The following is a 57,671-nucleotide window of genomic DNA, read 5'->3' on the forward strand; positions in this document are numbered from 1 at the left end:
GCGGATCCGCGAATTCGTGAAGCGCAGCGAGCCGAAGCGCCAGCCGGCGCGGGTCGCGGACATCGTCGCCGACGCGGTCGGGCTGGCCGAAATCGAGGCGAGAAAGCGCAGGATCCGGATCGTCACGGAAATCCTCGCAAGAATGCCTATTATTTATGTCGACCCCGTGCTGATCGAGCAGGTGCTGGTGAACCTGATGAAGAACGCAGCCGAGGCGATGGCCGACGTGAAGCCGGCGTCGGTGGACGGCGTGATCCGCGTCGTCGCCGACATCGATGCGGGCTTCGTCGACATCCGTGTGATCGACCAGGGCCCGGGCGTCGACGAAGCGACCGCCGAGCGCCTGTTCGAACCGTTTTACAGCACCAAGTCCGACGGCATGGGCATGGGGCTGAACATCTGCCGTTCGATCATCGAATCGCATCGGGGGCGTCTGTGGGTGGTCAACAACGTCGAGCCGGATGGCCGCATTTCCGGCGCGACGTTCCACTGCAGCCTGCCCATTGGGGAACCCGCTGATCTCGGCCAAGGGGGGCGCGAGGCATCGGCATCACATACCGTTACGGGAGAACTATGAATAGCCCTGTCACCACCACTCAGGAAACCGTCTTTGTCGTCGACGACGACGAGGCCGTACGGGACTCGCTGCGCTGGCTGCTGGAGGCGAACGGCTATCGCGTGCAATGCTTCTCGAGCGCCGAGCAGTTCCTCGATGCGTACCAGCCGGCGCAGCAGGCAGGCCAGATCGCGTGCCTGATTCTCGACGTGCGGATGTCGGGCATGAGCGGCCTCGAGCTGCAGGAACGCCTGATCGCCGACAACGCCGCGCTGCCGATCATCTTCGTCACCGGTCACGGCGACGTGCCGATGGCCGTGTCGACGATGAAAAAGGGTGCGATGGACTTTATCGAGAAACCGTTCGACGAAGCCGAGCTGCGCAAGCTCGTCGAGCGGATGCTCGACAAGGCCCGAAGCGAAAGCAAGAGCGTGCAGGAGCAGCGTGCCGCGAGCGAACGCCTGTCGAAGCTGACCGCGCGCGAGCAGCAGGTGCTCGAGCGGATCATCGCGGGCCGCCTGAACAAGCAGATCGCCGACGATCTCGGCATCAGCATCAAGACGGTCGAGGCGCACCGCGCGAACATCATGGAAAAGCTCAACGTCAACACGGTGGCCGACCTGCTGCGCCTCGCGCTGTCGAAGAAACAGGCCTGAGCGTGTTCCCGGGCCGCGGCGGCAGCGCCGCCCGGCCCGCAACCGGCGCTTGCCGCCCCGCGCGATGCGGCCCACTCGCGCGGCGGCGCGCCGTTTCTCCCGGCGCGCGCGCGCCGCGGCCATGACGCTTCCCGTTGATTCGCTGTCGGACGGCAGCAGGCGAACGGTATAATTACGTGCTTTGCTACGGCGCTTTCGGGCGCCGTACGCCCGCATCCCAACTTCCCGGCAGAACCCACCACCATGACAGCCCTCCTCATCGACGGCAACGCCCTTTCGAAGACCCTGCGCGCCCAGGCCGCCGAACGCGCCGCCGCGCTGACCGCACGCGGCCACCAGCCCGGTCTCGCGGTGATCCTCGTCGGCGCCAACCCGGCGAGCGAAGTCTACGTGCGCAACAAGATCAAGGCGTGCGAGGACAACGGCTTCTTCTCGCAGAAGGATGCCTACCCGGACACGCTGTCGGAAGCCGATTTGCTCGCGCGCATCGACGAGCTGAACCGCGATCCGAAGATCCACGGCATCCTCGTCCAGCTGCCGCTGCCCGCGCATATCGACAGCCACAAGGTGATCGAGGCGATCGCGCCGGAAAAGGACGTCGACGGTTTTCACGTCGCGAACGCGGGCGCGCTGATGACCGGCAAGCCGCTGTTCCGCCCGTGCACGCCGTACGGCGTGATGAAGATGTTCGAAGCGCACGGCATCGCGCTGCAAGGCGCGAACGCGGTCGTGATCGGCCGCTCGAACATCGTCGGCAAGCCGATGGCGATGATGCTGCTCGACGCCGGCGCGACCGTGACGATCTGCCACAGCAAGACGCGCGACCTCGCCGCGCATACGCGCCAGGCCGACGTCGTGGTCGCCGCGGTCGGCAAGCGCAACATCCTGACCGCCGACATGGTGAAGCCGGGCGCGACGGTGATCGACGTCGGCATGAACCGTGACGACGCGGGCAAGCTGTGCGGCGACGTCGATTTCGCGGGCGTGAAGGAAGTCGCCGGCTACATCACGCCGGTGCCGGGCGGCGTCGGCCCGATGACCATCACGATGCTGCTGATCAACACGATCGAATCCGCCGAACGCGCGGCTGCCGCCGCGGCCTGACGCACTACCCGCTCAGCCGGCGCGCGCTTGCGCGCGCCGGTGTCCCGCCAGCCGCGCTCGCCCCGGCGGCGCCGCGCCGGCCCGCGGCGGCCTACCGTCGGGCCGCCGGCCGCCGAATGCCGTTCCCGGCCACGCCCGTCGCTGCGCATCCGACCCTGCGTCAATCGCGTCATTAGAAACTAACGATTGGAAAGCGCACGATGCGCCCCAATAATGTCGGTATCGGGCGCGCTCGCGCCCAGCCGCCGTTACCCTTTTCATCCCGGTTCATCCGGCAACAGACAGGGAGTCTTATGTCCGCCAGCGCCCATACCAATCCGCTCCTCGACTTCTCCGGCCTGCCCCGTTTCAGCGAGATTCGCCCGGAACACGTGACGCCCGCGCTCGATACGCTGCTCGATGCCGCCAACCGCGCAGTCGAAGCCGCGAGCGCCAGCGAGACGCCGGCGACCTGGGCCGCCGTCGTCGAGACGGTCGAGCAGGCCACGGAGCCGCTCGGCCGCGCATGGGGCATCGTCGGCCACCTGAACGCGGTCGCCGACACGCCCGAACTGCGCGCTGCCTACGGCGAAAACCTGCCGCGCGTGACCGAGTTCTGGTCGAGCGTCGGCCAGAATCTCGCGCTGTACGAAAAGTACAAGGCGATCGCCGCGAGCGCCGAATACGCGACGCTGTCCGCCGAGCGCAAGAAGATTCTCGACAACGCGCTGCGCGACTTCCGCCTGTCGGGCGCCGAGCTGCCCGAGGAGCAGAAGCCGCGCTTCGCGGAGCTGCAGGAACAACAGGCCGCGCTGTCGAAGGCGTTCTCCGATCACGTGCTCGACGCGACCAACGCGTACGCGTACTTCGCGAAGGACGAAGCCGAACTGGCCGGCCTGCCCGGCGACGCGATCGAGGCCGCCCGCGAGGCCGCGCAGAAGGACGGCAAGGAAGGCTGGAAATTCACGCTGCATTTCCCGTCGTATTTCCCGGTGCTGCAGTACGCGAACAACCGCGCGCTGCGCGAGACGCTCTATCGCGCGTATGCGACGCGCGCGTCGGAACTCGGGCCGCAATACGGCGACGGCAAGGCCGAATGGGACAACACGGCGATCGTCGCCGATGCGCTCAAGCTGCGCCGCGAAGAGGCGCAGATGCTCGGCTACCGCAACTTCGCCGAAGTGTCGCTCGCGCCGAAGATGGCCGAATCGCCGCAGCAGGTGATCGCGTTCCTCGAGGATCTCGCGACGCGCGCCCGCCCGCACGCGGAGAAGGACTGGGACGAGCTGCGCACGTTCGCCGCGAAGGAGCTCGGCCTCGCCGAACTCGCACCGTGGGACGTCGCGTACGCGGCCGAAAAGCTCCGCCAGCAACGCTATGCGTTCTCGGAAAACGAGGTCAAGCAGTACTTCCCGGAACCGGCCGCGCTGAAGGGCCTGTTCACCGTCACCGAAACGCTGTTCGGCGTCAAGATCAAGCCGGACGACGCGCCGGTGTGGCATAAGGACGTGCGCTTCTTCCGCGTCGAGAACCGCGATGGCTCGCTCGTCGCGCAGTTCTATCTCGACCTGTACGCCCGCGAAGGCAAGCGCGGCGGCGCGTGGATGGACGACGCGCGCTCGCGCGCGAAGCGCGGCAGCGACGTGCAGACGCCCGTCGCGTACCTGACCTGCAACTTCTCCGCGCCGGTCGGCGGCAAGCCCGCGTGCTTCACGCACGACGAAGTGATCACGCTGTTCCATGAATTCGGCCACGGGCTGCACCACATGCTCACGCGCGTCGACGAGCTCGGCGTGTCGGGCATCAACGGCGTCGAATGGGATGCGGTCGAACTGCCGTCGCAGTTCATGGAAAACTTCTGCTGGGAATGGGACGTGCTGTCGTCGATGTCGTCGCACGTCGATACGGGCGCCGCGCTGCCGCGCGAGCTGTTCGACAAGATGATCGCCGCGAAGAACTTCCAGAGCGGGCTCGGCACGCTGCGCCAGATCGTGTTCTCGATGTTCGACATGCTGCTGCACGTCGATTTCGACCCGGCCGGCGCCACCGGCGTGACCGCGTTCGCGCGCGAGATCAACGAGCGCTATCACGTGATCCCGCAGGCGGCGTTCTCGCGCTGGCCGAACACGTTCAGCCATATCTTCGCGGGCGGCTATGCGGCCGGCTACTACAGCTACAAGTGGGCCGAGGTGCTGTCGGCCGATGCGTATGCGGCGTTCGAGGAAGCCGCCGCCGCCAGCGGCAGCGTGCTCGATGCGGCAACCGGCACCCGCTATCGCCGCGAGATCCTCGAGGTCGGCGGCAGCCGCCCCGCGATGGAATCGTTCAAGGCGTTCCGCGGCCGCGAGCCGCAGATCGACGCGCTGCTGCGCCACAACGGGATGGCGGCGTCGGCGCACTGAGCGCGCGCTGCCGGGTTCGTCCGGCTGCATCGACAGGCACCGCTTCGGCGGTGCCTTTTTTCATTGCGCGGGCGTGTCGTCGCCCGTTTCGTCGTCGAACAGCAGGAATTGCCCGTGGCGCTCGGCCGTGTCCTCGTCGATGCGCACGCCAACGCCGAGCAGCCGCACCGGCTGCGCGCGCCGCAACAACCCCTTCGCGAGCAGCGTGACGGCCGTCTCGGCATTCGTCGCGTCGGCCACGCACTCGACCGTCGTGCGCTGGAAATCGGCGAAGCGGATCTTCACGTACAGCTTGCGGATCGATCGCGCGGCGCCCGCGCGCTCGATCCGCGCGTCGAGCTGCACGACGAGGCGGCGAATTTCGTCCGCGCATTGCTCGAGCGTCGTCAGGTCGGTCACGTAGGTCGTCTCGACACTGACCGACTTGCGCTCCTGGTCGGCCTGCACGGGCCGTTCGTCGATCCCGCGCGACAGTTCGTACAGGCGCCGCCCGAACGCGCCGAATTCGCGGTGCAGGTCGATCAGCGGCCAGTCGCGCAACTGCGCGCAGGTCTGGATGCCAAGCCGGTCGAGCCGCGCGGCCGTCACCTTGCCGACGCCGTGCAGCTTGCGCACCGGCAGCGCCGCGACGAACGCGTCGATCTCGTGCGGCCGCACGACGAACAGCCCGTCGGGCTTGTTCCAGTCGGACGCGATCTTCGCGATGAACTTGTTCGGCGCGACGCCCGCCGACACGGTCACGCCGACCGTGTCGCGCACCCGTTCGCGGATCTCGCGCGCAATCAGCGTCGCACTGCCCTGGCAACGCGACGACCCGCTGACGTCGAGGTAAGCCTCGTCGAGCGACAGCGGCTCGACGTCGGGCGTGTAGTCGCGATAGATCGCCATGATCTGTCGCGACGCCGCGCGATACTTGTCCATCGCGGACGGCAGGATCAGCAGGTCCGGACACTTGCGCATCGCCAGCGCCGACGACATCGCCGAATGCACGCCGTAGCGCCGCGCCTCGTAGTTGCAGGTCGCGATCACGCCGCGCTGGTCGGGGCGGCCGCCGACCGCGAGCGGCCGGTTGCGCAGCGACGGGTCGTCGCGCATCTCGACCGACGCGTAGAAGCAGTCGCAGTCGCAATGAATGATCTTGCGCATGCGTGGCGGCGCGTCGCCGGACGGTGCGTGCGGATCGGCAGGCGGGATGGTGGTCGGGTTCACGGTGCCGATACTGTACAAAAACACAGTGCCGGTTTCAACTGCCGCGTACGTCCGGGGCCGGCTGCGCGAACCGACCGCCCGGGGCCGCGCCCCCTCGCCCGTCGCCTCAACCGGCCGTCCGGCAGCAGCCCTCCGCCAGCGGCCCTCCGCCACCGGCCCTCCGCCACCGGCTGCGCCGTACCGGCCCGGTTTGTGCGGATCGTACCGGCCAGGCACGGGCGGCGGCACCTATACTCGTCTGCCGCGATACACGAAACGCAAAGGTGACAGATGAAGACGATCGGACTGATCGGCGGCATGAGCTGGGAATCGTCGGCCGAGTACTACCGGATGATCAACCGGCACTCGAAGGCATTGCACGGCGGGCATCACAACGCGAAGAGCGTGCTGGTCACGGTCGACTTCGCCGAAATCGAAGCGCTGCAGCGCACGCACGACTGGGCCGCGCTCGGCGAACGGATGGCCGACGCCGCCCGGCAGCTCGAAGCGGCCGGCGCCGATCTCGTGGTCCTGACGACCAATACGATGCATCGCGTGCACGACGCGATCGAAGCCGCGGTGACGCTGCCGTTCCTGCACATCGCCGATCCGACCGGCAGCGCGCTGCGCGACGCGGGCGTCGAACGCGTCGCGCTGCTCGGCACGCGCTACACGATGGAGTTGCCGTTCTATGCGGCGCGGCTGCGCGAAAAGTTCGGGCTCGACGTGCTCGTGCCGGACGAGCGCGGGCGCGACGACGTGCACCGCATCATCTACGACGAGCTGTGCCACGGCGTCATTTCGGCGGAATCGCGCACGACGTATGTGTCGATCATCGACGCACTGGCGAAGCGCGGCGCGCAGGCCGTGATCCTCGGCTGCACGGAAATCATGCTGCTGATCGGCGCGGACGACTCGCCGCTGCCGGTCTTCGATACGACCGCGCTGCACGCGAAGGCGGCCGTCGAGTGGGCTGCGCGCTGAACGACGCGCGCCGGCGCGGATCGACAATTGCCGCCCGAGAGCATCGCCGCATTGTTCCGTGCGGCAGGATTCACGCTCCCGGCGGGCGCGTCGCCGCGCGCCCGGCTCCGTGCTCTCGCCCGTCACACGGGCCTGGCGCGCACGGCCAGCGGATCACCTGGCTCGCTTCACGCGGGCGCGCCGACGTAACGGCTTATCTGTTGGGAATAAAGTGACCGCAAATGGGTACACGCGCAGCGGCGCCGCAAACGACGCTGCTCGTCGCGCGCTCTTTTCCACCAACAGGTAACCGGAACATGAAAAAACTCAGCACCGCGTTCGGCGCGCTACTCGCCGTGTCGGTCACGCTCAACGCGCACGCCGACCCCAACATCACCGCATCGGCGGCCACGACGCCCAAGGACGGGTTCGATCGCATGACGTGGGACGTCACGCCCGAAGTCGTGCCGACCCACGTCAACGCCAGTTACTACTGGGCCAACCAGTTGGCGTCGCAACATGGCGGGCACGCGATCTACACCGGCATCCAGCCGCGCACGCAAGGCAGCAACCTGGTGATCTTCAGCGCGTTCGGTACCGGCACGGCGCCGCTGTCGGCGAATTGCCGCGGCGGCGCCGACGGCGGTTCCGGAACATCGTGCTCGATCGCCTACGGGTGGGAAACCGGCCACGCCTATCGGTTGCAAGTGACCGTGACGCAGGCCAATCGCAGCGACGGGCGCTCGACCGTCGACGGCTTCATCACCGACGTCGCCACCGGCGCGACGACGCCGACCGGCAGCATTGCCGTGCCGGCCGACTGGGGCGGCCTGTCGAACTCGGCGTATCTGTTCGACGAGTACTTTCCGTTCAACGCCGCGTCGAAGGACCCGATGCAGCGACCCTGCGTACCGTATGCCCGCTACATGACGTCGCTGCCGCATTTCTATCTGAAGGATGTCGACTACCCGACGGCCGAGCGGTCGATCCGGCTGAATGCGGGCAAGGACAAGTGCGCGGTGCTGTCGGGCACGCCGAACGCGCGGGCCACGCTGGTCAACACGACGACCTATCTGCTCGAAAACGGCTTCCTGCCGGGAAGCCCGGGCGCACCAAAATAACGGGCGGGCGCGGAAAACAAAAAACCCGGCATGGAGCCGGGTTTTTCGTAGACGAAGTGCGCATCGGTCAATTGCGCGGCACATCGTCTGGTGTGCTTGGTTGCGGGGACAGGATTTGAACCTGTGACCTTCGGGTTATGAGCCCGACGAGCTGCCAGACTGCTCCACCCCGCGTCAGAGAAATAAATTATAGGGTGAGGAAGTACTCACGTCAATACCTTTGTCACAGTTTCTGCTTCCGCTGCCCGGGCGACGATGCGCGGCCCCAGGCACGCATCGCATGACGCGCGCGTTCGCACCCCATGCTCGCGGTAAGATGGCGGCCTTCGCATTCACGCCGCACGCACTCTCCCGTTCATGAAAATCGCCACCTGGAACGTCAACTCGCTCAACGTCCGCAAACAGCACGTGCTCGACTGGCTCGCGCAAAGCGGAGCCGACGTACTGTGCCTGCAGGAACTGAAGCTGCCGGACGAGAAATTCCCGCGCGCCGATCTCGAGGCGATCGGCTACCGCAGCTGGTTCGCCGGCCAGAAGACCTACAACGGCGTCGCGATCCTCGTGCGCGACACGCTCGCCGTCGACGAATCGGACGTCGTGCGCAACATCCCCGGCTTCGAAGACACGCAGCAGCGCGTGATCGCCGCGACGGTCGACGGCGTGCGGATCGTGTCCGCGTACTTCCCGAACGGCCAGGCGCTCGACTCCGACAAGTTCGTCTACAAGATGCAATGGCTCGACGCGCTGCAGGCGTGGCTGCGCACCGAGCTGCAACGCTATCCGAAGCTCGCGCTGCTCGGCGACTACAACATCGCGCCGGAAGACCGCGACGTGCACGATCCCGCGAAATGGGAAGGCCAGAACCTCGTGTCGCCGCAGGAGCGCGCGCACTTCAAGCAGTTGATCGAACTCGGCTTCGTCGATGCGTTCCGCCGCTTCGAACAGCCGGAAAAAACCTTCACGTGGTGGGACTACCGGATGATGGCGTTCCGCCGCAACGCGGGGCTGCGCATCGACCACATCCTGCTGTCGCCGGCGCTCGCGGCGACCTGCGCGTCGTGCGAAGTCGATCGCACGCCGCGCACGTGGGAACAGCCGTCCGACCACACGCCCGTCGTCGCGATCGTCGGCTGATCGCGCACGCGCCCGCGCGCGATCACCGCCGCGCGGGCGCCGGCCCGAGATGGGCCCACAGGAAACCGAATTCGGCTGCATCGGCTTGCGCGCGTTCGAGATCGTCCGCAGTGCCGTGGCCGCCGTCGGTGTTCTCCCAGTACCACACCCGTTCGTGACCGAGCGCCTGCATGCGCGCGGCCATCTTGCGCGCATGCGCGGGATGCACGCGGTCGTCGCGCGTCGACGTCGTCAGCAACAACGGCGGGTACACGACACCTTCGCGCACGCGGTGATACGGCGAATACGCGGCCAGCGCCGCGCCCTCGCGCGGATCGTCCGGGTCGCCGTATTCGTCGAGCCATGCGGCGCCCGCGTGCAGCTTCGGATAGCGCTGCATGTCGAGCAGCGGCACGCGGCACAGCACCGCACCGAACAGCTCCGGCCGCTGCATCATGCACGCGGCGACCAGCAGCCCGCCGTTGCTGCCGCCCTCGATTCCGAGCTGCGCGGCGGTCGTCACGCCGGTCGCGGCCAGATCCTCGGCGACCGCGATGAAATCGTCGAACGAACGCTGCCGGTGTTCACGCTGCGCGTCGACGTGCCAGCGCGGCCCGAATTCGCCGCCGCCGCGGATGTGCGCGAACACCATCACGCCGCCGCGTTCGAGCCAGCCGATGCCGAACGCATCGCTGTAACCCGGCAGGTTCGGGATCGCGAAGCCGCCGTAGCCCGACAACAGGCACGGCCGCGCGACCCGCGCCATGCCCTCCGTCGGGTCGAGCGCATCGCGCGGCCCGATCAGCGTGTACGGCACCACCGTGCCGTCCCGCGAACGCGCGCTCGCGCGGCGTACGACGAGCCCGGCCGCATCGAACTGCACCGGCGGCCGGTCGAGCAGCACGCGGCGCGCGCCCGCATCGTCCGCGCGGTCGGCCAGATCGGCCAGCCAGCATTCGGGCGGATCGAGATACGTATCGACGTCGACGTACACCTCGTCGTTCAGCGTCGCTTCGACGGGCTCGACGTCGATCTGCGCATCGCCCGGCCATTCGAACGGCCGCGCATCCCACGTCCACGACCCGTCGTCGCGCTGCCGCGGCTGCCACAGCATCGTGCGGTTGTGCACGTCGTCGAGCCAGCTCGCGATCAGCATCGTGCGCGTGTGCGTCCACGTACAGGCGGACGTCGTCGGCTGCGGCGCGAACAGCGTCGTGAAGTCGCGCGCGCCGGCGAGGAACGCCTGCTCGCGGATCGCGAGCAATGAGCCACCCGCGTGGCGCACGCCATCGCAATCCCAGTCGAGGCGCGGCTCCAGCACGAGCCAGCCTTCCCAGAACCCGACCTCGACGTGCGTCGGCACGTCGTAGCGCGCCCATTCGCCCGCGTCGGTCAGCCGGTACGCGTGTGCATCGAAGAAATCGACGCTGCGCCACGCGACGTGGCGGCGGTCGATCGGATCGAACCACGCACCCGCGCTGATGTCGTCCGGCTCGCCCTTGAACACGACCGGCGCGTCGGCGAGCGCCGTACCGCGCACCCAGCGCCGCGCTTCATACGGATAACCGGCCGCGGTCGCATGCGCTTCGCCGCGATCCCAGCTCACGTAAACGGTGTCGCGATCGATCCAGCCGACCGTGTGATGGCCCGGTTCGTCGATCGTGAAGCCGCCATCGACGAACCGGCGCTCGACGAGATCGAATTCGCGCACGACGACCGCGTCGGCACCGCCCGGCGACAGCGACAGCAGCGCGCGATCGCCGTCCGGATACAGGATCGCCTCCTGCTCGAACACCCACGACTCGCCCTCTTCGGCGCCGAGCGCGTCGATATCGAGCAGCGTTTCCCAGTCGGGGCGGCCGGCACGCCAGTCGTCCCAGCGCGTGCGGCGCCACAGGCCCTTCGGGTGGAGATCGTCCTGCCACAGGTCATACGCCCAGTCGCGCCAGCGGGTGGGAATCACCGGGCGTTCGCGCGGCAGATACGCTTTCGCGAGACGCGCGGTCAGCGCGCGATAGGCATCGTCGTCGCGCAGCGCGGCGCGCGTGCGCGCATTCTGCTCGTCGACCCACGTGCGGGCGCGCTTGCTGTCGAGCGCCTCGAGGAAACGGAACGGGTCGGCCCCGGCGGGCCAGCGGAAGGAATCGGACATTGAGGGTCAGCGGAATGGCAAACTGCGTGCAAACCGCGATTATGTCCGATCGCGGCATGCGCGGGCCCGCGCATGCCGCGAATCGAGCTCAGGGCTCCAGATGGAGTTCCTGGATCTTGCGCGTGATCGTGTTGCGGCCGATGCCGAGCCGCTCCGCGGCCTCGACCTTGCGGCCGCGCGTGAAGTCGAGCGCCTCGCGGATCACGGCGGCCTCGAAGCGGCGCGCGAGTTCGTCCATCACGTCTGCCGAGTTCTCGCGCAACAGCCGCGCGACTTCGGTGCGCAACCCGTGCTCCCACACCGGGTAGCCGGCAGGCGCACCGCCGTTCGTCGCGCTCGCGACGGGCGCGGACGCCGCTGGCGCGGCACCGATCGCGGCAGGCACGGCCGCGGCGTGGCCGCCGCTGCCGAGCGCTTCCGTGCCGTCGCCCGTCGCGGCGGCCGGCGCAGCGGGCGCGCCGGCCGGCACGAGATCGGGCGGCAGATCCTTGATCTCGACCGTCTGCGCGGGCGCCATCACGGTCAGCCAATTCGCGAGGTTCTCGAGCTGCCGCACGTTGCCGGGAAACGGCAGCGAGCTCAGGTACGCGAGCGCGTCGTCGGACACGCGCTTCGGCTCGACGCCGAGATCGCGCGCGCTTTTCTGCAGGAAGTGGCGCGTGAGCAGCGCGATGTCCTCGCTGCGTTCGCGCAGCGGCGGCAGGCGCAGCCGGATCACGTTGAGCCGGTGGTAAAGGTCCTCGCGGAACAGCCCCTGCCGCACGCGCGACTCGAGATTCTGGTGCGTCGCGGCGATCACGCGCACGTTCGCGCGCAGCGGGTTGTGGCCGCCCACGCGGTAGAACTGCCCGTCCGACAGCACGCGCAACAGGCGCGTCTGCAGGTCGAACGGCATGTCGCCGATTTCGTCGAGGAACAGCGTGCCGTTCTCGGCCTGCTCGAAGCGGCCCTGCCGCGTCGTCTGCGCGCCGGTGAACGCGCCGCGCTCGTGGCCGAACAGTTCGGATTCGAGCAGATCCTTCGGAATCGCCGCCGTGTTCAGCGCGATGAACGGCCCGTTCGCGCGCGGGCTGTGACGGTGCAGCGCCCGCGCGACGAGCTCCTTGCCGGTGCCCGACTCGCCGGTGATCAGCACGGTCGCGGCCGAATGCGACAGCCGGCCGATCGCGCGAAACATGTCCTGCATCGCGGGCGCCTGCCCGAGCATCTCGGGCGCCTCGGCCACGCGCTCGTCCTGCGGCGCGCCGCCGCGCAGGCTTTCTTCCACCGCGCGGCGGATCAGCTCGACGGCCTTGTCGACGTCGAACGGCTTCGCGAGGTATTCGAACGCGCCGCCCTGGAACGCCGCGACGGCGCTGTCGAGATCGGAGAACGCCGTCATGATGATGACGGGCAGGCCCGGCAGGCGCTCGTGCATCGCCTGCAGCAACTCGAGGCCCGAGCCGCCCGGCATCCGGATATCGGACACGAGCACCTGCGGCGTCTCGTGGTCGAGCGCGGCCAGCGCGTCGCGCACGTTCGCGAAGCTCTTCGTCGCGAAGCTGTCCCGGGCGAGTGCCTTCTCAAGCACCCAGCGGATCGATTGGTCGTCGTCTACTATCCAGATCGGCTTCATAGGTCGGTCAGGTATGGGTGAATCGCATGTCGCCGCTCAATGGTCGAGCGGCAACAGAATCTGAAATTCGGTACGGCCGGGCCGGCTTTCGACCTCGATCATCCCGTCGTGCTGCTGCACGAACGTCTGGGCGAGCGTGAGGCCGAGGCCGCTGCCGTCGTCGCGCCCGGACACGAGCGGATAGAAGATCCGGTCGCGGATCTCTTCCGGAATGCCGGGCCCGTTGTCGATCACGTGCAAGTCCAGTGCCAGCCGGTACAGGCGCTTGGCGATCGTCACCTTGCGCGCGATGCGCGTGCGCAGCTCGATCTTCGCGTCGCCCTGCGCGATCCGTTCGCGCAGCGCCTGCGCGGCGTTGCGCACGATGTTCAGCAGCGCCTGGATCAACTGCTCCTTGTCGCCGCGCAGGTCCGGCACGCTGACGTCGTAGTCGCGCTCGATCGTGAGCCCGCGCGGGAATTCCGCGAGCATCACCGCGCGCACGCGTTCGCACACTTCATGAATGTTCACGTCGCCGACGATATGCGGATGCCGGTGCGGCTCCAGCAACCGGTCGACGAGCGTCTGCAGGCGGTCGGACTCCTTGATGATCACCTGCGTGTATTCGCGCAACTCGCCGCGCTCGCGCTCGCCCAGTTCGAATTCGAGCAGCTGGGCTGCGCCGCGAATGCCGCCGAGCGGGTTCTTGATCTCGTGCGCGAGGTTGCGGATCAGTTGCTTGTTGACCGCGGTCAGGTCGTGGATGCGCTCTTCGCGGTCGGTGCGCGACTGCCGTTCGTTCTCGAACAGCTCGACGAGCACGAAATCGGGCGCGTTCTCGAGGAAGCCGACGATCGCATGCACATGCAGCGGTTCGCGGCCGGGCCGGTCGAGCACGGTATCGAGGTGCGTCGCGTGAAAGCGTTCCTGGCCGATCGCGGTGATCGTCGACGCGAGCTCGTTCGCGTTCGGGAAAATCTCGCCCCACGGCCGCTGCGCGAGCTGCCGCCGCGAGATGTCGAGCATCGCCTCCGCGGACGGGTTCGCGAACGCGACCCGCAGCGTCTTGCGGTCGAGCACGATCACGACCGTCGGCAGCGCTTCGAGCCCCGCCAGCAGACCCGAGCGCGCGAGCCGCTCGTCGTCCGTCAGTCGTTCGGGCTGCCCCGTTTTCGCCTTGATCAGATTCTTCAGAACCATCTGCGTGCTTGTCGCGCCTCACCGGGCCAGAAAATGAAAATCGTCGGAACAAAAAAGGGACGGCCGGACGCCGTCCCCTTTCAGACTCCGCCGTTCCCGCCGCAAGCCGCGCGACGGGAACGAACCGGCATGACGGCGCTGAATCGAAGCGCCATCGCCGATTAGAGCGAGTAGTACATCTCGAACTCGATCGGGTGCGTCGTCATGCGGAACTTCGCCAGCTCCTGCTCCTTCAGCGCGAGGTACGCGTCGATCATGCCGTCCGTGAACACGCCGCCGCGCGTCAGGAATTCGCGATCCTTGTCGAGCGCTTCGAGTGCCTGGTCGAGGCCCGCGCACACGGTCGGGATCTTTGCATCCTCTTCCGGCGGCAGGTCGTACAGGTTCTTGTCCGCTGCTTCGCCCGGATGGATCTTGTTCTGGATCCCGTCGAGGCCGGCCATCATCAGCGCCGTGAAGCACAGGTACGGGTTCGCCATCGGATCCGGGAAGCGCGTTTCGATACGGCGGCCCTTCGGGTTCGACACGTGCGGAATGCGGATCGATGCCGAACGGTTGCGCGCCGAGTACGCGAGCTTGACCGGTGCCTCGAAGTGCGGGACCAGACGCTTGTACGAGTTCGTCGTCGGGTTCGTGATCGCGTTCAGTGCACGGGCGTGCTTGATGATGCCGCCGATGTAGAACAGCGCCAGTTCCGACAGGCCGGCATAGCCGTTGCCCGCGAACAGGTTCTGGCCGTCCTTCCAGATCGACTGGTGAACGTGCATGCCCGAACCGTTGTCGCCGACGACCGGCTTCGGCATGAACGTCGCCGTCTTGCCGTACGAGTGCGCGACGTTATGGATGATGTACTTCGACCATTGCGTCCAGTCGGCGCGCTGAACCAGCGTCGAGAACTTCGTGCCGATTTCGTTCTGGCCCTGGCCCGCCACTTCGTGGTGGTGCACTTCGACCGGGATGCCGAGCTGTTCGAGCAGCAGGCACATTTCCGAACGCATGTCCTGGAACGTGTCGACCGGCGCGACCGGGAAATAGCCGCCCTTCGTGCCCGGGCGGTGGCCCGTGTTGCCGCCTTCGAATTCCTTGCCTGCCGACCACGGCGCTTCTTCCGAGTTGATCTTCACGAAGCAGCCCGACATGTCCGTGTTCCACTGGACCGAGTCGAAAATGAAGAATTCCGGTTCCGGACCGAAGTAGGCCGTGTCGCCGATGCCCGTGCTCTTCAGGTACGCTTCGCCGCGCTTCGCGAGCGAACGCGGATCGCGCTCGTAGCCCTTGCCGTCGGCCGGCTCGACCACGTCGCAGGTCAGCACGAGGGTCGACTCTTCGTAGAACGGGTCGACGAACGCTGCGTTCGGGTCCGGCATGAGCAGCATGTCCGACGCCTCGATGCCCTTCCAGCCCGCGATCGACGAACCGTCGAATGCATGCCCGCTTTCGAACTTGTCTTCGTCAAACGCCGAAACCGGCACCGACACGTGCTGCTCCTTGCCGCGCGTATCCGTGAAGCGGAAATCGACAAACTTGACGTCCTCGTCCTTCACGAGCTGCATGACGTCGGCGACGGTTTTACTCATAACCTCTTCTCCTGATTGAACAATTCCGGCGGACTGGGAAACCGCCTCGTTTATCGAGCTGACCGGGGTCTTGCTTTGGCGCAGCGCGCCCCGATTCGACCGAATTCTATATAGCAGCTTCCGTGCCAACCATCGCAAAACCGACGCGGATCACGCCAGCCCGCGCCGTGGCGGGGCTCGCCTGCGCAATTGCAGGGCTCTCCGCCGTACTGGCGCTGGCGGGGGCGCACCGAAATGGTGCGCTCGTGCGGATACGGCGGCGCAGCCGAATCATCCTGGTGCATTCGCGCCATTTTGCACTTTTTTGGTGAACGCGTGGTCCGTGCCTGCACCACCGCTCACGCCGGCATCCGCGCGACGCCACCGCGCTAGAATGCTCGTTTGACCGATACGGAGACCCTGCCATGAGTACGCTCGACCAGCTTTACGCGAAGGCCGACGAACGCCGCGCACAAGGCGCGCTCAACTACGCCGGCGCGCTGCTGCCGGTCGAGGCGTTCGAACTGCTGCAGCTCGACCCGTCGGCGCGCCTCGTCGACGTGCGCACGCGCGCCGAGCTCGACTGGGTCGGCCGCCCGCTCGTCGGCGACGGCCAGTACCTGCACGTCGAATGGACGCGCTACCCGGGCGGCGTGCCGAACGCCGAATTCGTCAACGAACTGAAGGCGGCCCTCCCGGCCGATACGCCCATCCTGTTCCTGTGCCGCAGCGCCGCGCGCTCGAAGCTCGCTGCGGTCGCGTCCGCGCAGGCCGGTTTCACGAAGGCCTTCGACCTGCTGGAAGGCTTCGAGGGCGCCAAGGACGCCGAAGGCCACCGCAAGACGGTCGACGGCTGGTGCTTCCGCAAACTGCCGTGGATCGGCGCCTGACGGCGCGCCGCGCCCGCCGGTTGCGACAGTCTCATCGTCGAGCCGGGCGATGACATGCCGATGACGGGCCGCATTGCGCGGCCCGTTGTTTTTGGTACGGCCCCGTTGCAGGCCGCTCAGGCGCGCGGCGTATCGGGCTCGACGACGTCGCCGCCGAGCAGGTGCACGCCTTCGCGCAGCTTCACGAACGCGGCCGCGACCGCTTCCGGCTCGCCCTTCACGCCGAGATCGATGTGACGGCGCGCGTAGATGCCGCCGCGCTCCGCGTCGCCGACGCTCGGCAGGCTGAATACGCGCACGCCGGGGAAATCGCGCTCGATCTTCTCCATCAGCGGCGTCAGCGTCGATTCCGGCAACTCGAACACGACCAGCGAGCGCTCGGCATGCGGCGTCGCGTGATGTAGATGCGCGTACTTCGTATCGAGCACCCACTCGATCATCGGCCACGCCATCACCGGGAAGCCCGGCACGAAGTGGAGATGACCGACCGAGAAGCCGGGAATCCGGTTGTAGCCGTTCGGGATGATCGTCGCGCCCGCCGGAAACACGCCCATGTTGAAGCGATGCTGGTTCTCCGGCGATTCGAAATCGACCGGCGTGGCCGGGTCGGCGTGCGTCTCGCGAATGCGTTCCGAAATCAGCGCCTTCGCTTCCGGATGCAGCTCGAGCGGCACGCCGAGCGCGGCGGCCGCGCACTGGCGCGTATGGTCGTCGGGCGTCGCGCCGATCCCGCCCGTCGAGAACACGATGTCGCCCGACGCGATCGCACGCGCGAGTGTCGCGGTGATGCGCGCCGGATCGTCGCCGACGTATTCGGCCCAGTCGAGCGCGAGGCCGCGCGCGCCGAGCAGCTCGATGACCTTCGCCAGATGCTTGTCCTGCCGGCGGCCCGAAAGGATTTCGTCGCCGATGATGATGATGCCGATGCTCATGCCTGCCCCATGTCGATTGCGGTGGCGCGCAGGTCCTCCAGCGCGCGCAGGCAGTAGTGCCCGAACCACAGCGCCGAGAAGACGAGGATGAAAGCGTATACCCAGATCATGGCGGCCGCGACGAACGGGAACAGCACCATCATCCAGACCGACGAAACCCACACGAAGGTCGGCACGGTGCCGAGCAGCCCGGTCGCGACGCCGATGCCGATCAGCGGCCAGCGGTGCCGGCGCACGAGCGCGCGGCGCTCGTCGCGGCTCGCGTGCAGCGCGAGCGCGTCGTAGGTCATCACGCGATACGTGAGCCAGCCCCAGATCACCGGCGGCAGCAGCGCGAAGAACGGCGGAATCAGCCACAGCGGGATCGTGACGACGAGCAGCACGACGCCGACGATCGCCGCGCCGAGCGAATTGACCACGCTGCCGAAGAAGGTGCCGCCCCGCTTCGGCTCGAGCGCCGCGAACTGCCGGTTCGACAGGTGCTTGATCACGACCGGCATCGAGATCGTCGCGATCAGCAGCAGCACGGTCAGCACGATCAGCGGAATCGCGAGCGACACGACCACGAACGGCGCGACGACCGCGTGCAGTTGCGACATGCCGATCGCATCGAACGCGCGATACAGCGCGGCCGTCAGCACGAAGCCGTCGAGCGCGCCGCGCGCGACGTCGATCAGCGTCTGCCACGAGAACCACAGCACGGCGCCCCACAGCAGCGCCGAGACGACGAACGGCATCAGCGTGAGCCACAGCATGCGCGGGTGCAGCGCGCTGGCGAACGCCCGGACGAAGGAACGCAGCAAGTCGTTCATGCGAGCCTATGGAGTATGGATTGACGGAGAAAAACGGGGAAAGGATAAACCACGCGGCCCGCCTGCGCCAAAGCGCCTGCGGGCCGCGTGGAAGCGTCGCTCGACGGGAGACAGGCCGGAATCGGGATCAGGCCGACGCCGCGCCGCGTTTCGCGGGAAACAGGCGCCGGAAGATCCGCACGAACGCCAGGCCGTGCTGCGACCAGAAGCCGTCGCCGTAGGACACGCCCTCGACCTGCTCGCGGATGCCGGTCGGCTCGACCGTGCGGTTCCACGACGCGGTGCCGAACATCATGTCCCACCACGGGAACAGCACGCCGAAGTTGCAGCCGTACTTGGTGCCTTCGTGGCCGTAGCCGACCGCATGGTGCCGGCGGTGGAAGATCGGGCTGACGAGCAGGCGCTCGCCGATGCGGCCGTACGACAGCCGCGCATTCGTATGCTGGATGCTCTGCAGGAAGTTCGTGACCGCGGTCAGCACGACGAACTGCGACGGCGTCACGCCGATCACGAGCGCGATCGCCGCGAAGAAGCACGACTGGATCACGTCGTCGAGCAGGTGGTTGCGGTCGTCGCACCACAGCGACATCTGACGCTGGCTGTGATGAACCGCGTGCAGCTCCCACCAGATGCCGAACTTGTGCTGCCAGCGGTGATACCAGTAGCCGGCGAAATCGAGCACGACGAGGTAGATCACGAACGCGACGATCGGCTGCGAGGTCACGCCCGGCCACAGGTAGTCGAGGTTGACGTTCGACACGCCATGCAGGCGCAGCCACGCCTGGAAGTTGTCGAACACCGGCTGCAGCGCGAAGAAGAAGAACAGCGTGTAGATGCCGAGCTTCGAGATCGCCGTGTAGATCACGTCGACCCGCACCGCGCGGCGGTTCTTCCAGCGCTCGACCGGCAGCAGCGCCTCGAGCGGGCGCAGCAGCGCGAACATCAGCACCATCTGCAGCGCGCCGATGATCACCCAGTACAGCGCGTCGTAGGTGTCCTCGTCGTAGTCCATCAGGTTGAACTTGAAGAGGAGCGGCTGCACGACGTCGACGTACAGCCAGGTCTGGATGTCCGACACGAACGCATCGATCAGGTGCAGCATCGTCCGCCTCCGCCCGTCACGCGCCGTTCGCCGCCTTCCACGGCGCGCGGTCGTAGAAGTAGATGCCGTGCGGCGAGCGGCCGACGGCGATCGTCTGCACCAGCTTGCGCGAGGCCAGATCGATGATCCCGACCTTCTTCGCGAAACGGAACGTCACCCACAGCGTCTTCTTGTCGGCGGACAGCTCCATGTCGTCGGGGCCCGGCAGCAGGCCGGTGATGTCGCCGACGTTGGTGAGCGCGTTCTCGTCGATGATGCTGATCGTGTTCGCGACGCGGTTGGTGACCGCGACGTGCGTGCCGTCGGCGAGCGAGCGGAAGTTGTGCGCGCCCTTGCCCGTGTAGATCTGCTTGACGACCTTCTGGTTGCGCCAGTCGACGACCGCGACGTAATCCGCGCCGGTCATCCCGACCAGCAGGAACTTGTCGTCGGGCGTGAGCCACAGGCCGGCCGGCACCTTGCCGACCTTCATCTTCCACTTGACCGTCTGCGTCGGCAGATCGATCGCCGCGATCTCGCCGGACACCTGCAGCGACACGAGCAGCGTCTTGCTGTCCTTCGTGAACGCGAGGTGGCTCGGCATCACCGCGAGCGGCACGCGCTTCACGAGCTTCAGGTCGTGGCCGTCGTAGCCATAGATGTCGACGCGATCGAGCCGCAAACCGGCCGCCGCGAACCACTTGCGGTCGGGCGAAAAGCCGAGCTGGTAAGGATCGTCTATCCCTTCGACGGTGCGCTGCAGCTTGCCCGTCTTCGGATCGAGGAACATCAGGCTGTTCGAGACCGAATTCGCGACGATCAGCGACGCATTGTCGGGCGTCGCCATCAAATGGTGCGGTTCCTTGCCGGTCGGCATCGTGGAAACGACTTCGCGGGTCTGCTGGTCGATCAGGGAAAGCGTCGCTTCGGCCGAATTCAGGACGATCACGTTATTCGCGTGTGCGGCGGGCGCCAGCACGGCGGCGGCCAGCGCAAGCGTGCGGCCGAAGGAAAGGAAAGTGCGCATGAAGACTCACGTCGTGGAACAGCAGTGATTGTAGAACGTTCGGCGGGCCCCTCCGGTTGACCCATGCCGGGATTGCGCCGCTTTTGCGCCACCTTGCCGCACGCCGGGCGGCCGCACGGGCCGCCGCGGCGCAGGCCCCGGCTGCCCGTGCAGGCCCGCCCGACCGATGTCGCGCTAGCGCTGCATCGACTCCCAGACCTTGTGCAGACGCTTGACAGAGACCGGCATCGGCGTGCGCAGTTCCTGCGCGAACAGCGAAATCCGCAGTTCCTCCAGCAGCCAGCGGAATTCCGCGAGCCGCGCATCGGCGACGCCGCCGCGCTGCGACACCGCGCGCTGGTACTGCTGGACGAGCGGCAGTAGCTCGGCCGACTGCTTCGCGTCGCGCGCCGGATCGGCCTTCAGCTTGTCGATCCGCAGCGCGATGCCCTTCAGATAGCGCGGGAAATGCGCAAGCTGCGCGTAAGGCGTGTCGATCACGAAGCGCTTGCCGACCAGCGCGGCCAGTTGCTGCTGCAGGTCGGCATGGGCCTGCGCGAACGGCTTCGCCTGCGCGAGCTTCTTCACGAGGCCCGCGTATTCGGCCAGGATCTGCCCGACGAGCCGCGCGATTTCCTGCGCGAGCAGGTTCAGCCGGCTCCTGCCCTCGTCGCGGCGCGTGTGGAAGCTCGCGTCGTCGTCGGGCAGCGGGTCCTGCAGGCACGCGCGGTCGAGCGCCGTGTCGATCAACTGGTCGCGCAGCTCGTCCTGCGTGCCGAGCGACATGTACTGCATCGCCATCTCGCGCAGGCCGGGCAGGTTCTTTTCCAGGAACTTGATCGGCTCCTTCAACTGCAGCGCGAACAACCGCCGCAAGCCGGCCCGGTGAATGCGCGCGGCCTCCTCCGGCGAATCGAACACCTCGACGTCGCAATGCGTGCCGCGATCGACGAGCGCCGGATAGCCGTACAGCGTCTGGCCGCGCCGGCGGATTTCCAGCAGCTCGGGCAGCTTGCCGAAATTCCACGTCGTCAGGTTCTCGTACAGCGCCGTCGCGCCGGTTTCCGTCGGGGCGGCCATCCGTGGGACGGCCATCCGTGGGGCGGCCATCCGTGGGGCGGCCGTCTGCGGCGCGGCGCCCTTGCCCGGCTTGCCGCCCTTCGCGGCCGAAGCCTGCGCGGCGGCCGGCGCCGGCGCGCCGGCTGCATCGCCCGCGCCGGCGTCGCCGCCCGGCGCGAACGTCGACGCCGCCGCGATCTTCTGGAACTGCTGCTGCGCCTGCGCACCGAGCTCCTGGCGAAGCTGCGCGAGATTGCGCCCCATCGCGAGCTGGCGGCCGTGCTCGTCGATCACCTTGAAATTCATGAACAGGTGCGCGGGCAACGTCTCGAGCTTGAAATCGGCCGTCTTCATCGCGACCTGCGTCTCGCCGCGCACGTCGGCGATCAGCGCCTCGACGAGCCCGCCCGCGCCAAAGCGCTCGCGCCCCATCCGCTCGACGAAGCCCGCCGCGTACTCGGGCAGCGGCACGCAGTGCCGGCGCAGCTTCTGCGGCAGCGACTTCAACAGCAACTGCACCTTTTCCTTCAGCATCCCCGGCACGAGCCACTCGCAGCGGCGCGCATCGACCTGGTTCAGCGCGAAGAGCGGCACCGCGAGCGTCACGCCGTCGCGCGGCGTGCCGGGCTCGAAGTGATACGTGAGCGCCATCTCGACGCCGGCCATCGTCGCGCGCTTCGGGAACAGGTCGGTCGTCACGCCGGCCGCCTCGTGGCGCATCAGGTCGTCGCGCGACAGGTACAGCAGCCGCTGCTTGTCGTCGGGCTGGCCGCCCTTCTTCACCTCGTCGCGATACCAGCGCTCGAACGCGGCGCCCGTGTGGATGCCTTCCGGAATCGCGTGGTCGTAGTACGCGTAGATCAGCTCGTCGTCGACCAGCACGTCCTGGCGGCGCGACTTGTGTTCGAGCTGCTCGATGTCGGCGAGCAGCTTGCGGTTGTGCGCGAAGAACGGCAGCTTCGTGTCGAATTCGCCTTCGACCAGCGCGCCGCGGATGAACAATTCGCGTGCGCGCGCCGGGTCCTGCTTGCCGAACGCGACGCGCCGCCGGTGGTAGATCGGCAACCCGTACAGCGTCGCGCGCTCGAACGCGCTCACCTGCGCCGGGCGCTTTTCCCAGTGCGGCTCCGACAGCGATTTTTTCAGCAGATGCGCGCCGATCTTCTCGACCCACTCGGGCTCGATCTTCGCGAGGCAGCGCGCGTACAGCCGGCTCGTCTCGACGAGTTCGGCCGCCATCACCCAGCGGCCGGCCTTCTTCGCGAGCGCGGAGCCGGGCCACAGGTAGAACTTGATGCCGCGCGCGCCGAGGTAATGCGGATCGTCGTCCGCTTTCATCCCGATGTTGCCGAGCAGGCCCGTCAACAGGGCCAGATGAATCTGTTCGTAGGTGGCCTCGACTTCGTTGAGTCGCCAGCCGTGCTCGCGCACGACCGTCAGCAGCTGCGAATGAACGTCGCGCCACTCGCGCAGCCGCAGGTGCGACAGGAAATTCTGCCGGCAGGCGTCGACGAGCTGGCGATTCGACTTCTTGTGCGCGACGGCTTCCTCGAACCATGCCCAGATCTTCAGCCACTGCAGGAATTCGGAGCGCTCGTCGGCAAACCGGCGGTGCGCCTGGTCGGCCTGCTCCTGCGCTTCGATCGGGCGGTCGCGCGGATCCTGCACGGACAGCGCGCTCGCGATGATCAGCACCTCGCGCAGCGATTGCTGGTCGCGCGCGGCGAGAATCATCCGGCCGACGCGCGGGTCGAGCGGCAGCCGCGCGAGCTCGCGGCCGAGCGGCGTCAGCGCGTTGTCGTCGTCGACCGCGCCGAGCTCGTTCAGCAACTGGTAGCCGTCCGCGATCGCGCGGCCGGGCGGCGGCTCGAGGAACGGGAACGATTCGATCGCGGTCAGGTGCAGCGACTTCATCCGCAGGATCACCGACGCGAGCGACGAACGCAGGATTTCCGGATCGGTGAAGCGTGCGCGCGCCTGGTAGTCGCTTTCCTCGTACAAGCGGATGCACACGCCGTCGGCCACGCGCCCGCAACGGCCCGCGCGCTGGTTCGCGGCCGCCTGCGAGATCGACTCGACCTGCAGCTGCTCGACCTTGTTCCGGTACGAATAGCGCTTCACGCGCGCGAGACCGGTGTCGACCACGTAGCGGATGCCCGGCACCGTCAGCGAGGTTTCGGCCACGTTGGTCGCGAGCACGATGCGGCGCGCGTTCGACGCCTTGAACACCTTGTCCTGGTCGGCCGCCGACAGCCGCGCGAACAGCGGCAGGATCTCGGTATGCGGCGGATGGTGCTTGCGCAGCGCCTCGGCCGCCTCGCGGATCTCGCGCTCGCCGGGCAGGAACACCAGCACGTCGCCGGGGCCTTCGCGGCACAGCTCGTCGACCGCGTCGACGATCGCGTCCATCAGGTCGCGCTCGGCCTCGCGCGCGGTCTTCACGCGATCGCGGCCGCCCGTGCCTTCCGCGTTCTTCACCGCCGGGCGATCCTCGGCCACAGGGCGGTAACGCATCTCGACCGGATACAGCCGCCCGCTCACCTCGATCACCGGCGCCGGACGTTCGTCGGTGCCGAAATGGCGTGCGAAGCGGTCGGCGTCGATCGTCGCGGACGTGACGATCAGCTTCAGGTCCGGCCGCCGCGGCAGGATCTCCTTCAGATAGCCGAGCAGGAAGTCGATGTTCAGGCTGCGCTCGTGCGCCTCGTCGATGATCAGCGTGTCGTACGCCTTCAGCAACGGGTCGGTCTGCGTCTCGGCGAGCAGGATGCCGTCCGTCATCAGCTTCACGGACGCGCCCGGCGCGAGATTGTCGGTAAAGCGCACCTTGTAGCCGACCACCTCGCCGAACGGCGTGCCGAGTTCCTCGGCGATCCGGCGGCCGGTGGACGATGCGGCCAGGCGCCGCGGCTGCGTATGGCCGATCAGGCCCGTGCCGCCGGCGCCGAGGCCGCGGCCGAGATCGAGACAGATCTTCGGCAACTGCGTGGTCTTGCCCGAGCCCGTTTCACCGCAGACGATGACGACCTGGTGGCCGGCGATCGCGCGCGCGATTTCGTCGCGCTTGCCCGACACGGGCAGGCTTTCGGGGTACGTGATCGGCGGGACGGGGTTCGGTGCGACGGCGGCGCGCGGCGCACGCTCGCGGCGCGGGGCGCGCTCGCCCGCGGCCTGCGGCGCGCCCTTCGCGGCCGGCTGGCGCGCGTCGCCGCGCCGTTCGTCATTGCGCGGCCCGCGCGGCGCGGGTGCCGGCGTGCCCGCCGGCTTGTCCTGCTGCCCGCGCGGCGGCTGGCCCTGCTGCTCGCGCGCGTCGGCCGCACCATCCGGGTGCTTCGCCGACGGCGTATTGGCCCGCGTCGGCGCGGGACTTTTAGAAACATTCGACATGGGGGCGCATTATAATCCCGGCCATGAATTCCCAAACCGACCTCCCTCCCGCCCAGACCGGCGCCGCGACGCCGCCGGCCGCCGACGATTCGGCCGCCAGCCACGCGCAGTTCGTCGACTGGATGCGCTCCGTCGCGCCCTATATCCACAAGTTCCGCAACAGCACGTTCGTCGTGGGGTTCGGCGGCGAGGTGGTGCAGCAGGGGCTGCTGAACGCGCTCGTATCCGACATCGCGCTGTTGCAGGCGATGGGCATCCAGATCGTGCTGGTGCACGGCTCGCGCCCGCAGGTCGAGGAGCAGTTGAGCCTGCACGGTGTCGAATCCGAGTTTTCGCACGGGCTGCGCATCACCGATGCGCGCGCGCTCGAATCCGCGAAGGAGGCGGCCGGCGAAGTGCGTCTCGACATCGAGGCCGCGATCAGCCAGGGTCTGCCGAACTCGCCGATGGCGCATGCGCACATCAGCGTCGTGTCGGGCAACTTCGTGACCGCGCGGCCGGTGGGAATTCTCGACGGGGTCGATTTCGCGCACACGGGCATCGTGCGCAAGATCGACGCCGAATCGATCCGTCATTCGCTCGCGAGCCGCAAGCTCGTGCTGCTGTCGCCGCTCGGGTTCTCGCCGACCGGCGAGGCGTTCAACCTGTCGATGGAAGACGTCGCGTCGGCGGCCGCGATCGCGCTGCGCGCCGACAAGATCATCTTCCTCACCGAAGGGCCCGGCATCGTCGACGACGAAGGCGACCTGGTGCGCGAAATGTCGCTCGACGCGGCCGCCGAGCTGCTCGATTCCGGCAACATCCAGGGCGACGACGCATTCTTCCTCAAGCATTCGATCCGCGCGTGCCGCGGCGGCGTGACGCGCGCGCACCTGATTCCGCAATCGCTCGACGGCAGCATGCTGCTCGAACTGTTCCTGCACGACGGCGTCGGCACGATGATCTCGTACGAGAACCTCGAAAGCCTGCGCGAAGCGACGCCGGACGACGTCGGCGGCATCCTGTCGCTGATCGAGCCGCTCGAATCGGACGGCACGCTGGTGCGGCGCGGCCGCCACCAGATCGAACGCGACATCGATCACTTCTCGGTGATCGAGCACGATGGCGTGCTGTTCGGCTGCGCGGCGCTGTATCCGTACCAGCAGGAAAAGATCGGCGAGATGGCGTGCCTGACGGTCGCGCCGGAAGCGCAGGGCTCGGGCGACGGCGAACGCCTGCTCAAGCGCATCGAGCAGCGCGCCCGCGCGCGCGGCCTCACGCATATCTTCGTGCTCACGACGCGCACCGAGCACTGGTTCCTCAAGCGCGGCTTCGTCAAGGTCAGCGTCGACGACCTGCCGGAAGACCGTCGCAAACTCTATAACTGGCAGCGCAAGTCGCTCGTGCTGATGAAACAGCTCTGAGCACCGGCACGACTGCCCTTCCCCCCAGACACCGATTACAGGAGAAGTACACGATGGCTCGAATGATCCAATGCGCGAAGCTCGGCAAGGAAGCCGAAGGTCTCGATTTCCCGCCGCTGCCGGGCGAACTCGGCAAGCGCATTTACGAAAGCGTGTCGAAGGAAGCATGGCAAGGCTGGCTCAAGCAGCAGACGATGCTGATCAACGAGAATCGCCTGAACATGGCCGACCCGCGCGCGCGCCAGTATCTGATGAAGCAGACGGAGAAGTACTTCTTCGGCGACGGCGCGGACCAGGCGTCCGGCTACGTACCGCCGACGGAAGGCTGAGCGACGACGCGACTCGCGACGGCCGGCCGTGCCGGCGGCGTCGCGACGTGAAGCAAAAGCCCCAAGCAAACGGCACCGTGTCTCGCACGGTGCCGTTTGCTTTTGGGACGCCTGATCTGGCGCGAGCGAAGGCAACGCGACGCGCGACCCGCCCGGCGCCCGATGCCGCGGAATCGCCGCGCCGCCGCCTCGGCGCATCGCGCCGGCCTGCCGGCTCAACCCGCGGGTTTCAACGTGCCGCGATCGTCGGGTGGCGCGGCTTCGCCGCCCGGGTTCCCTGCGCCCGTATGCTCGGTGCCCCACTCGGCCGCATCGCTGCGCTCGGCGCTCGACAGTTCGTCGGCGCGATGTCCGGTGCGATTGAGCAGCGCCACCATGCAGACAAGCGACACGAGCGCATAGAGACCCGACGCGATCGCGACGCCGACGATGCTGCCCGTCGCATTGAGGATCGCCTGCGCGAGCACGGGCGTGCCGCCGCCGACGACGAGCGCGCTCAACTGATACGCGAGCGACAGGCCCGTGTAGCGGATGTTGGCCGGGAACACGCGCGCGAGCACGCCGCCGACCGCGCCGTAGAACATCGCCGACGGAATCGTCGAGATGCACATGCCCGCGACGGCGACCCAGTACGAACCCGTCGCGAGCGCATGGAACATCACGGGCATCAGCACGATTTCCGGGATCAGGATCCAGCACATCGCGCGCCGCATGTCGACCTTCGACACGAACCATGCGCCGACCGGCTGCATCAGGAACTGCACGACGAGCGAGATCGACAGGATGCCGAGGAACGTACCCTGCGCATAACCGAGTTCCTTGGTCGCCCACGACAGCGCGAACGTGCTGCGGAAATACGTGACGTTGATCACCGGCAGCGTGCCGGCCGCGAGCAGCACGACGACCCAGTGGTCGCGCACCACGTCGCGCAGCGGCAGCTTCACCGTGCGCTTGCGCGCGAGCACGCGCTGCATGTCGACCGATTCCTCGAGCTTCAGCCGGATCACCATCCCGATGATCACGAGCACGGCCGACAGCAGGAACGGAATGCGCCAGCCCCACATCAGGAACGACGGTGTCGGCAGCGCGCTCAGCGCGAAGAACGCGGCCGTGGCCAGCAGGTTGCCGGTGGGCGAGCCCTGCTGCGCGAACGCCGCATACAGGATGCTGCGATGCTTCGGCGCGTTCTCGCTCGCGATCAGCACCGCGCCGCCCCACTCGCCGCCGACCGCGATGCCCTGCAGCACGCGCAGCACGACGAGGCCCGCGGGCGCCCACACGCCGATCGACGCATAGCCGGGCAGCAGCCCGATGCCGGTCGTCGCGAGCCCCATCATCACCAGCGTGATCACGAGCGCCGTCTTGCGGCCGACGCGATCGCCGAGATGCCCGAACACGATCCCGCCGAGCGGCCGCGCGGCAAAGCCGGCCCAGAACGTGACGAACGCGAGCAGCGTCGCGACGCCGGGGTCCATCGCGCTGGAAAAGAACACCTTGCCGAACACGAGCGCCGCGGCCGTGCCGTAGATGTAGAAGTCGTACCACTCGATCGTGGTGCCGACGAACGCCGCGAGGGCGGCGCGGCCAGGCCGCGGCTGCGCGGCGGGCGGGGATTGCGGACGGCTCATCGATGTCTCCATGTTTGTGATCGGCAACGCGACTGTCGCGCGCGTTGCCGGAGGGCCGGTCTTGCGCCGCCGGCTGGCGGGGTTGCGCTACGTTGCGTTGCTTGATGTCGGCGTCGGCCCGTTCGGAACGACGCTCATCTGCGGGCGCCCTCGGCCCGTCACGTCTCGTGCGGCGCGACCTTCAGCACGCCGGCATCGAGCAGTTGCTGCTGAAGCGCGCGATCGACGCCGAGCCGATCGAGCACCGCGCGCGTGTCGCGGCCGAGCGCGGGCGGCGCCGACCGGTAGGTGGCCGGCGTGCGCGACAGCTTCACCGGCGACGCGGTGCCGCGATACGCGCCGATCTCGACGAACAGCTCGCGATGCAGCGCATGCGGATCGTGCGCGACGTCGGCCACCGTGCGCACCGGCCCGCACGGCACACCGGCCGCCATCAGGTCGCGCGCGAGCGGCTCGCACGCGTGCGCGGCGAGCCGCGCTTCCAGTTCGGCCTTCAACTCCGGGCGATGCGCGCAGCGGCTGCGGTTGTCGACGAAGCGCGGATCGCCGGCGAGCGCCGGTGCGCCGAGATGCGCGACGAGCCGCGCGAACTGCCGGTCGTTGCCGACCGCGAGGAAGATCGGCACGGTCGCCGTGCGGTAGCTGTCGTACGGCGCGATGTTCGGATGCGCGTTGCCGCTGCGTTCCGGCACGCGGCCCGACCCGAAGAAGTTCGGCAGGTGCGGATGCAGCAGCGACACGCCGCAGTCGTACAGCGCCACGTCGATCGACTGCCCGCGCCCGCTCTTCTCGCGTTCCGCGAGCGCCAGCAGGATGCCGGCGAGTGCGTTCAGCCCCGTGACCATGTCGACGATCGGCAGGCCGATGCGGGTCGCGTCGCCGTCGCGTTCGCCGTTCACGCTCATCAGCCCGGCCATCGCCTGGATCACCGCGTCGTAGCCCGGCAGCCCGCCGAGCGGACCGTCGTCGCCGAAGCCCGTCACCGCGCAGTGGATCAGGCGCGGAAAGCGCGGCTGCAGGTCGCGTGCGTAGTCCATCCCCCAGCGCGCGAGCGTGCCCGGCTTGAAGTTCTCGACGAGCACGTCGGCTTCTTCGAGCAGGCGCCACAGGATCGCGCGCCCTTCGTGGCGCGACAGGTCGAGCGCGAGCCCTTCCTTGTTGCGGTTCACGCCCATGAAGTACCAGGCCGTGTCGCCGAGGAACGGCGGCCCCCAGCCGCGCGTCTCGTCGCCGGCGGGCGGCTCGATCTTGACCACCGTCGCGCCGTGATCGGCGAGCGCCTGCGTGCAATACGGGCCGCCGAGCACCCGGCTCAGGTCGACGACCTTCAGGCCGTCCAGTGCGCCACGCGTCGCGTTCATCGCTCGACCTCCGGCAGCAGGTCGAGGGCCGTGTCGAGCGCGACCGGCAGGCCGCGCAGCAGCGCGTCGGACGCGGCCGATTCGTCGTCGCGCGGCGCCGGCGCGAGCGGATCGACCGGCAGCAGCTTGTGACGCACGATCAGGTGCGCGAGCGCGAGACGCCTGAAATCCGGTGCGAGCCGTGCGCCCTCGCAGGCCATCAGCACGGCCGCGCTCGCGTAATACAGCGCGGACGCGGCCTGCCGCACGCGCGCGTCGTCGCCTTCTCCGGCCACCCTCGCGAGCGCATCGCACGCCCGCGCGAGGATGCGCCGCAGCGCCGTGCGGCTCGCGTCGGGCAGCGGCGCCGCGCCCAGACGATCGCCGAGGAACGTGCGCAGCGCGTCGAGCGCATGCTCGCGCTGCGCAGCGCGCGCGACGTCGAGCGCGACGATGTTGCTCGTGCCTTCCCAGATCGAACCGAGGTGCGCGTCGCGCACGAGCCGCGCGTCGCTCCATTCCTCGATGTAGCCGGTGCCGCCGCGCACTTCCATCGCGTCGCCCGTCACGCGGCGCGCGTCGCGGCAGGCGCGGAACTTGATCAGCGGCGTCAGGATCCGCACGCAGCGCGCCGCCTGCTGGTCGCCCGCGTCGGCCTGCGGCAACAGCAACGCGATCTGCATGAACATCGCGCGCGCGGCTTCGGCCGGCAGCAGCATCTTCATCAGTTGGCGCTGCATCAGCGGCATCTCGATCAGCTTGCGGCCGAACGCCTCGCGATGCGCGGCGACGTGCAGCGCCTCGTTCAGCGCGCGCCGCATCAGCCCCGCCGCGCGCACGCCGTTCGACAGCCGCGACATGTTGATCATGTCGGCCATCTGGTGAAAACCGCGGCCGATCTCGCCGATCAGCCAAGCCTGCGCGCCTTCGAGCACGATCTCGCCGCTCGCCATCGAACGGCTGCCCAGCTTGTCCTTCAGGCGCACGATCCGGTAGCGGTTGCGCGTGCCGTCCGGCAGCGTCTTCGGCAGCAGGAACAGCGCGAGGCCCTTGATGCCGTCCGGCGCGCCGTCGGGCCGCGCGAGCACCATCGCGAGATCGGCGTCCGCGTTCGAGCAGAACCACTTGTCGCCGGTCAGGCGCCAGACGGTGTCGCCGTGCGCGTCGGTTTCGCGGGTCGCGCGCGTCGCGATCCGGCCGACGTCGGAGCCGGCCGCCTGCTCGGTCATGAACATCGCGCCCTGGTACAGCGTGTCGAAGTCGCGCGACGCGAGCCTCGGCAGGTAGCGCGCGACGAGCGCCGGATCGCCGAAGCGGCGCAGCGTGCGCGTCAGCGAATCGGTCATGCTGACCGGGCAGCACAGCCCGAATTCCGCCTGCACGAACAGGAACGTCAGCGCGTACTTGACGAGCGGCGGCACGGTTTCGGATCCGTGGCTCAGCGACGCGAGCCCGAGCTCCGCATACGCGACGCGTTCGAGCGCGACGTAGGCCGGATCCTTGTCGATCCGCTGCACGGCCTCGCCGCGCCGATTGCGGTGCTCGAGCACGGGCGGATGCTTGTCCGCGCGCGACGCCCATTCGTCGAGTTCGCCCGATACGCGGGCGCCGAGCGCGCGCAGCCGCGGCTCGAGTTCGGCATAGCACGCGTCGCCGAGATGCAGCTTCAGCAACGCGCCGAGATCGGGATCGACGGTGAAGAAATTGAGGCCCCGGCTGTCGGGGATATTGGATGCGCCGGTGTCCGGCGTGCGAGCGGTGTCGTTCATGCGTGCGTCTCCTGGGTTGCCCGCGCATTGGCCGGGCCGGATGTCGCGGCACCGGCCGGTCCTGCGTCAAGCCTCCCGCAGAGCGTAGGCGCGCGATCGATAAGCGTCCAATACAGGATTTGTCCGGTACGATAGATGTCGCTTATCGATGCCGCCGCCGGGAGGAGACACCATGGAACTGAGGCAGTTGCGCTACTTCGTGGCCGTTGCCGAGGAGCTGCATTTCGGGCGCGCGGCGAAGCGCCTGTTCATCTCGCAGCCGGCGCTGAGTTTCGACATCCGCAAGTTCGAGGACGCGCTCGGCGTGCAGCTCTTTTCGCGCACCAACAAGACGGTCGCGCTGACCAACGCGGGCGAGGTGCTGCTCGGCGAGGCGCGCCGGCTGCTGCTGCAGGCGGACGAAGCGGAGCGCCTGACGGTGCGCTCCGCGTCGGGGCTCGCGGGCCGGCTGCGGATCGGCTTCGTCCACTCGATGCTGTATCGCGGGCTGCCGGACGCGGTGCGGCGCTTCGAGGCCGACTATCCGGGCGTCGAGGTCGTGTTGAGCGAGATGAACACGCACGCGCAGGTGCAGGCGATCCAGCGCGGCCAGATCGATCTCGGCTATGCGCACTGGGGCCACTTCCCGCCCGACGTCGAATCGGCGCCCGTCTATGCGGAGCCGTTCGTGTGCTGCCTGCCGGCCGCGCATCCGCTCGCGCGGCGCAGGCAGGTCGCGCTCGCCACGCTCGCGACGGAACCGTTCATCCTGTTTCCGCGCGACGCCGCGCCGCACTATCACGACCTGATCATCGCGCAGTGCGTGAACGCGGGGTTCAGTCCGCTGATCCGCCACGAGGCGCGGCTATGGCAGACGATCCTGTCGATGATCGAGTTCGGAATGGGCATCGCGCTGGTGCCGCAGGTGCTGCAGCGGGCGAAAAGCGAACGGCTCGCGTTCGTGCCGCTGAAGGATGCGTCGCTCGAATCGCGCACGCTCGCGCTGAAACGCAGCGGCACCGCCGAACCGGTGGCGCTGCGCTTTGCCGGCTACGTGCGCGCATCGATCGACGCGCTGCCCGCGCTCGCGGGCTGAGCGCGCGGCGCGTGCAGTGGCGTTGGCCGCTGTTTGAAAAAAATTTGCACAAAGGGCTTTACGAACCCCAAAAGCTCTGACATAATTTGATTCTTCTTTGGGCGGTTAGCTCAGCGGTAGAGCACTGCCTTCACACGGCAGGGGTCACTGGTTCGATCCCAGTACCGCCCACCAAAGAATTCAAGGGCCTGCGTCTCACGACGCAGGCCCTTTTCGTTTTGGCGTCGCGCGTGTCCTGCACGACGCGGCGCCACGTCATGCGCCGCCGCGTCCGCTCGCAGGTAACGCCTTACCGCACGTCCCCCACCCGCTGCGCCGTCGCATCGAATGCACGCCTCGCCTTGTCGACGATCTCGTCGACCTCCGCCTCGCGAATCACGAGCGGCGGCGACAGCAGCATCCGGTCGCCGGTCGCGCGCATGATCAGGTTGCCGTTGAAACAGAAGTCGCGGCAGATCGTGCCGATATCGACATTCGCATCGAACCGCTCGCGCCGCACACGATCGCGCGCAAGCTGAATGCCCGCGACGAGCCCTGCCCCGGCAATCTCCCCGACGATCGGATGATCGCCCAGCGCGTCGCGCAGCCGGCGCTGGAAATACGGCCCGATCTCGTGCTTCACGCGCTCGACGATCCCTTCGTCGCGCAGCAGCTTCAGGTTCGCGACCGCGACGGCCGCCGCCACCGGGTGGCCCGAATACGTGAGGCCGTGGTTGAATTCGCCGTTGTCGATGATCGGGCGCGCGACGCGCTCGTGTATGCCCACCGCGCCCATCGGTACGTAGCCCGACGTCAGGCCCTTCGCCATCGTGATCAGGTCCGGCTCGAAGCCGAAGTGCTGATGCGCGAACCATTCGCCGGTGCGCCCGAACCCGCCGATCACCTCGTCGGCCACCAGCAGGATGTCGTACTTGCGGCAGATCCGCTGGATTTCCGGCCAGTACGTCGACGGCGGGAAGATCACGCCGCCCGCGCCCTGGAACGGCTCGCCGATGAACGCCGCGACGTTCTCCGCGCCGAGTTCGAGGATCTTCGCTTCGAGCTGCCGCGCGCGCGCGAGGCCGAACGCTTCGGGCGTCTCGCCTGCTTGCGCTTCGCCGAAGAAATACGGCTGGTCGATATGCACGATGTGCTCGACCTTCGACGGCATCTGCTCGTGCATGTAGCCCATGCCGCCGAGCGTGCCGCCCGCGATCGTCGAGCCGTGATAGCCGTTCCTGCGCGAGATCACGTATTTCTTCTGCGGCTTGCCCTGCACGCGCCAGTACTGGTGCACGAGGCGCAGCACGGTGTCGTTGCCTTCCGAGCCGCTGTTGCAGTAGAAGAAGTGGTTGAAGCCGGCCGGTGTCACTTCCGCGAGCATCGCGGAAAGCTCGATCACCGGCGGGTGCGTGGTCTTGAAGAACGTGTTGTAGAACGGCAGTTCCTGGATCTGGCGATACGCGGCGTCGGCGAGCTCCTTGCGGCCGTAGCCGACGTTCACGCACCACAGGCCGGCCATCCCGTCGATGATCTTGTTGCCGTCCGAATCCCACAGGTAGACGCCGTCGGCCTTCACGATCACGCGGCTGCCGGCGCGATTGAGCGCGCCCATGTCCGAGAACGGGTGGATGTGGTGCGCGGCGTCCAGCGCGCGATATTCGGCGGTCGAGTACTGCGAAAGTGCTTCGTTTCGATCGGTCATGTTTTCTCCGTCAAACAGCGCCGCACGCTTACACGTGCAGCAGCAGGTGCCTGCGTTCCCACGAGCTGATCACGCGGAAGAACGCTTCGTATTCGGTTTCCTTCAACGCCAGATAGGCCTTCACGAACTTGTCGCCGAGGATGCCGGCAAGCGGCTCGCACGCGGCCATCAGCGAGATGCCTTCCTCGAGGTTGCGCGGCAGTTGGTACGGCAGGTCGTAGCCGTCGGATGCGATCGGCTCGGTCGGCGCGAGCTGTTGCGTGATGCCGAGATAGCCGGCGGCGAGCGTCGCCGCAAGCGCGAGGTACGGGTTGCAGTCGACACCCGGAATCCGGTTCTCGATGCGTCGAGCGACGGGGCTCGACTGCGGAATGCGAAAGCCCACCGTGCGGTTGTCGTACCCCCACTGCACGTTGATCGGCGCGGCCATGAAGCGCGACAGGCGGCGATACGAGTTGATGTACGGCGCGAAGATCGGCATCAGCGCCGGCGTGTACTTCTGCAGCCCCGCGAGATAGCTGTGAAACAGCGGCGACACGACCCCGCCTTCGTCGGCGAACAGGTTGCGGCCGGTGCGCGCATCGGCGAGACTCTGATGGATGTGCATCGCGGAGCCCGGCTCGCCCTCCATCGGCTTGGCCATGAACGTCGCATACATGTTGTGGCGCAGCGCGGCCTCGCGCACGGTGCGCTTGAACAGGAACACCTGGTCGGCCAGCGACAGCGCATCGCCGTGCACGAAGTTGATCTCCATCTGCGCGGCGCCGACTTCGTGAATCAGCGTCTCGATATCGAGGCCCTGCATTTCGCAGTACTCGTAGATATCCTCGAACAGCGGATCGAACTCGTTGACGGCCTCGATCGAATACGACTGGCGGCCCGTTTCCGCCCGCCCCGTGCGGCCGACGGGCGGACGCAGCGGCAAGTCGGGATCGGCGTTCATGTCGACCAGATAGAACTCCAGCTCGGGTGCGACGACGGGCGTCCAGCCCTTCGCCTTGTACAGGTCGAGCACGCGGCGCAGCACGTAGCGCGGCGAGATCTCGACCGGCGAGCCGTCGAAGTGCACGCAGTCGTGGATCACCTGCGCGGTCGGGTCGACGGCCCACGGGATCAGGCAGATCGTCGACGGATCGGGCACGCACACCATGTCGGGGTCGGTCACGCCGGTGAGCGACCCATCTTCCGGATAGTCGCCGGTGACGGTCTGCACCATCACGGCCTGCGGCAGGCGCATCGACTCGCCGGATTCGAACTTGTTGCGCGGAATGATCTTGCCGCGCGCGATGCCGGCCATGTCGGGAATGATCGCCTCGACTTCGGTAATGCGGTGCTGACGCAGGAATTCGCTCAGTTCGGGTTGCATGATCGGTCTCGTTAGTCGATATCGATGTCGGATGCGGCCGGCGACGGTGTCGCGCCGCCGGCCGCATGAAGGCGGTGCGCCATCCGCGCGCGGCACGCCGCGCCGAATGCCGCGAAGATGTCGCGCGACAGCGGCTGCTCCGCGTAGCGCCATTCGGGATGCCACTGCACGCCCAGCGCGAACGCACGCGCGCCGCGCACGCTGACGGCCTCGACCAGCCCGTCGGGCGCGCTCGCTTCGACGGCAAGCCCTGCGCCCAGGCGCGCGATGCCCTGGTCGTGCAGCGAATTGACCGTCGCCTCGCGCGCGCCGCGCGCGATCCGCTGCAGCAGGCCGCCCGGCGCGAGCCGCACGACGTGCGCGGGACCGTACTGCCGTTCGAGCGGATCGGCCGGCCGTTCGCGATGGTCGTCGAAGCCGGTCGTCGCATGCAACCGCTGATGCAGCGTGCCGCCATACGCGACGTTCAGCTCCTGCATGCCGCGGCAGATCGCGAGCACGGGTACGCCCGCGTCGATCGCCGCACGGATCAGCGGCAACGCGGTCGCATCGCGCGCCGGATCGTGCAGCGTATCGGGCGCGCTCGCGGCGCCGCCGTAATGATGCGGCTCGACGTTCGAATAGCTGCCGGTCAACAGCAGCCCGTCGACCGCCGCGACGATCGCCTCGGCCGGCTGCCGCGCGCCGAGCGCGGGCAGCACGAACGCCAGCGCGCCGGCGCCGTCGACGAGCGCGGTGAGGTACTTCTCGCCCGCCGCGTGGTTCGGATGGGCGCCGCGCAGGATGCGGTCGGCGGTGACGGCTACGATCGGTCGCGCACGCATCGGCGTCTCTCCGGTAATCGTGCACGACACGCTCGTGCGCGCAACGACGCAGGTTTGCTGGTACGCCGCACGCGCGTGCAATCGCGCCGCGCCAGCGCAGGCGCGGTCCCGCCGCGCGGACGGTGCGGCAACAGGCGGTACGACCCGGGACGGAAGCGGAAAGGGACGCTAGGGCAACAACGACGCGCTGCCGTCGCACTGCACCGCGCTGAACAGGTGCACGGTCACGAGATTGAAGCGGCGCGGGCCGCGATGGGAAATGGCGAAGAAACGAGGCTCGCGTAACGGGGCGGCGCGCGTGCCGCGATCAGCATGCCGGTTCGGCCCGGCCTGAGGCGGCGCGCCCGCCGACGGACTTCGCGTCCGGCGTATCGAAGGGCTGGCGGCTTTCACGATCGTACTCGACTGACTGATGGAGGCAGGACACGTGTCGCAATGCCGCGTGGCGACACGTCAGCAAGATGTCTCGCGCGCATTCCGGCGCAGGCCGGCCATCGTCGATGGCCTCGCCGCCGGTGCGCGCGTGACGACTTCCTGACATTCAGCTTATATCACCTAAAAATTGCGTCAACTTTTCAGGGGCCGATGACGACACCGATCAGATGAAAAAAACGGCATCGATCCGCGCGATCGATGCCGTTTTGTGCATTGCATCGGCTTGCCGGCTACGGGCCGGCGGGGCAGGACGCGCCCTCGCGCCGCGCCGCCGCATCGTGGCGGCTCGTGCTCAGCGATGCGCGAGCGCGGTTTCGACGAGCGTCCGCAGCAGCGGCACGATCCGCGCGGCACGCGCTTCGTCGTACGCGTACGGACGCGTCTCTTCCATGTAGGTGATCTGCGACAGTTCGAGCTGCACGGCCTCGACGCCGGTCGAGGGCACGCCATAGTGACGCGTGATGTAGCCGCCCTTGAAGCGCCCGTTCGCGACGGCCGTGTAGCCGCCGTGCGCGAGCACGCGCGCAGCCAGCGCCTCCGCGAGACCGGGCGCCGCGCTTGCGCCGCTCGACGTGCCGAAGTTGAAGTCCGGCAGGCGGCCGTCGAAGAAACGCGGCACGTGCGAGCGGATCGAATGCGCTTCCCACACGAGCACGCGGCCGTGTTCGCCCTTCAGGCGCGCGATCTCGCGTTGCAGCGCGTCGTGATACGGCAGCCAGTAGCGGTCGCGGCGACGCATGATCTCGTCGTTGCCGGGCAGCGCATTCGCCGGATACAGCGGCGCCTTGTCGAACGTATCGACCGGCACGAGCCCCGTCGTGTCCTGCCCCGGATACAGGTTCTCGTTGTCGGGCGGACGGTTCAGGTCGACGACGTAACGCGCGTGCGACGGCACGAGGATCGATGCGCCGAGTTCGGCCGCGAAGCCGTACAGTCGCTCGAGATGCCAGTCGCAATCGTCGACGAAGCGCGCGTCGGGCGTCATCGTCGCGGCGATGTCGTCGGGAATGTGCGTGCCCGCGTGCGGAATCGAGATCAGCAGCGGCAACGTGCCCTGCTTCAGCGTGAATACAGCCGGTTGTTCAGTCATGTCGCCTCACCGTAAGAGTCTGCCGGCGCGCGCATGCGGCGCGCCGGTTGCCGCGCGTCAGCGCAGCAATTGCGCCAGCGCGGCGCGGTAGTCGGCATACGCGGCGGCTTCGTCGCGATGGCGGCGGCCGCTTACGACGCGCTCGCCGCCCGTATAGACGTCGAGCACCGGCGTCTCGCCGTGCTCGGCGAACACGATGCCCGACAGCCAGGCCGCGCTGCCGTGTTCGGCGATCGCCGGATGGTCGGGATCGAGCACGAGCCAGTCGGCGCGACTGCCTGCGCGCAGCGCGCCGATGCGCCGCCCGCTCGCCTGCGCGCCGCCCGCGAGCGACGCGTCGAACAGGCGATCGGCGACGTGCGCCTGCGATTCGCTCGCCAGCACGTTGCGCGCGCGATGCACGAGCCGCTGCCCGTATTCGAGCAGGCGCAGCTCCGAGCGCCACTCGACCGAGGCGTGGCTGTCCGAGCCGACGCCGATCACGCCGCCTTGCGCGAGATAGTCGACGGCCGGGAACACGCCGTCGCCGAGGTTCGCTTCGGTCGTCAGGCACAGCCCGGCGACCGCGCGACGCTTCGCGAGCGCCGCCGTCTCGGCCTCATCGACGTGCGTGGCGTGCACGAGGCACCAGCGCGCATCGACGTCGAATCGATCGAGCAGCCATTGCACGGGACGTGCGCCGTAAGCGCGCACGCAATCGTCGACCTCGGCCGTCTGCTCGGCGATGTGGATATGCACCGGCGCATCGTCGGGCAACCCGTCGAGCAGCGCACGCAGCCCGTTCTCGGACACCGCGCGCAGCGAATGCGGCGCGACGCCGTAGCGCAGCCCGCCATGCTCGGGCGCCGTGCGACGCATCGCGTCGAGCAGCTCGAGCACGCCGTCGGGCGTGTTGATGAAACGGCGCTGGTCGTCGCGCGGCGGCTTGTTGCCGAAGCCCGCGAACTGGTACGACACGGGCAGCATCGTGATGCCGATGCCGGCCGCGCGCGCGGCGTCGACCACGCGCGAGCCGAGCTCGGCGATCCGCGGATAGCGCGAGCCGTCCTGCGCGTGATGCACGTAGTGGAATTCGCACACCGACGTGTAGCCGCACTTGAGCATCTCGACGTACAGCCAGCGTGCAATCGCCGCGAGCGCGTCGGGCGTGATCTTCAGCGCGAAGCGGTACATCAGGTCGCGCCAGCTCCAGAAGCTGTCGGCGGGATTCGCGCGGTATTCGGTGAGCCCCGCCATCGCGCGCTGGAATGCGTGCGAATGCAGGTTCGGCATGCCGGGCAGCACCGGCCCGGCCGCGCGCGCGACGCCCGCCGGCGCGTCGGTGTCGGGCGTCACGTCGGTCAGCGTGCCGGCCGCGTCCCAGCGCAGCAGCACGTTGCGGCGCCAGCCATCGGGCAGGTAGGCATGGTCCGCGAACAACATCGTGTCGGTCATTGCGAGTCCTCATCGACCGGATCCAGCACGCAAGCGTGTCGTCCGGCCCGGTACCGCGGCCGGCAGGCGCGAGCGCATCGCGCCCGCCCCTGCCTCGCGGCGATCGACCGGAGGGCGCGCTGGCGCGCCGGGCCCGGTCCCATGCAAGGCGTCGGCCGGGCCCGGTCCGTCACGACCCGGCCCGGCCGACGTGAAACTTATCCGTTCATCCGGCGAAACACGGTCGTGCCGCCGCGGACGACCTGCTCGCACAGCGGCCGGCCGATCCAGTACGCGAGCTCGGCCAGCGAGCCGACCGACCACGCGGCGAAGTCGGCCTGACGACCGACTTCGAGCGCGCCGTGACGATCCGCGCGGCCGAGCGCCGCGGCCGCATGGCGCGTGACGCCCTGCAGCACCTCGGGCACCGTCATGCGGAACAGCGTGCAGCCCATGTTCAGCGTCAGCAGCAGCGATTCGAGCGGCGACGTGCCGGGGTTGTGATCGGTCGCGAGCGCGATCGGCACGCCGTGCTTGCGCAGCAGCTCGATCGGCGGCAGTTGCGTTTCGCGGATGAAGTAGTACGCGCCGGGCAGCAGCACCGCGACCGTGCCGGCCGCCTTCATCGCCTCGATGCCGGCTTCGTCGAGAAATTCGAGGTGATCGGCGGACAGCGCACGGTAACGCGCGGCGAGTGCCGTGCCGCCCGCATTCGACAGTTGCTCCGCATGCAGCTTCACCGGCAGCCCGCGCCGCGTCGCGGCCTCGAACACGCGCTCGGTCTGCGCGAGCGAAAAGCCGATGCGTTCGCAGAACACGTCGACCGCGTCGACGAGCCCTTCGTCGGCCAGCGTCGGCAGCATCCGGTCGCACACTTCGTCGATGTACGCATCCGCGCGGCCCGCATATTCGGGCGGCAGCGCATGCGCGCCGAGGAAGGTCGTGTAGACGCTGACCGGGAAGCGCTCGCCGAGCTGGCGCGCGACACGCAGCATCTTGCGCTCGCTCGCGAGGTCGAGCCCGTAGCCGGATTTGATCTCGATCGCGGTCACGCCTTCGGCGAGCAGCGGCTGCAGGCGCGCGGCAGCCTGCACGAACAGCGTCGTCTCGTCGGCCGCGCGCGTCGCGCGCACCGTCGACACGATCCCGCCACCCTGCCGCGCGATTTCCTCGTAGCTGACGCCCGCGAGGCGCTGCGCGAATTCGTCGGCACGCGTGCCGCCATACACGAGGTGCGTATGGCAGTCGACGAGGCCCGGCGTCACCCACGCGCCGTGCAGGTCCTCGCGCCGCCAGTGCGCGTAACCGTGCGGCAGCGCGGATAGCGCGCCGAGCCACGCGATCGTGCCGGTTTCGTCGACGGCGATCGCCGCGTCGTCGATCGTCTCGTCGGGATGGCCGTGCGGACACAGCCTCAGGTGATGCCAGACAGTCGGTTTCATGCGTTCAGTCTCGTTCGCCGACGGCAAGCGTGACGGCGAGCAGCGCGCCGCTTCCGCTCACGACGACGTCAAACGCACGCGGCGGCCCGTCGAGCCGCAACGTGTCCATGTCTTCCAGCGCGTAGTGCATGCCGTCGATGTCGACGCCGACCGCGCCGGCCGCGCAGAACAGCAGCACGGTATCGGCCGGCGCAAGACGGTGCGCGCCCGCGCGCCACACGTCGAGCGCGCCACGCGCGGCGCAACGGCGCGTCATCAGGTTGAAGTCGCGCGTCGCGCCGTCGTGCAGCGTCGCGTCGATCGCCGTCTCGCCCGCGAAATCCGCGCGGGCCAGCGGCGCGTCGAGCACGTGCCGCGCGCCGCCCGCTTCGGCGAGCGTCATGCCCGCGCCGGACAGCAGCACGAGCGTACGGTCGACGCCGTCGAAACGCGAGAACGGCCCGGCCGTGCCGACGTCCGCGACGCTCACGCGCCACGCGAACGCATCGAGTGCCGCGCCGGGCGGGAACGCGCCGATCTCGCGCGTCACGCCGCCGCCGTTCTTCCACGGCGACGCAACGAGATCCGCCGCGCGGATCACCGCGACGGCCGGTGTTGCGTTCACCGGCGCCTGATCGAGCGCCGTCATGCTCAGCGGCCGAGCATCGGCAGCTTGAGGCCGGCTTCGCGAGCCGTCTGCTGCGCGAGTTCGTAGCCGGCATCCGCATGGCGCATCACGCCTGTGGCCGGATCGTTCAGCAGCACGCGACCGAGACGCTCGTGCGCGTCGGCCGTGCCGTCGGCGACGATCACGACGCCCGAGTGCTGCGAGAAGCCCATGCCGACGCCGCCGCCATGGTGCAGCGACACCCACGATGCGCCGCCTGCGGTGTTCAGCAGCGCGTTCAGCAGCGGCCAGTCGCTGACGGCGTCCGAGCCGTCCTTCATCGATTCCGTCTCGCGGTTCGGGCTCGCGACCGAACCGGTGTCGAGGTGGTCGCGGCCGATCACGATCGGCGCCTTCAGTTCGCCGTTCTTCACCATCTCGTTGAACGCCTGGCCGAGGCGATAGCGATCCTTCACGCCGACCCAGCAGATCCGTGCCGGCAGGCCCTGGAACGCGATGCGCTCACGCGCCATGTCGAGCCAGTTGTGCAGGTGCGGATCGTCGGGGATCAGCTCCTTCACCTTCTGGTCGGTCTTGTAGATGTCTTCCGGATCGCCGGACAGCGCGACCCAGCGGAACGGGCCCTTGCCTTCGCAGAACAGCGGCCGGATGTACGCCGGCACGAAGCCCGGGAAGTCGAATGCGTTCTCGACGCCCATTTCCAGCGCCATCTGGCGGATGTTGTTGCCGTAGTCGAGCGTCGCCGCGCCGCGTTCCTGCAGCGCGAGCATCGCGCGCACCTGGACGGCCATCGACTGCTTCGCGACCTTCACGATGCTCTGCGGATCGACCTTTTGCGCTTCGCGCCATTGCGCGACGGTCCAGCCTTGCGGCAGGTAGCCGTTGATCGGATCGTGCGCGCTCGTCTGGTCGGTCACGCAGTCCGGCGTGATGCCGCGCGCGACGAGCTCCGCGAACACGTCGGCCGCGTTGCCGAGCAGGCCGACCGACACCGGCTTGCCGGTGCGCTTCGCTTCGTCGATCATGCCGAGCGCCTCGTCGAGCGTCGTCGCCTTCTTGTCGACGTAGCGCGTCTTCAGGCGGAAGTCGATGCGCGTCTCGTCGCATTCGACCGCGATCATCGAGAAGCCGGCCATCGTCGCGGCGAGCGGCTGCGCGCCGCCCATGCCGCCCAGGCCGCCCGTCAGGATCCAGCGGCCCGACGGATCGCCGTTGAAGTGCTGGTTCGCGACCGAGAAGAAGGTTTCATAGGTGCCCTGCACGATGCCCTGGCTGCCGATGTAGATCCAGCTGCCGGCCGTCATCTGGCCGTACATCATCAGGCCCTTGCGATCGAGCTCGTGGAAGTGATCCCAGTTCGCCCAGTGCGGCACGAGGTTCGAGTTCGCGAGCAGCACGCGCGGCGCATCCTTGTGCGTGCGGAACACGCCGACCGGCTTCCCCGACTGGATCAGCAGCGTTTCGTTTTCCTCGAGATCCTTCAGCGACGCGAGGATCTGGTCGTAGCATTCCCAGTTGCGCGCCGCGCGGCCGATGCCGCCGTACACGACGAGCGCGTGCGGATGCTCGGCGACTTCCGGGTCGAGGTTGTTCTGGATCATCCGGTAGGCCGCTTCGGCCAGCCAGGTCTTGCACGTCTTCTCGCTGCCGCGCGGCGCGCGGATCGTGCGCGTCGGATCGAGACGGGGATCGATGTGTTTCGGATGGTTCATGACGACTGCTCCCGAGGGAAATTGAGATCAATAAGGAATCAGAAATGCCCGGTGAAGCGATAACGGCTGCCGGGATGCCACAGATTCGCCACCGAGGCGACGACGCCCTGCGACCAGGTGCGCCGATGTAAAACCAGACACGGCTCGACGTCGTCCATCCGCAGCTGCTCGCGCCGCTCCGGCGCCGGGGCCGCCGCTTCGATCCGGTACTCGACGCGCTGCAGCGGCGCCGCGCGCATCAGGTACAGGTTCGGCGTCGTGTTCGTGAAATCCTGCTCGGCGTAATCCGGCGCGACCGCCGGATTCACCCATCGTTCTTCGAGCTGCACCGGCTCGTCGTTCTCGAAGTGCAGCACCTGCGAATGAAACAGCTTCGTGCGCACGGCCACCTGCATCTCGTCGGCGAGGGCCTCGTCGGCGCGGATCGTGTCGAGGCCGAGCACACTGGCGCGGTATGCATGCCCGCGCGCGCCGACTTCCTCGGAGATGCTGCGGATCGCCACCAGCGTCGACTCGTACTTCGGCCGCGCGACGTAGGTGCCCGCGCCCTTCATGCGCGTGAGCACCTGCTCCGCCGTCAACTCGCGCAATGCGCGGTTGACGGTCATGCGCGCCACCTTGAACTCGCGCGCCAGCTCGTTCTCGGACGGCACCTGGTCGCCCTCCTCCCACTCGCCGGCGTGAATGCGGGCCAGGATGAAATCCTTGATCTCCTGGTAGACCGGCGCGCTCATCGGCTTACTGTTCCGATGCGAACGAGAACGGCGCGACCTTCGCGAACGCGCGCTCGCCGACGAGCTTCGCGATCACCGCGATGTCCGGCGCGAAGTAGTGGTCGAGTTCGTAGTGCGCGACCTGGCTGCGAATCGTCTCCATCACCGGCGCGAGCTTCGGGCTCGTGTGGTACGGCGCACGCAGGTCGACGCCTTGCGCGGCGGCCAACAGCTCGATCGCGAGGATGTGCTTCGTGTTGTCCGCGATGTCGGCGAGCTTGCGCGCGGCGAACGTCGCCATCGACACGTGGTCTTCCTGGTTCGCCGAGGTCGGCAGCGAGTCGACCGACGCCGGGTGCGCGAGCGTCTTGTTTTCCGATGCGAGTGCGGCCGCCGTCACGTGCGCGATCATGAAGCCGGAGTTCACGCCGCCGTCCTTCACGAGGAACGGGGGCAGGCCCGACAGCGTCGCGTCGATCAGGAGCGCGATGCGGCGTTCGGCCAGCGCGCCGATTTCCGCTGCGGCGAGCGCGAGGTTGTCGGCGGCGAACGCGACCGGTTCCGCGTGGAAGTTGCCGCCCGACAGCACTTCGCCGGTGTCCGGGAAGATCAGCGGGTTGTCCGACACGGCGTTCGCTTCGACGAGCAGCACGTCGGCCGCGTGGCGCATCTGGTCCAGGCACGCGCCCATCACCTGCGGCTGGCAGCGCAGGCTGTACGGATCCTGCACCTTGTCGCAGTCGCGGTGCGACTGGTTGATCGGCGAGCCTTCGAGCAGTTCGCGGTACGACGCGGCCGCGTCGATCTGGCCTCGATGGCCGCGCAGTTCGTGGATGCGCGCGTCGAACGGCTTCACCGAGCCGGCCGCCGCGTCGACCGACAGCGCGCCGGCGACGAGCGCGGTGCGGTACAGGTCTTCGATCGTGAACATGTTGTCGAGCGCGAGCGCGGTCGACGCCTGCGTGCCGTTCAACAGCGCGAGGCCTTCCTTCGCTTGCAGCGTCAGCGGCGCGAGGCCCGCGACGCGCAGACCGTCGAGCGCGCTCGCGCGCTCGCCGCGGATGAACACTTCGCCGACGCCGAGCAGCACGGCCGACATGTGCGCGAGCGGCGCGAGGTCGCCCGACGCGCCGACCGAGCCCTTCACCGGGATCAGCGGCAGCACGTCGGCATTGAACAGCGTGATCAGCGCGTCCATCACTTCACGACGGATGCCCGAGTGGCCGCGGCCGAGGCTCGACAGCTTCAGCGCCATCAGCAGGCGCACCGACGAACGCGCCATCGGCTCGCCGACGCCGACCGCGTGCGACAGCACGAGGTTCTTCTGCAGCAGTTCGAGCTGGTCGTGCGGGATGTGGGTGCTCGCCAGGCGGCCGAAGCCCGTGTTGATGCCGTAGGCCGGCTCGCCCTTCGCGGCGATGTCGGCGACGGCCTTCGCGCCGGCGTCGATCTTCGCGAAGCTGGCCGGGTCGAGCTTCAGTTGCACGGATTCACGTGCGATCCGGCGCAGTTGCGGGAGCGTCAGGTGGCCGGGGGTCAACGTAATCATGTGAGCAATCCTGTCTAGACAAGTTCGGAATGGATTGAAGTGTAGCCACCCACACTTGTCTAGACAACCCGTTTTTCATTATTCCGACTCGGGAGTTTCCCTGATGCCCGACAGGCCCGCCGGGCCGGTCGCCGCGATCCGGCTCTTAACATCTGTTGCGATTATTTTATTTTTGGCAACATACGAATCATCACTTGCCACGGAGACCGTCATGCCCTTCCCGTCACGATTCGCCGCCCGCCTCGGCTTCCCCCTGCTCGTCGCCGCGTGCGCGCTCGCGCACGGTGCGTCCTTCGCGGCGGAGCCGCTGTCCGGCACGCTCGACAAGATCCGCCAGACCAACCTGATTTCGATCGGCCATCGCGAAACGTCGGTGCCGTTCTCCTATGTCGATGCCGGCGGCAAGGTCGTCGGTTTCTCGCAGGACCTGTGCGACCGCGTGATCGCCGCGGTGAAGGCGCGCACCGGCAAGCCCGACCTGCAGGTGCGCTTCATTCCGGTCACGTCGCAGAACCGCATTCCGCTCGTGCAGAACGGCACCGTCGATCTCGAATGCGGCGTGACCACCAACCTCGCCGCGCGCCATGCGCAGGTCGCGTTCTCGACCACCTTCTTCGTCGCGACGACGCGCCTGCTCACGCGCACGAGTTCGGGTATCCGCGACTTCCCCGATCTCGCCGGCAAGACGGTCGTGACGAACCAGGGCACGACGTCCGAACGCCTGCTGCGCAAGATGAACGAAGAAAGGAAGATGGGCATGCGAATCATCGGCGCGAAGGACTACGGCGAAGGACGCCTCACGCTCGAATCGGGCCGCGCGGCCGCGTACATGATGGACGACGTGCTGCTCGCGGGCGTGCGCCAGCTCGCCGCGAAACCGGCCGACTGGCGGATCGTCGGCACGCCGCAATCGTCGGAAGCGTACGGGTTCATGCTGCGCAAGGACGATCCGCAATTCAAGGCGCTCGTCGACGGCGTGCTCGTGCAGTTGATGAAAAGCGGCGAGATCGACGCGCTGTACGACAAGTGGTTCTTGAAGCCGGTGCCGCCGAAGGGGCTGTCGTTCGACTTCCCGATGAGCGACGTGATCAAGGCGCGCTATGCGGCGCCGAACGACGCGCCGCTCGAGTGAGCGCCGCGCGTCGACACCGGCTTACGCGCGCGTCCACGCGACGCACGCCGCGTAGCCGGGCGCCGCGTCGAGCCACGCCGCGTCGAACGCCGCGACGCCGGCGGCGGGCGCGGCCGGATCGACGATCGTCGTCGCGGGCGTCGCCGCGTCGCGCGGCGGCACGACCGCGAACGCGCGCAGCCCGCCGACGATGCCGGTGCCGAGCGCCTTGAGCAGCGCCTCCTTCGCGGCCCACACCCGCATGAATTCACCCTCGCGCGCGCCGGGCGGCAGGCCGTCGAGATACGCGATTTCCGCGGATGCGCACACTTCGCGCATCAGCGCGCGCCAGTCGGTCGCGCGGTTGCAGCCCTCGATATCGACGCCGACGCGGCCTGCCGGCGCCCACGCGAGCAGCGCGTGCTCGCCCGCGTGCGACACGTTGAAGTCGAGCGACGCGCGATGCGCAGGGTCCAGCGACGGCCGCCCCGCTGCGTCGACGACGATCGCGACCGCGCGCGGCGCGATGCCGAGCGCCGCGCCGAGCACGTCGCGCAGCGCGGCGCGCGTCGCGGCGCTGCGCACCGCATCCTCGTGCCGCAGGAAGCGCGCGGCGCGGGCGCGCTCGTCATCGCTCAGCGCCGCATACGCGGCCGACACGAGCGGCACGCGCCAATCGAAATCGACGCGCGCGATCCGCACGCCGGCGCGCGCCGCGGCGGGCGGCACGTCGAGCGCATGCATGCGCCATGCGCGGGGCGTTTCAACGGAAGAAGCGGAATCGGACGGAATGAACATCGGCGCGCGGCAGTCGGTGCGGTAAAACGAAAGGTCCGATGTTAATCGATCGCGCCGGCCTGCGGCCGCTGCGACACGATCGGGCATTGAACGGGGCTGCGCGATGCGTTCGCGGATGCGCGGTCACCCGTTCGCGGCGATGCCGGGCAAGCCGCTCCGCGTCAGCCGCCCGCGCGACGCCGGGTGCAGCGCGTGCACGACGCCCGGCGCATCGGCCGGCAGCACGCCGTGTTGCAGCCAGTACAGCGCGACGGGCCACAGCGTCTCGGTGAAGCGGCTGTGGAAAAACGCGAAATGGCCGATCGCGTCGACGCCGATGTCGGCCGGCGCGATCCGCAGATGCGTGACGTTGCTACCCGTGTAATAGCCGGCCAGCCGCTCGATCGCGTCGGCCGTGCCGAACGCGTCGTCGTCGATGCCGATCGCGAGCATCGGCGCCGACAGCCCCGCGAAGCGCGCCGGCAACGCGGTGCGACTCGTGGCGCCGTCGTCGAGCACGCTGCCGATGTAGCCATCCTCGAAACGTGGCTGCGAGCGCGCCCACGACAGTGCGACGCCGCGCGGCGTGTCCTCCATCCAGCCGAGCCGCTTCGCGGGCACGTAGCCGAACACGGCCGCGAGCGCGGGCATCGCGACATGCCACTTCCACCACATCCGGCGTCGCTCGGCCGGCAGATAATCGCGCCAGTACGCATACTGCGCGCCGACGGTGACCACATGCCGCACGTGCACGTTCGATGCCGCGAGGCCGAGCACGCAGCCGCCGATGCTGTGCGCGACCACGTCGAGCGGCTGCCCCGGAAACGCGTCGCGCGCGTAGTGCAGCGCGGCTTCGCAATCGAGCCGCCCCCAGTCGAGCCAGTTCGCGTGCAGCTTCGCGAGCCGCGCCGGGCGCGACCCGCCGATGCCGCGATAGTCGTAGACGAGCACGTCGCGCCCTTGCGCGAACAGCCAGGCCGCGAAACGAAAGTAGTAGTCGGAGCGCACCGACGTCGCGCAATTGACGACCGTCACGGGCCGCACGGCGCCGCCGCCGCCGCCGCGATGGCGCCAGACGTGGGCGCGCAGTTCGTAGCCGTCGGCTGCGCGCAGCGTCACGGGTTCGGGTGGCAACGCGTCGGCCGTGCGATTGGCCTGTGGCGCGCCGCTGTTCTCGTTCGAAATCGTCATCGTGTCTCCTGTCGACCCGAGTTAGCGCTTTAGCGCTTACTCGGGTCCCATGGCGTGGCTGGATGGAGTTAGCGCTTCAGCGCTTACTCCATCCCCACGGCGGTCGACCGGAGTTGGCGCTTTAGCGCTTACTCGGGTCCCATGGCGTGGCTGGGTGGAGTTAGCGCTTTAGCGCTTACTCCATCCCCACGGCGGTCGACCAGAGTTAGTGCTTCAGCACTTACTCTGGTCCCATGACGTGCCCGGTTGGAGTCAGCGCTTCAACACTTGCTCAACGCCCCGCCCTCCGCAATCACCCCGCCTCCATTGAACTTGACGCACGCCCCGTTCTCAACCAATCTTGCTGCTCCGTTCGCATGAGTCACGCGCATGTCAACGCCACTCGTCCGTCTCCCGTCGCTCGATCTCGTCCGCGGTTTCGTCGCCGTCGGCCGCCGCATGAGCATCACGCTCGCCGCGCAGGACCTGTGCGTCACGCAGTCGGCGGTCAGCCGTCAGATCCATGCGCTCGAAGCGCATCTCGGCGTTGCGTTGCTGCAGCGCGGCTACCGGAAGATCGCGTTCACGCCGGAAGGCGAGCGACTGTTCCGCGTCGCCGATGCGGCGCTGCACGGCCTGCAGGACACCGTCGCGTCGCTCGCCGCCGGGCGCGAGCGCCAGCCCGTGACGATCACCGCCAGCATCGGCGTGACCGCACTGTGGCTGCTGCCGCGGCTCGGGCGGCTGCAGGCGCGCCTGCCCGGGATCGACCTGCGCGTCGCCGCCAACGACAAGGTACTCGATTTGCGCGCCGAGGGCATCGACCTCGGCATCCGCTACTGCCCGCGCGAGCGCGCACCGGCCGGCGCGCTGCGCCTGTTCGACGAGATCGTCGTGCCGGTCGCGCATCCCGCGCTCGCCGCGCGGCCGGTCACGAGCGCGGCCGCGATCGCCGATCACGTGCTGCTCGAATTCGACGGGCCGCCGCAACCGCAGTTGCAATGGCACGCGCACCTGCACGCGGCCGGGCTCGACGACGCGCGCCCGAAAGGCGTGCTGCGCTTCAACCAGTACGATCAGGTGATCCAGGCCGCGATCGCGGGCCAGGGCATCGCGCTCGGGCGGCTCGCGCTCGTCGCGCCAATGCTCGCCGACGGCCGGCTGGCGGCGCTCGGGCCGCACACGCGGACGCTGCCGCCAACGTACGGCTACTGGCTGTTTCAGCACGATCCGGCCCCGCGCCGCGAGGTCGTCGACGTGCGCGACTGGATGCTCGCCGAAGCAGCCGAATGCGATGCGGCGATGCACGCGCACGATACGGCGTCGGGCTGAACCGGCAGCTGGGCGGCTGCGCATGACCGCAGGCTCACGCCGCCCCCTCACATTCGCACCACGCATGCCAACCTGACCGAATGATCGCTTGAGCGACGGCAGCCGCGCTCGTCTAATCGGATCGAGCGCGGCCGTTTCGCCGCGCACCTTCATCCGGAGACACGCATGACCCCGATCGAGCAGGAAGTCCGGCGCCACTGGCTGCCCGTGCTGGCAGGCGGCCTGATCATGGGCGCCGCGCTCGGCATCCGCCACGTGCAGGGCCTGTTCCTCGCGCCCGTGTCGCTCGACCACGGCTGGTCGCGCGAGGCGTTCGGGCTCGCGCTGGCGCTGCAGAACCTGATCTGGGGCGTCGCGCAGCCGTTCACCGGGATGGTGGCCGACCGCTTCGGCTCGGTGCGCGTGATCGTCGCCGGCATGCTGCTGTACGCGGCCGGGCTCGTCACGATGGCGCATGCGGCCACGACCGGCCTGTTCACGGTCGGCGCCGGGCTCGTGATCGGCGTCGCGCTGTCGGGCTCGGCGTTCGCGTCGATCTACGGCGCGCTGAGCCGGCTGTTCCCGCCCGACCGGCGCGGCTGGGCGCTCGGTGTCGCCGGCGCGGTCGGGGGGCTCGGCCAATTCTGCATGGTGCCCGTCGCGCAGGAGCTGATCGGCGGCATCGGCTGGCGGCACGCGTTCATCGCGCTGGCGCTCGTCGCCGCGCTGCTCGCGCCGCTCGCCGTGCTGCTGCGCGATCGGCCCGCGCAGGCGGCCGCCGGCGCCGGCTCCGACCAGTCGATCGGCGAAGCCGTGCGCGAGGCGTTCGCGCATCGCGGCTTCTGGCTGCTGAACGCGGGCTTCTTCACGTGCGGCTTCCAGCTCGCGTTCATCGCGACACACCTGCCCGCGTACCTGCTCGACCACGGGCTGCCGGCGCGCCACGCGAGCGTCGCGCTCGCGCTGATCGCGCTGACGAATGTGGCCGGCACCTACGCGTGCGGCCATCTCGGCGGGCTGCTGCGGCGCAAGTACGTACTGTCGGTGCTGTACCTCGTGCGCGCGCTCGCGATGGCCGCGTTCGTCGCCGCACCGCTGTCGCCCGCCAGCGTCTACGTGTTCGCGGCCGTGATGGGCTTCACGTGGCTCGGCACGGTGCCGCTGACGAACGGCGTGATCTCGCAGGTGTTCGGCGTGCGCTACATCGCGACGCTGTTCGGCTTCGTGTTCTTCGGGCACCAGCTCGGCAGTTTCTTCGGTGTATGGCTCGGCGCGCTCGTGTACGACGCGACGCACTCGTACCTGCCGCTGTGGATCGGCTCGATCGCGCTCGGCGTGCTCGCGGCGCTGCTGCACTTGCCGATCGACGACGCGCGCGTCGCACGCCCGGGATCGGGCACTGCGGCATGGGCATGATCCGCGCGGCGCTGGCCGCCGGCATGCTCGCGTTCGTCGCGTGGTGCGGCGCGGCCTACTTCGATTCGGGCGTCGCGTACGCGCTGCTCGAGCACGTCGCGTTCTGCAATTGATGCGGCAAACCTCGGCGCATCGTCAGCGACGCTTCGGCAACGCGGCCAGCGCATCGAGCGCACGGGCGCGCGCGGCCGCATGCTCGACGAGCGGCGCCGGATAGTCGACGCCGAGCCGCACGCCGGCCGCGTCGAGTTCCAGCGGCGACGCTTCCCACGGCGCATGGATCGACGTGTTGTCGAGGCCGGCAAGCTCGGGCACCCAGCGCCGCACGTACGCGCCGTCCGGGTCGAACTTCCGGCCCTGCGCGACCGGATTGAAGATGCGGAAATACGGCGCGGCGTCCGCGCCGCAACCGGCCACCCATTGCCAGCTCGCCGCGTTGTTCGCAGGATCCGCATCGACCAGCGTGTCCCGGAACCACGCTTCACCCGCGCGCCAGTCGATCAGCAGATGCTTGATCAGGAACGACGCGACGACCATTCGCACGCGGTTGTGCATCCAGCCGGTCGTCCACAGCTCGCGCAGGCCCGCGTCGACGAGCGGGTAGCCGGTCCGGCCGCGCTGCCACGCATGCAACGCGGCGGGATCGTCGCGCCACGGCATCGCATCGAATTGCGCGCGGAAGTTGTCGGTCGCGAGCGCCGGGAAGTGATACAGCAGCATGTAGCTGAATTCGCGCCAGCCGAGCTCGCTCAGGAATTTGTCGGCGTGCATCGCATACGCCGCGCCGCCCGCGTTCGCGGCGCCCTGCACCGCATGCCACACCTGTCGCGGCGATACGTTGCCGAAGCGCAGGAACGGCGACAGCCGGCTCGTCGCGGGGCGGTCGGGTCGATCGCGCGCGTCCGCATAGCCGGCGAGCGAGGTCGTGAGAAACGTGTCGAGCTGCGCGTGCGCGCCGGCTTCGTCGGGCGCCGGCCACGCCTCGCGCAGGCCGCCGGCCCAGTCCGGCGCATGCGGACGCAATGCGAGCGCATCGAGCGACAGCGCGCGCTCGCGCACGGCCTTCGGCCACGGATGGAACGCGATCCGCTTAGGCGCCGGCAGCGGCGCGGCCACCGTGCGATCGCGGCGCGCCGCGCGCCAGTAGGCGGTGAACACCTGGTACGGGCCGCCGCTGCCCGTCAGCACCTCCCAGGGCTCGTTCAGCAGGCTGCCGTTGCTGCTCTCGACCGTCACGCCCTGCGCCTTGAGCGACGCCTTCAACGCCGCATCGGCGTCGCGCTGCGGCTGCGGATAGCGGCGGTTCCAGTACACGGCCGCGGCGCCCGTGTCGCGAACGAGGCGCTCGATTTCGCGCCGCGCGTCGCCGTGCAACAGCAGCAGGCGCCCGCCATGCCCCGCGAGCGCGGCGTCGAGCCCGGCCAGCGATCCGTGCAGCCACCAGCGCGCCGCGCCGCCGAGCGCGGGCCCGGCGCCCGTGTCCGTGCCGTCGACGAAGACGCAGACGAGCGGCCGGCCCGATTCGACCGCGCGCGTCAGCGCGGGCTGATCTGTCACGCGCAGATCGTCGCGGAACCATACGATCGCTGGGGCAACGGACGACTGGGCGGACACGGGCATCTCGATGACGAAAGGGAAAGGGGATGCGTATTGTCGCGGCTGCGCTGCGCGGTGTCGACGCCGGCCGTTACGGCCGGCGCATCACGGCGACGCCGTGCGCGGCCGCACACGCGGCGCCGACCCGATGAACGTTGCGGTGCCGGCCGCACGCACGTGATGTTTGCGAGGCTGTCGTACGTCGACCGGTTCGTGCGCCCGGCGCATCGCTGGCGCATTGCCCCGCGCATCGACGAACGCAGGAAAGCCCGCCGTGGCCACCTGTGCGGCCGGCTGGTCCGCTTCGCGATGCACGTGCCGCGCGATGGCCGCCCGGCGCACGGCGCATCGATGTTGGATCAGTCGAGCCGGAACGCGGCCTCGAAGCGCTCGGCGAATGCGTCGAACTCGGCTTCCGGCAGATGGTTGATGCCGCCTGCGCACTTGCGCCCGCCGCCGGTCGCGAAGCCGCGGCAGAACTCGTCCGCACCGATCGGCCGGCCGTCGGGCACGCGTACGCTGACGACGAGCCCGCCGCCCGCGCGCGGCGACAGCACCGCGAGCGCCGTATGCGGCGCATTGCGCATCCGTTCGTTCGCGAGCATGCCGGTCGCGCGCCGCGCCCACGGATGATCGGGCATCCGGACCAGCGTCGCGCCCGGCACCTCACGCAGCGGCGCGAGCGCGCACGCGAGCGCCATGTCGTCGCGATAGCCGTCGCGCAGCGCGGCGAACACGGCCGTCTCGCGCACGAAATCGACTGGATCGGCCCACGGCAACATCGCATCCGCAAGCGCCGCCGGATCGAAATGCAGATCGCCGACGCATTCGCCGTATGCGTTGTAGTTCAGGTAGCGCCCCAGCTCGGCGAGGGTGCAGCGCTCGGCTTCGTCGACCCCATGCTCGCGCGCGAGCGCATCGCCGAGCGCCGGCAGTTCGTCGCCATAAGCGGCGACGATCGCCCAGCGCACGTGCCGGCCGCCGAGATAGCGGTTCACGATCGCGCTCGTGCAGACGTCGGCCGCCGTGTCGATATGCGCGCGAAAGCGCGGATCGTCGGGCAGTTCACCCGCGAAGTGATGGTCGAAATAGCAGACCGTCGCGCCTGCCCGCAGCAGCCGCGCGCAGGCATCGCGGTTCTGGTCGTGCGACACGTCGAGCACGGTGACGAGATCGCCCGCGCGCGCGTCGATCCGCTCGAGCAGCGTGATGTCGCGCTTCACGCCGGTCACGAGCGTGCCATGCACGCGTTCGGCGAGCCGCAACTGCTGAAGCGCGCACAGGCCGTCCGCGTCGCCGTTGAACGCGAACACGTGCCGCGCGTACTGGTTGTCCTGCATGATCCGTTGCTCCATCGTCAAGGCATGAAATCGCGTCCGTTCTCGCGTGGCGAGCACGCCGAGTTTCCGGCGCCAGATATTTTGCCGCAACCGCGAGCGCGCCTTTCGATACAGCGTAGTCGCGCTCCCGGTAAACGGCTTGCGGGTCGCCTGCGTGTCGATCGTCGCGATCACGCCGCTGCCGCTTCATCGGCGGCACGACTTCCTGTATGGGCACACCGTACGGAGCGCGTGAATATCTAACGTCGCCCCGTCGAGGCCGGTTTTCTCCGCCGGCGCCGGCCACACGCCGTGCGCTCACGCACCGCCTCGACGGCGAGCCTCGCGCCGAGTCCGGCCCGACCTTGAAGCAGCGATCGGTGCAATGTTGCCTTATGTCATACGTCATCAGATGTGAAGACAGGCGCTTTCCCTCTCGAGATTTCGGTAATTTTTGATAAATTCCCGGGTAAACCCGCGACGTGTTCGAGGGCACTCCGGCGTACCATGTCATACGACGACATACTACATAACCGCCACCCAGATGCCGCCGCGGGCTGCCGCTCCGCCCGCCGACACCCGACCGGAGACACCCTTGAACCCGCCCTCGTCCGCCCTGCCCGGCCGCGATCCGCTCGCGTCCGCCGTCTCGAAAGTGAAGTGGCACGTGCTGCCGCTCGTGCTGATCATGTTCATCGCGAACTACATCGACCGCGTGAACGTCGGCTTCGTCGATCGCCATCTCGAAGCGTCGATCGGCATCGGCGCGGCCGCGTACGGGCTCGGCGCCGGCCTGTTCTTCGTCGGCTACGCGCTGTTCGAAGTGCCGTCGAATCTGCTGATGCAGCGCTACGGCGCCCGCGTCTGGCTCGCGCGGATCATGGCGACCTGGGGCATCGTCGCGGCCGCGATGGCGTTCGTGTGGAACGACACGTCGTTCTACGCGCTGCGCTTCCTGCTCGGCGCGGCCGAGGCCGGCTTCTTCCCCGGCGTCGTGCTGTACCTGTCGCAATGGCTGCCGCCGCAGGAGCGCGGCAAGGCGATGGCGATCTTCCTCGGCGGCTCCGCGTTCGCGTCGGTGCTGTCCGGGCCCGTCACCGGCGCCCTGCTGTCGATCCGCGGCTTCGGCCTCGCGGGCTGGCAATGGATGTTCCTGATCGAAGGGCTGTTCTCGGTTGCGCTGTGCGGCGCGAGCTGGCTGCTGCTGAAATCGCACATCCGCGACGCGACGTGGCTCACGGCCGACGAACGCACCGCCCTCCAGAACGCGCTGGACGAGGAGCGCGCGACGCGCGACGTTCGCTCGAACGTACCGGTGCGCGCCACCGCGCTGCTGCGCGATCCGCAGATCATGCTGTTCTGCTTCCTGTACTTCTCGATCCAGTTGACGATCTACGCGGCCACGTTCTGGCTGCCCACCATCATCCGCAAGATGGGCGGCCTCACCGATTTCCAGGTCGGCCTGTACAACACGATTCCGTGGATGATCGCGATCGGCGCGATGTACGGCTTCGCGGTGCTGTCGTCGAAGTGGAAGCATCCGCAGCGCTGGCTCGCGTTCGCGCTCGTGCTCGCCGCGTGCGGGCTGTTCGCGTCGACGTCGCCGAATCCGGTGTGGTCGTTCGCGTCGGTCTGCTTCGCCGCGCTCGGCTTCAAGGCAGCGGCGTCGCTGTTCTGGCCGATCCCGCAGGGCTATCTCGACACGCGCGTGGCCGCGGCCGTGATCGCGCTGATCAACTCGGTCGGCAACCTCGGCGGCTTCGTCGCGCCGACGGCCTTCGGCTATCTGAAGCAACATACGGGTTCGATCACGGGCGGGCTGTATGCGCTCGCGATCGCTTCGCTCGTCGCCGCGGTCGCCGCGCTGTTCGCGCGCACGCACCGGCGCAGCGATCCGCCGCGCGGCCGGCCGGCCGACGAATCCTTCACGCACGCCCCGATGCTCCGCCATGCCGAACACTGACCGCCTGACCGTCGTCGTCTCGAATGCCGTCGACGGCGACCTCGCCACGTTCTCCCTCGCCGGCGACGGCACGCTCGCGCCGCTCGCCCGCTATCCGGCGGCCGACGCCGCGATGCCGATCGCGGTGCAGGCCGACCGTACGCGGCTCTACGTCGCGACGCGCGGCGCGCAGCCGACGATCGTCGCGTTCCGCGTCGCCGCCGCCACGGGCGCGCTCGCACGCATCGGCACGACCGCGATCGACGCGAGCCATGCGTACCTGTCGCTCGATCAAAGCGGCCGCTGGCTGCTCGGTGCGTCGTACGGCGGGAATTCGCTGAGCGTCTACGACGCCGCGCGCGTGCGCGACGGCGACGGCACGCCGCTGCAGGTCGCCGGCGGCATCGCGAACGCGCATGCGGTGATCGTGTCGCCGGACAACCGTTTCGCGTACGTCAGCTCGCTCGGCTCGGACCGCGTGTTCGGTTTCGCGCTGGTCGAAGACGCCACGGGCCTGCGCGCGGTCGAACACGGCGAAACGCGCGTGCCCGCCGGCTTCGGCCCGCGTCACCTGCGGTTCGCGGATGACGGCCGCACGCTGGTCGTCGTCAGCGAATTCCAGGCGACGCTTGCGACCTTCGCGCGCGACATCGACACCGGCCGGCTCGGCAACTCGCACGTCGGCACGCGCCACCCGGCGGTCGCCGCGCTCGCGCAGGGCCATGCGCGCCCGCCCGCCCCCACCGAGCCGTCCGTGTGGGCCGCCGATCTGCACCTGACGCCCGACGAGCGTTTCGCGTACGTCAGCGAGCGCACGTCGAGCCAGTTGCTCGGCTATCGCCGCAACGAAGATGGCGCGTTCGTGCCCACCCAGGCGACGGCCACGGAGACGCAACCGCGCGGGTTCGCGATCGATCCGTCGGGGCGCTGGCTCATCGCCTGCGGCGAACAGTCGGAACACGTCGCGGTGTATGCGATCGCGCCGGACGACGGCACGCTGTCGCTGCACGCGCGCGTGCCGGGCGGCCGCGGCGCGAACTGGATCGCGATCGTCTGAACGTCTGAAGGTTTGAAGAAGCATCCGCGCCCGCGCGGGAACCGGCACGCCGATGCGGGTGCGCCGTTCGGCGCGTTCAGCGCCGCTCGCTTGGCGCCACGCCCGTCCAGCGCTTGAACGCGCGCGTGAAATTGGCGCGGTCGGTATAGCCCACACGCGCCGCGATCTCGTCGACCGGCAGCCGCGTACCTTCGAGCAGCCGCAACGCGTCGCGCAGCCGGATCTCGTCGAGCAGCGCCGAGTAGGTCGCGCCGTATTCGGCCAGCTTGCGCTTGAGCGTGCGCGCCGACACATGCAGCTCGCGCGCGATATCGTCGACCGACGGATAGCCGCCCTCGCCGCAGATCAGCAGGTTGCGCACGCGCTCGACGATGCTTTCCGCGTAGCCGAGCCGCGCGAGTTCGGCCTCGCACTGCTGGACGATCATCTGCGCGGTCTGCGCGTTCGCGGTGCCGATCGGCTCGTCGAGCAGCGCGGCGTCGCAGCGGATGCGGTTCGCGCTCGCGTCGAAATGGCAGCGCGGCAGGCGCGCGCGATAGCGCTCGAACCACGGCGGCTCCGGCCATTCGAAATGCAGTTCGGCACGCGACTGCAGCGTGCGCCCCGGCGTCGGATACAGCAGCGAATTGAACAGGATCGCGGTCTCGACCAGAAAGTTTTCCACCGCGAACTGGCGCAGCCGGCCGAGCGGAAACGCTTCGCGCACGTCGATGTCGACGATGCCGTCGAGTTGCGCGAGCCGCACCGAGAAGAACGGCACGCGCGTCGGCAGGTAACGGATGCCGAGCGCGATCGCCTCGCCAAGCGTCGCGCAGCTCATCAGCCCGAAGCCGATCAGCCCC

The 57,671-nt window shown here is 68.6% G+C and carries 45 protein-coding genes and 2 tRNA genes (2 of these 47 running past the window's edge); 18 read left to right on the forward strand and 29 right to left on the reverse strand.

Annotated elements, in window-relative coordinates; genetic code table 11:
• From fixL to WS64_RS09645, 4 genes are all read left to right on the forward strand, one after another.
• On the forward strand, window positions 1–577 hold the 3' portion of the coding sequence (gene fixL / locus WS64_RS09630) for an oxygen sensor histidine kinase FixL (protein WP_059583309.1). 1,940 nt of this gene lie to the left of the window's left edge; only the last 577 of its 2,517 coding nucleotides appear in the window; its start codon lies off the left edge, out of view; it ends in the stop codon at window positions 575–577.
• On the forward strand, window positions 574–1,212 hold the full coding sequence (fixJ, locus tag WS64_RS09635; protein ID WP_006493245.1) for an oxygen response regulator transcription factor FixJ: 639 nt from the start codon (window positions 574–576) through the stop codon (window positions 1,210–1,212). Before fixL ends, fixJ begins: the two co-directional genes overlap by 4 nt.
• Before the next feature lie 243 nt (window positions 1,213–1,455).
• Window positions 1,456–2,316, forward strand: coding sequence for a bifunctional methylenetetrahydrofolate dehydrogenase/methenyltetrahydrofolate cyclohydrolase FolD (gene folD / locus WS64_RS09640; RefSeq protein ID WP_059583307.1), 861 nt, complete (start codon window positions 1,456–1,458; stop codon window positions 2,314–2,316).
• Window positions 2,317–2,609: 293 nt separating this feature from the next.
• Window positions 2,610–4,697: a M3 family metallopeptidase gene (locus WS64_RS09645; RefSeq protein WP_060966335.1), complete on the forward strand. Its 2,088-nt coding sequence runs from the start codon at window positions 2,610–2,612 to the stop codon at window positions 4,695–4,697.
• Between the two features lie 60 nt (window positions 4,698–4,757).
• On the opposite strand, the gene dinB is transcribed toward WS64_RS09645, so the two are convergent.
• Window positions 4,758–5,930, reverse strand: a complete 1,173-nt coding sequence (dinB, locus tag WS64_RS09650; RefSeq protein ID WP_060966336.1) for a DNA polymerase IV — start codon at window positions 5,928–5,930, stop codon at window positions 4,758–4,760.
• A 246-nt stretch (window positions 5,931–6,176) separates the two neighbouring features.
• Between dinB and WS64_RS09655 the strand changes: the two genes are divergently transcribed.
• Entirely contained in the window at window positions 6,177–6,869 is a 693-nt protein-coding gene (locus WS64_RS09655) for an aspartate/glutamate racemase family protein (protein WP_060966337.1), read from the forward strand.
• Between the two features lie 296 nt (window positions 6,870–7,165).
• Window positions 7,166–7,969, forward strand: a complete 804-nt coding sequence (locus WS64_RS09660) for a DUF3472 domain-containing protein (RefSeq protein WP_060966338.1) — start codon at window positions 7,166–7,168, stop codon at window positions 7,967–7,969.
• Window positions 7,970–8,066: 97 nt separating this feature from the next.
• On the opposite strand, the gene WS64_RS09665 is transcribed toward WS64_RS09660, so the two are convergent.
• Window positions 8,067–8,143: transfer RNA gene (locus tag WS64_RS09665), tRNA-Met, on the reverse strand.
• A gap of 183 nt (window positions 8,144–8,326) precedes the next feature.
• Here WS64_RS09665 and xth point away from each other — a divergent pair.
• Window positions 8,327–9,103, forward strand: coding sequence for an exodeoxyribonuclease III (xth, locus tag WS64_RS09670; RefSeq protein ID WP_059643883.1), 777 nt, complete (start codon window positions 8,327–8,329; stop codon window positions 9,101–9,103).
• Between the two features lie 22 nt (window positions 9,104–9,125).
• Here xth and WS64_RS09675 read toward each other — a convergent pair whose 3' ends face one another.
• The 4 genes from WS64_RS09675 to glnA form a co-directional block, all read right to left on the reverse strand.
• Window positions 9,126–11,234: a prolyl oligopeptidase family serine peptidase gene (locus WS64_RS09675; protein WP_060966339.1), complete on the reverse strand. Its 2,109-nt coding sequence runs from the start codon at window positions 11,232–11,234 to the stop codon at window positions 9,126–9,128.
• A gap of 88 nt (window positions 11,235–11,322) precedes the next feature.
• Entirely contained in the window at window positions 11,323–12,849 is a 1,527-nt protein-coding gene (ntrC, locus tag WS64_RS09680; protein ID WP_060966340.1) for a nitrogen regulation protein NR(I), read from the reverse strand.
• Window positions 12,850–12,885: 36 nt separating this feature from the next.
• A complete protein-coding gene (glnL, locus tag WS64_RS09685) occupies window positions 12,886–14,028 on the reverse strand; it encodes a nitrogen regulation protein NR(II) (RefSeq protein WP_059583294.1) in 1,143 nt (380 codons plus the stop codon).
• Between the two features lie 161 nt (window positions 14,029–14,189).
• Window positions 14,190–15,605 carry a type I glutamate--ammonia ligase gene (gene glnA, locus WS64_RS09690; protein WP_059583292.1) on the reverse strand — a complete coding sequence of 472 codons (1,416 nt, stop codon included), beginning with the start codon at window positions 15,603–15,605 and terminating at the stop codon, window positions 14,190–14,192.
• Between the two features lie 404 nt (window positions 15,606–16,009).
• On the opposite strand from glnA, the gene WS64_RS09695 reads away from it, so the two are divergent.
• Window positions 16,010–16,474, forward strand: a complete 465-nt coding sequence (locus tag WS64_RS09695; RefSeq protein WP_059583291.1) for a rhodanese-like domain-containing protein — start codon at window positions 16,010–16,012, stop codon at window positions 16,472–16,474.
• A 116-nt stretch (window positions 16,475–16,590) separates the two neighbouring features.
• Here WS64_RS09695 and WS64_RS09700 read toward each other — a convergent pair whose 3' ends face one another.
• The 5 genes from WS64_RS09700 to hrpA all read right to left on the reverse strand — a co-directional run bounded on the left by WS64_RS09700 (window position 16,591) and on the right by hrpA (window position 24,751).
• On the reverse strand, window positions 16,591–17,406 hold the full coding sequence (locus tag WS64_RS09700) for a competence/damage-inducible protein A (RefSeq protein WP_059583289.1): 816 nt from the start codon (window positions 17,404–17,406) through the stop codon (window positions 16,591–16,593).
• The gene (locus WS64_RS09705; protein ID WP_060966341.1) at window positions 17,403–18,218 is read right to left on the reverse strand and encodes an EI24 domain-containing protein; all 816 of its coding nucleotides are present in this window, start codon (window positions 18,216–18,218) and stop codon (window positions 17,403–17,405) included. Before WS64_RS09705 ends, WS64_RS09700 begins: the two co-directional genes overlap by 4 nt.
• Window positions 18,219–18,345: 127 nt before the next feature.
• Window positions 18,346–19,320, reverse strand: a complete 975-nt coding sequence (locus WS64_RS09710; RefSeq protein WP_060966342.1) for a sterol desaturase family protein — start codon at window positions 19,318–19,320, stop codon at window positions 18,346–18,348.
• A 16-nt stretch (window positions 19,321–19,336) separates the two neighbouring features.
• Window positions 19,337–20,326 (reverse strand): YVTN family beta-propeller repeat protein, encoded by a 990-nt coding sequence (locus tag WS64_RS09715; protein ID WP_060966343.1) that lies wholly within the window; start codon window positions 20,324–20,326, stop codon window positions 19,337–19,339.
• Window positions 20,327–20,500: 174 nt separating this feature from the next.
• The gene (gene hrpA, locus WS64_RS09720; protein WP_060966344.1) at window positions 20,501–24,751 is read right to left on the reverse strand and encodes an ATP-dependent RNA helicase HrpA; all 4,251 of its coding nucleotides are present in this window, start codon (window positions 24,749–24,751) and stop codon (window positions 20,501–20,503) included.
• A 23-nt stretch (window positions 24,752–24,774) separates the two neighbouring features.
• Here hrpA and argA point away from each other — a divergent pair, with 23 nt between their 5' ends.
• The gene (argA, locus tag WS64_RS09725) at window positions 24,775–26,154 is read left to right on the forward strand and encodes an amino-acid N-acetyltransferase (RefSeq protein WP_059583282.1); all 1,380 of its coding nucleotides are present in this window, start codon (window positions 24,775–24,777) and stop codon (window positions 26,152–26,154) included.
• Between the two features lie 53 nt (window positions 26,155–26,207).
• Entirely contained in the window at window positions 26,208–26,483 is a 276-nt protein-coding gene (locus tag WS64_RS09730) for an oxidative damage protection protein (RefSeq protein WP_006478357.1), read from the forward strand.
• 215 nt (window positions 26,484–26,698) lie between these two features.
• On the opposite strand, the gene WS64_RS09735 is transcribed toward WS64_RS09730, so the two are convergent.
• From WS64_RS09735 to WS64_RS09745, 3 genes are all read right to left on the reverse strand, one after another.
• On the reverse strand, window positions 26,699–28,111 hold the full coding sequence (locus WS64_RS09735; RefSeq protein WP_060966935.1) for an MFS transporter: 1,413 nt from the start codon (window positions 28,109–28,111) through the stop codon (window positions 26,699–26,701).
• A 158-nt stretch (window positions 28,112–28,269) separates the two neighbouring features.
• Window positions 28,270–29,472: a CaiB/BaiF CoA transferase family protein gene (locus WS64_RS09740; protein ID WP_060966345.1), complete on the reverse strand. Its 1,203-nt coding sequence runs from the start codon at window positions 29,470–29,472 to the stop codon at window positions 28,270–28,272.
• Window positions 29,469–31,220, reverse strand: coding sequence for an acyl-CoA dehydrogenase family protein (locus WS64_RS09745; protein ID WP_060966346.1), 1,752 nt, complete (start codon window positions 31,218–31,220; stop codon window positions 29,469–29,471). The genes WS64_RS09740 and WS64_RS09745 overlap by 4 nt, the downstream gene beginning before the upstream one ends.
• A 172-nt stretch (window positions 31,221–31,392) precedes the next feature.
• Here WS64_RS09745 and WS64_RS09750 point away from each other — a divergent pair, with 172 nt between their 5' ends.
• Together WS64_RS09750 and WS64_RS09755 are read left to right on the forward strand one after the other, a co-directional pair.
• Entirely contained in the window at window positions 31,393–32,295 is a 903-nt protein-coding gene (locus tag WS64_RS09750) for a LysR family transcriptional regulator (RefSeq protein ID WP_060966347.1), read from the forward strand.
• A gap of 99 nt (window positions 32,296–32,394) precedes the next feature.
• Window positions 32,395–32,469 (forward strand) — tRNA-Val (locus WS64_RS09755).
• A gap of 115 nt (window positions 32,470–32,584) precedes the next feature.
• On the opposite strand, the gene WS64_RS09760 is transcribed toward WS64_RS09755, so the two are convergent.
• From WS64_RS09760 to hutH, 10 genes are all read right to left on the reverse strand, one after another.
• Window positions 32,585–33,979: an aspartate aminotransferase family protein gene (locus tag WS64_RS09760; RefSeq protein WP_060966348.1), complete on the reverse strand. Its 1,395-nt coding sequence runs from the start codon at window positions 33,977–33,979 to the stop codon at window positions 32,585–32,587.
• A 28-nt stretch (window positions 33,980–34,007) separates the two neighbouring features.
• The gene (locus WS64_RS09765) at window positions 34,008–35,345 is read right to left on the reverse strand and encodes a glutamine synthetase family protein (protein WP_060966349.1); all 1,338 of its coding nucleotides are present in this window, start codon (window positions 35,343–35,345) and stop codon (window positions 34,008–34,010) included.
• Window positions 35,346–35,356: 11 nt separating this feature from the next.
• Window positions 35,357–36,169, reverse strand: coding sequence for a gamma-glutamyl-gamma-aminobutyrate hydrolase family protein (locus tag WS64_RS09770; RefSeq protein WP_059640072.1), 813 nt, complete (start codon window positions 36,167–36,169; stop codon window positions 35,357–35,359).
• Window positions 36,170–36,896: 727 nt separating this feature from the next.
• A complete protein-coding gene (gene hutG / locus WS64_RS34245) occupies window positions 36,897–37,694 on the reverse strand; it encodes an N-formylglutamate deformylase (RefSeq protein WP_060966350.1) in 798 nt (265 codons plus the stop codon).
• Between the two features lie 57 nt (window positions 37,695–37,751).
• On the reverse strand, window positions 37,752–39,128 hold the full coding sequence (locus WS64_RS34250) for a formimidoylglutamate deiminase (RefSeq protein WP_060966351.1): 1,377 nt from the start codon (window positions 39,126–39,128) through the stop codon (window positions 37,752–37,754).
• A 197-nt stretch (window positions 39,129–39,325) separates the two neighbouring features.
• Complete coding sequence (gene hutI, locus WS64_RS09785; RefSeq protein WP_059578324.1) at window positions 39,326–40,549, reverse strand: imidazolonepropionase; 1,224 nt, start codon at window positions 40,547–40,549, stop codon at window positions 39,326–39,328.
• A gap of 4 nt (window positions 40,550–40,553) precedes the next feature.
• Window positions 40,554–41,177: a HutD/Ves family protein gene (locus WS64_RS09790; RefSeq protein ID WP_060966352.1), complete on the reverse strand. Its 624-nt coding sequence runs from the start codon at window positions 41,175–41,177 to the stop codon at window positions 40,554–40,556.
• A 2-nt stretch (window positions 41,178–41,179) separates the two neighbouring features.
• Window positions 41,180–42,868 (reverse strand): urocanate hydratase, encoded by a 1,689-nt coding sequence (hutU, locus tag WS64_RS09795; protein ID WP_059578320.1) that lies wholly within the window; start codon window positions 42,866–42,868, stop codon window positions 41,180–41,182.
• Between the two features lie 38 nt (window positions 42,869–42,906).
• Window positions 42,907–43,602: a histidine utilization repressor gene (hutC, locus tag WS64_RS09800; RefSeq protein WP_059578316.1), complete on the reverse strand. Its 696-nt coding sequence runs from the start codon at window positions 43,600–43,602 to the stop codon at window positions 42,907–42,909.
• 4 nt (window positions 43,603–43,606) lie between these two features.
• Entirely contained in the window at window positions 43,607–45,130 is a 1,524-nt protein-coding gene (gene hutH / locus WS64_RS09805) for a histidine ammonia-lyase (protein WP_060966353.1), read from the reverse strand.
• Window positions 45,131–45,341: 211 nt separating this feature from the next.
• Between hutH and WS64_RS09810 the strand changes: the two genes are divergently transcribed.
• Complete coding sequence (locus tag WS64_RS09810; protein WP_060966354.1) at window positions 45,342–46,262, forward strand: glutamate/aspartate ABC transporter substrate-binding protein; 921 nt, start codon at window positions 45,342–45,344, stop codon at window positions 46,260–46,262.
• A gap of 21 nt (window positions 46,263–46,283) precedes the next feature.
• On the opposite strand, the gene WS64_RS09815 is transcribed toward WS64_RS09810, so the two are convergent.
• Entirely contained in the window at window positions 46,284–47,039 is a 756-nt protein-coding gene (locus WS64_RS09815) for a 4'-phosphopantetheinyl transferase family protein (protein ID WP_060966355.1), read from the reverse strand.
• Between the two features lie 123 nt (window positions 47,040–47,162).
• Window positions 47,163–48,209 carry an alpha/beta hydrolase family protein gene (locus WS64_RS09820; protein ID WP_060966356.1) on the reverse strand — a complete coding sequence of 349 codons (1,047 nt, stop codon included), beginning with the start codon at window positions 48,207–48,209 and terminating at the stop codon, window positions 47,163–47,165.
• A gap of 369 nt (window positions 48,210–48,578) precedes the next feature.
• On the opposite strand from WS64_RS09820, the gene WS64_RS09825 reads away from it, so the two are divergent.
• From WS64_RS09825 to WS64_RS35495, 3 genes are all read left to right on the forward strand, one after another.
• A complete protein-coding gene (locus tag WS64_RS09825; protein ID WP_060966357.1) occupies window positions 48,579–49,520 on the forward strand; it encodes a LysR substrate-binding domain-containing protein in 942 nt (313 codons plus the stop codon).
• 165 nt (window positions 49,521–49,685) lie between these two features.
• Entirely contained in the window at window positions 49,686–50,915 is a 1,230-nt protein-coding gene (locus WS64_RS09830) for an MFS transporter (protein ID WP_060966358.1), read from the forward strand.
• A complete protein-coding gene (locus WS64_RS35495; protein ID WP_257220150.1) occupies window positions 50,906–51,028 on the forward strand; it encodes a hypothetical protein in 123 nt (40 codons plus the stop codon). Before WS64_RS09830 ends, WS64_RS35495 begins: the two co-directional genes overlap by 10 nt.
• A 22-nt stretch (window positions 51,029–51,050) precedes the next feature.
• On the opposite strand, the gene WS64_RS09835 is transcribed toward WS64_RS35495, so the two are convergent.
• Window positions 51,051–52,529, reverse strand: a complete 1,479-nt coding sequence (locus WS64_RS09835; protein WP_060966936.1) for a cryptochrome/photolyase family protein — start codon at window positions 52,527–52,529, stop codon at window positions 51,051–51,053.
• 341 nt (window positions 52,530–52,870) lie between these two features.
• The gene (locus tag WS64_RS09845) at window positions 52,871–53,851 is read right to left on the reverse strand and encodes a hypothetical protein (protein WP_060966937.1); all 981 of its coding nucleotides are present in this window, start codon (window positions 53,849–53,851) and stop codon (window positions 52,871–52,873) included.
• Between the two features lie 574 nt (window positions 53,852–54,425).
• On the opposite strand from WS64_RS09845, the gene WS64_RS09850 reads away from it, so the two are divergent.
• On the forward strand, window positions 54,426–55,793 hold the full coding sequence (locus WS64_RS09850) for an MFS transporter (protein WP_060966360.1): 1,368 nt from the start codon (window positions 54,426–54,428) through the stop codon (window positions 55,791–55,793).
• Window positions 55,780–56,829: a lactonase family protein gene (locus WS64_RS09855; RefSeq protein ID WP_060966361.1), complete on the forward strand. Its 1,050-nt coding sequence runs from the start codon at window positions 55,780–55,782 to the stop codon at window positions 56,827–56,829. The genes WS64_RS09850 and WS64_RS09855 overlap by 14 nt, the downstream gene beginning before the upstream one ends.
• A 76-nt stretch (window positions 56,830–56,905) precedes the next feature.
• Here WS64_RS09855 and WS64_RS09860 read toward each other — a convergent pair whose 3' ends face one another.
• Window positions 56,906–57,671: the 3' portion of an AraC family transcriptional regulator gene (locus tag WS64_RS09860; RefSeq protein ID WP_059640038.1), read on the reverse strand. Its footprint extends 272 nt past the window's final position; 766 of the gene's 1,038 nt are visible here — the last part of the coding sequence; its start codon lies off the right edge, out of view; it ends in the stop codon at window positions 56,906–56,908.

This window comes from Burkholderia anthina (assembly GCF_001547525.1).
In the GTDB taxonomy this organism is placed as follows: Bacteria; Pseudomonadota; Gammaproteobacteria; order Burkholderiales; family Burkholderiaceae; genus Burkholderia; species Burkholderia semiarida.

Coding starts and splice junctions, on each gene's coding strand:
- WS64_RS09735 (WP_060966935.1), bottom strand. CDS start 28,111: ATGAGCCGTCCGCAATCCCCGCCCGCCGCGCAGCCGCGGCCTGGCCGC.
- xth (WP_059643883.1), top strand. CDS start 8,327: ATGAAAATCGCCACCTGGAACGTCAACTCGCTCAACGTCCGCAAACAG.
- hrpA (WP_060966344.1), bottom strand. CDS start 24,751: ATGTCGAATGTTTCTAAAAGTCCCGCGCCGACGCGGGCCAATACGCCG.
- WS64_RS09825 (WP_060966357.1), top strand. CDS start 48,579: ATGTCAACGCCACTCGTCCGTCTCCCGTCGCTCGATCTCGTCCGCGGT.
- WS64_RS34250 (WP_060966351.1), bottom strand. CDS start 39,128: ATGACCGACACGATGTTGTTCGCGGACCATGCCTACCTGCCCGATGGC.
- WS64_RS09675 (WP_060966339.1), bottom strand. CDS start 11,234: ATGTCCGATTCCTTCCGCTGGCCCGCCGGGGCCGACCCGTTCCGTTTC.
- WS64_RS09810 (WP_060966354.1), top strand. CDS start 45,342: ATGCCCTTCCCGTCACGATTCGCCGCCCGCCTCGGCTTCCCCCTGCTC.
- hutH (WP_060966353.1), bottom strand. CDS start 45,130: ATGATTACGTTGACCCCCGGCCACCTGACGCTCCCGCAACTGCGCCGG.
- WS64_RS09705 (WP_060966341.1), bottom strand. CDS start 18,218: ATGAACGACTTGCTGCGTTCCTTCGTCCGGGCGTTCGCCAGCGCGCTG.
- WS64_RS09695 (WP_059583291.1), top strand. CDS start 16,010: ATGAGTACGCTCGACCAGCTTTACGCGAAGGCCGACGAACGCCGCGCA.
- WS64_RS35495 (WP_257220150.1), top strand. CDS start 50,906: ATGGGCATGATCCGCGCGGCGCTGGCCGCCGGCATGCTCGCGTTCGTC.
- WS64_RS09700 (WP_059583289.1), bottom strand. CDS start 17,406: ATGAGCATCGGCATCATCATCATCGGCGACGAAATCCTTTCGGGCCGC.
- WS64_RS09830 (WP_060966358.1), top strand. CDS start 49,686: ATGACCCCGATCGAGCAGGAAGTCCGGCGCCACTGGCTGCCCGTGCTG.
- hutU (WP_059578320.1), bottom strand. CDS start 42,868: ATGAACCATCCGAAACACATCGATCCCCGTCTCGATCCGACGCGCACG.
- WS64_RS09745 (WP_060966346.1), bottom strand. CDS start 31,220: ATGAACGACACCGCTCGCACGCCGGACACCGGCGCATCCAATATCCCC.
- glnL (WP_059583294.1), bottom strand. CDS start 14,028: ATGGTTCTGAAGAATCTGATCAAGGCGAAAACGGGGCAGCCCGAACGA.
- WS64_RS09765 (WP_060966349.1), bottom strand. CDS start 35,345: ATGCAACCCGAACTGAGCGAATTCCTGCGTCAGCACCGCATTACCGAA.
- WS64_RS09645 (WP_060966335.1), top strand. CDS start 2,610: ATGTCCGCCAGCGCCCATACCAATCCGCTCCTCGACTTCTCCGGCCTG.
- WS64_RS09750 (WP_060966347.1), top strand. CDS start 31,393: ATGGAACTGAGGCAGTTGCGCTACTTCGTGGCCGTTGCCGAGGAGCTG.
- WS64_RS09660 (WP_060966338.1), top strand. CDS start 7,166: ATGAAAAAACTCAGCACCGCGTTCGGCGCGCTACTCGCCGTGTCGGTC.
- WS64_RS09715 (WP_060966343.1), bottom strand. CDS start 20,326: ATGCGCACTTTCCTTTCCTTCGGCCGCACGCTTGCGCTGGCCGCCGCC.
- WS64_RS09710 (WP_060966342.1), bottom strand. CDS start 19,320: ATGCTGCACCTGATCGATGCGTTCGTGTCGGACATCCAGACCTGGCTG.
- WS64_RS09655 (WP_060966337.1), top strand. CDS start 6,177: ATGAAGACGATCGGACTGATCGGCGGCATGAGCTGGGAATCGTCGGCC.
- WS64_RS09770 (WP_059640072.1), bottom strand. CDS start 36,169: ATGCGTGCGCGACCGATCGTAGCCGTCACCGCCGACCGCATCCTGCGC.
- WS64_RS09730 (WP_006478357.1), top strand. CDS start 26,208: ATGGCTCGAATGATCCAATGCGCGAAGCTCGGCAAGGAAGCCGAAGGT.
- argA (WP_059583282.1), top strand. CDS start 24,775: ATGAATTCCCAAACCGACCTCCCTCCCGCCCAGACCGGCGCCGCGACG.
- hutG (WP_060966350.1), bottom strand. CDS start 37,694: ATGACTGAACAACCGGCTGTATTCACGCTGAAGCAGGGCACGTTGCCG.
- glnA (WP_059583292.1), bottom strand. CDS start 15,605: ATGAGTAAAACCGTCGCCGACGTCATGCAGCTCGTGAAGGACGAGGAC.
- folD (WP_059583307.1), top strand. CDS start 1,456: ATGACAGCCCTCCTCATCGACGGCAACGCCCTTTCGAAGACCCTGCGC.
- WS64_RS09790 (WP_060966352.1), bottom strand. CDS start 41,177: ATGACGGCGCTCGATCAGGCGCCGGTGAACGCAACACCGGCCGTCGCG.
- WS64_RS09760 (WP_060966348.1), bottom strand. CDS start 33,979: ATGACCGATCGAAACGAAGCACTTTCGCAGTACTCGACCGCCGAATAT.
- WS64_RS09740 (WP_060966345.1), bottom strand. CDS start 29,472: ATGAACGCGACGCGTGGCGCACTGGACGGCCTGAAGGTCGTCGACCTG.
- WS64_RS09820 (WP_060966356.1), bottom strand. CDS start 48,209: ATGACGATTTCGAACGAGAACAGCGGCGCGCCACAGGCCAATCGCACG.
- WS64_RS09855 (WP_060966361.1), top strand. CDS start 55,780: ATGCCGAACACTGACCGCCTGACCGTCGTCGTCTCGAATGCCGTCGAC.
- ntrC (WP_060966340.1), bottom strand. CDS start 12,849: ATGAAGCCGATCTGGATAGTAGACGACGACCAATCGATCCGCTGGGTG.
- fixJ (WP_006493245.1), top strand. CDS start 574: ATGAATAGCCCTGTCACCACCACTCAGGAAACCGTCTTTGTCGTCGAC.
- WS64_RS09845 (WP_060966937.1), bottom strand. CDS start 53,851: ATGCAGGACAACCAGTACGCGCGGCACGTGTTCGCGTTCAACGGCGAC.
- hutC (WP_059578316.1), bottom strand. CDS start 43,602: ATGAGCGCGCCGGTCTACCAGGAGATCAAGGATTTCATCCTGGCCCGC.
- WS64_RS09815 (WP_060966355.1), bottom strand. CDS start 47,039: ATGTTCATTCCGTCCGATTCCGCTTCTTCCGTTGAAACGCCCCGCGCA.
- hutI (WP_059578324.1), bottom strand. CDS start 40,549: ATGAAACCGACTGTCTGGCATCACCTGAGGCTGTGTCCGCACGGCCAT.